This window comes from Nocardioides sp. P5_E3, from assembly GCF_054049275.1.
This window is the reverse complement of sequence record NZ_JBFUMR010000013.1, coordinates 55,917-112,202: the sequence shown is the minus strand read 5'-3', so window position 1 is coordinate 112,202 and position 56,286 is coordinate 55,917. Positions and strand designations below refer to the sequence as shown.

The window sequence follows — 56,286 nt, the reverse complement described above, 5'->3', positions numbered from 1 at the left end:
GTGATCTCGTCGAGCGAGGACAGGTCGAGCTCTGCGGTCGCCGGGTCGAGGCGCAGCCACCGCACCGTCACGCCGGCCCGCTCGGCGGCCTGGATCCACGGACGCACGTTGGAGTCGTGGTCGAGCTCGCAGAGGACGATCTCGTCGCCGGGCGACCACGTGCGCGCCAGCGTGCGCGAGACGTCGTACGTCAGTGCGGTGGCGCTGCGGCCGTGGACCACGCCGCCCGGGTCACCGCCGACGAGGTCGGCCACGGCGGAGCGGTAGCCGGCCACCGCGTCCTCGGCGTTGCGCTGGCTGACCAAGGCCGAGCCGCGCTGGGACAGCGGACCCGTCAGCGTGTGGACGATCGCATCGCCGACCACCCGCGGGGTCTGGGTCCCGCCGGGGTTGTCGAAGTGGGCGATGCCCGAGTCGAGCGAGGGGAACCCGGCACGGAAGGCGGCGACGTCGAAGGCGGACACCCCCGCACTCAACCAGACGCTCAGGACGCGATGTGCACCACGGCGTCACCGGAGTTGACCAGCGGGGCCTCGGTCCGGCCGATCACGATGCCGTCGCGGTTGGAGTAGACCGCGCGCAGCGTCTTGCCGAAGGAGTCGAAGAGGGTGCCGAGCCGCTCCCCGTCGCTGACCTTCTGGCCCAGGTGCGCGTCGAGGTGCAGGATGCCCGTGCGGCGGGCGCGGACCCAGCCGCTGGAGCGGCACTCCAGGCTCGGCTCGACGGGGGGCTCGTCGACCGGTTCGGTCATGCCGAGCGCGGCCAGCACGCGGCGTACGCCGATCACGCCGGCCGAGACGGCGTAGTCGTCGAACCGCAGCGGCTCGCCCGCCTCGTAGAGCAGCACCTTCGCCCCGTGCTCGCCGGCGGCGTGGCGCAGCGACCCGTCGCGGATCCCTGCGTGGAGCATCACCGGTGCGCCGAAGGCGGCGGCCAGCTCGCGGGTGCGGGGGTCGTCGAGGTCGGCGCGCACCTGCGGGAGGTTGCTGCGCCGGTCGGAGCCGGTGTGCAGGTCGATGCCCACCTCGCAGCCGGCGACGATCTCGCGCATGAAGAGGTGGGCGATCCGGCTCGCGAGCGACCCGCGCGGCGAGCCGGGGAAGGAGCGGTTGAGGTCGCGGCGGTCGGGGAGGTAGCGGTCGCCGGTCATGAAGCCGAGGACGTTGACGATCGGCACCGCGACAAGGGTGCCGCGGAACGTCTTGGGGTCGAGGCCCGCCATCACCTGGCGGACGACCTCGACGCCGGCCACCTCGTCGCCGTGGATCGCGGCGTCGATCCAGATGCGGGGCCCGTCCTCGCGTCCGTGCACCACGCGCACCGGGAGGGTGACGTCGGCGCCGGTGACGAGCCGGGTGATCGGCAGCTCGAGCGCGCGAACCGTGCCGGAGCGGATCCGCACGCCGCCGATGGCAAAGGACTCCCGCGCCATCAGGCGGCTCTCCGGTCGGCAGCGGTCACGACGCTCAGGGTAGTGCGCGCACAGGCCCGCCCCCGACCGCCTCCCGGGGGCAGGAGGGGTCGGGGCGAGCGGATCATGGGGTCAGCTGTTCAGTGCCGAGTCGGTCGCGGAGTCGGACGTCGACCCGCTGTCGTCGTCCGTGTCGGGCTGCCCGTCGCCGTCGAAGTCGGGCGCCTGGTCGGTCGTTCCGCCCTCACCCTGCGTCAGGTCACCGGGAGGGCCGCCCATCCCGCCGCCGGGCACCTGACCCTCCAGGTCGCCCATCGGGCCGCGGCCGTCGCCGGGCTGGCCGCGGTCCCAGTCGGTGCCGGTCTGCGTGGTGGCGGTGTCGGCCGAGCCGTCGTCGCCGACGGCGTACCCGGCCCCGAAGCCGGCACCGCCGATCGCGAGGCCCGCGACGACGGCGCCCGCGGCGACCGCCCTGCGGCCCGAGGGGAGCCGGCGGGGGAGGCGGTCGCGCCAGGTGCGGCCGGCGGGAGCGGGTTGCGTGTACGGCGCGGGCTCGGCCGGCGGGGTGGCGGGGGCGGGCGGGAGCTGGCTGTCGTTCATCTGGGTTCCTTCGTGTGACGTGGTGGGAGTGGATCGGGTGCGTGGGGACCGGACGTCAGCCGCCCATCGGGCCGCCGTGCCCGCCCGCGGGCGCCTCGCCCGCGGTGACGGTCGTCGCGGTGCCGTCGACGGTGATCGTGTAGGTCTCGCCGGACGTGATGTCGGCGGACGAGAAGACGACGGAGGCGAAGTCCTTCGCGATCGTGTACGCCGCCACCTCGGCGCCGTCGGCGTCGGTGATGACGACCTCCGAGCCGGCCGCAGCGGTGGTGCCGAGGGCCGTGGCGATCCACCCCTGGGCGGAGTCGGTGGACGGGGCGACCATCATCCCGGCGCTGCCGGTGGCGATGAGGGTGCCGCCGCTGACGTCGAAGGTGCCGTTGACGTCGAGCGCGCCGTTGCCGTCGGTGGTCGGGCCGTAGACGGTGATCTCGCCGCCGGTGATCGTGGCGCTGCCGTTGGAGTCGAGGCCGTCGCCGCTGGCCCACACCTCGAGCGTGCCGCCGTTGACGTACAGGGCCAGCGAGTCGTCGGCCGCCATCGCGCCGCCGGGCTGCCCGTCCATCGAGGCGCTGTCGTCCGAGGAGGCGGCGTTGACGCCGTCGTCGGCGGCGTGGAGCTCGACGTCGCCGTCGTCGATGACGATCAGCGAACCCTCGAGCGCCTCGTCGGAGCCGGCAACCTCGACCGTGCCGCCGCCGATGAGGACCTGCACGCCCTTGATGCCGTCGTCCTGCGAGGTGACGGTGAGCGCGCCGCCCTCGATCAGCACGAAGCCGGAGCCGGCGTCCTCGGTGTTGTCGGCCTTGAAGGTGTCACCGACGGCGTCGACGGTGACGGTGCCGTCGGTGAGGACGAGGTAGTCCTTGCCGAGGATGCCGTCGTCGACGGACGTCACGTCGATGGTGCCGCCGGTGATGACCAGGCCGTCCTTGCCGACGATGCCGTTGTTGCTGTTGCCGGTGACCGTCAGCGAACCGGTGCCGCCGATGGTCAGGTCGGCCGTCGAGTAGAGGGTGCCGGTGGGTGCGTCCTCCGACGTGTCGGCGTACGTCGCCGCGTCGGCGAGGGCGTTGGTGCTGCCGTCGGCGAGGACGACCACGACCGACTGGGCGTCGACGACGTCGATCGCGGCGGTCGTCTCGGAGGTGACCGTCGCGTCGTCGAGCACGAGGCGGACGACGCCGTCGCCGGCGTCGACGACCACCTGCCCGGTCAGCTCACCGCTCAGGACGTAGGTGCCGGCGGCCGCGATGGTGACGGTGCCGTCCTCGACGGTGACCGCGTCGCTGTCGGAGTCGGCGCCCGAGCCGGACAGCGTGATCGCCGTGGCGTCTGCCTCGCCGTAGGAGGTGTCGCCGGTCTCGACCTCGACGTTGCCGTCGAGCACGTCCTCCACGGTGGTGCCGGAGACGGTGGCGGCGGCCGACCTGCTCGGGCTGCTCGACGAGCTGGAGGTGCCTGCCACGGACGCGCTGCACCCCGCGAGGAGGACGGCGGCCAGGGTCCCGGCCACGGCCTGACGGAGGGGGATGAGTCGCATGGGGTGCGGCCTTTCGGTCGGTGGTGCCGCTCTCAGCGGCTCGTGGCGTCGATGCTGGACGCCCCACCTGTCGAGGCCGTGGGCCCACCTTGTGCGTCGGCTGTGAAGTGACGCCGGCGTCGGGACCCGCGAAGGGGTGTGGCTACCTGCCCCAGTTCTTGCGGCGCACGGCGCGGCGTGGCTTGCCACCGGCGTACGACAGCGACGAGTCGACGAGGAACCCGCGCTCGAGCGCCTCGCGCCCGATCAGCATCCGGAAGCCCATCTCGTCACGGTTGCTGAGCGTCATCACGGTCGTGATGGTGCGGCCGGCGAGCCTGACGTCGAGCGAGACGGCGTACCTCTTCTCGACCTGGCCGTTGCTGGAGCGCACCTCGCGCATGTCGAGCACCGGCAGGCTGAGCTCGACGTGGTCCTCGTCGGAGCGCTGCCACGGGTGGATGGAGAAGCGCACCCGCTCGTGGCCGTCCTCCTCGAACACCTCGAGGTCGAAGGCGTGGATCGACGACGACCGCGCGCCCGTGTCGATCTTCGCCTTCACCCACGGCACGTCGGCCTGGGGCAGCGCCACCCACTCGCGCCAGCCGACGACGACCTTCTCGGGTTCGGTCGGCTGGGGGGCGGGGTCCACGCGGCCATCTTGGCAGGTGGCGGCCTCCGGGCAGGTGGTTGGATGACGTCCCATGAAGCTCGCCATCCTGTCCCGGGCCCCGCGGTCCTACAGCACGCAGCGGCTCCGCACCGCCGCCCTGGACCGCGGCCACGACGTGAAGGTGCTCAACACCCTGCGCTTCGGCATCGACCTCACCGGCGACGAGCCCGACCTGCTGTTCCGCGGCAAGCAGCTGTCGACGTACGACGCCGTGCTGCCCCGCATCGGCAACTCGATCACCTACTTCGGCACCGCCGTCGTGCGCCAGTTCGAGCAGATGGACGTCTACACGCCCAACACGAGCTACGGCATCGCCAACAGCCGCGACAAGCTGCGCGCCACGCAGATCCTGTCGCGCCACAAGATCCCGATGCCGGCCACGACCTTCGTGCAGGACCGGGCCGACGTGATCCCGGCGATCGAGCGCGTCGGCGGGGCGCCGGTCGTGATCAAGCTGCTGGAGGGCACGCAGGGCATCGGCGTGATCCTGGCCCCGACCATCAAGGTGGCCGAGGCGATCATCGAGACGCTGCAGAGCACCCGGCAGAACGTCCTGATCCAGCGCTTCGTCAAGGAGAGCAAGGGCCGCGACATCCGCGCCCTCGTCGTCGGGGACCGCGTCGTCGCGGCGATGCGGCGGGTCGCCCAGGGCGACGAGTTCCGCTCGAACGTGCACCGCGGCGGCAGCGTCGAGCCGGTCGAGCTCGACGAGGAGTTCGAGCGGGTGGCCGTCCGGTCCGCGCAGATCATGGGCCTGCGCGTCGCCGGTGTCGACATGCTCGAGGGCCGTCGCGGCCCGCAGGTCATGGAGGTCAACTCCTCGCCCGGGCTCGAGGGCATCGAGCGCGCGACCAAGCTCGACGTCGCCGGCGCGATCGTCGACTACATGGCCAACCAGGTGGCCTTCCCCGACATCGACGTACGCCAGCGGCTGACCGTCTCGACCGGCTACGGCGTGGCCGAGATCGTCGTGCACGCCGGCTCCGACATGGTCGGCAAGAAGCTCGGCGACTCGGGCCTCGACGAGCGCGACATCACCGTCCTGACGCTGCACCGCGGACCCCAGGTCATCCCCAACCCGCGCAACAAGACCGTGCTCGAGGGCGAGGACCGCCTCCTCTGCTTCGGCAAGCTCGAGGAGATGCGCTCGATGATCCCCGACCGCAAGCAGAAGCGCGTCCGGCGACTGATGAAGAAGCACCTGCCGCCCGAGAGCTCGTAGCCCACGGTCCTTCGCTGCGGGTGAAGCCGGGAGCGCCTGCGCGCTCCACGATGGGTCGACTGACCCCCGGCGATGCTCGGCCGTCGCCACGGCACCGATGGCGTGGTGATTCGCATGGCTCCTGCGGAAGACTCCGGCGGCACGCCGCGCCAGGGCATCCTCCTGGCGGCGGCGATGTTCGTCTTCGTCATCGACACGTCGTTCATGAACGTGTCGATCTCGGCCGTCGTGGAGGACCTCGACACGACCGTGAGCGGCGTCCAGTCAGCCGTGGCGATCGAGGCGCTCGTGTCCGCTGCGTTCATCCTCATCAGCAGCAAGATCGGTGACCTGTTCGGGCGGAAGCGTGCGTTCGTCCTCGGCATGCTCTTCTACGCCGTCGGGGCGATCGCGATGGTGTTCGCGCAGGGCCTGACGGCGATCATCGTCTTCTGGGCCGTCCTCGGCGGGCTCGGCGCGTCCCTCTACCTCCCGGCGATGCAGTCGCTGATCCACGGGAACTTCGAGGGGAAGACCCGGGCCAAGGTGTTCGCCCTGGTTGGTGCGTCGGGGGCGATCGCCGCCGCGATCGGTCCCCTCGTCGGGGGCTTCGTCACGACGCTCCTGTCCTGGCGCGTCGGCTTCCTGCTGGAGGCGCTCATCATCGGAGCCGTGCTCCTGGGGAGCCGCGGCATCCGGGACGTGCCGTACGCCGGCGACCGGTCGGTCGACGTCCCCGGGGCGTTCCTCTCCGTGATCGGCATGGGCGGCCTCGTGCTGGGCGTCCTCGCGTGGCAGGAGGGCGCCGAGTCCGTCGTGCTCCTCCTCGCGATCGGGGTCATCGCGATGGCCGGTCTGGTGTCCTGGCTCATCCACCGCAAGCGCGACGGCAAGCCCGCGCTGATCGACCCGGGCCTCTTCTCGTCCAAGCTGTTCAGCACCGGCGTGACCCAGATCTTCCTGCAACAGGTCGCGCTGGGCGGGATGCTCATCGCGCTGCCGATCTTCTTGCAGCTCGTCTGGGGCTACAACGCGCTCCAGGCGGGCATCACGCTCGCGCCGCTGTCGCTCACGATGTTCGGCGTCGCACTGCTCGCCGGGCGGAGGGCTGGGCAGCGGAGGGCGAGCAGCATCATCCGCGCGGGCTTCATCCTGCTCGCCGCGGCGATCGCCGGCCTCATCCTCCTGGTGCCCCGGGCGGACTCCGGGTGGCACCTGGCGATCCCGCTCATCCTCGCGGGCGCCGGCCTCGGGCTCCTCGCCTCCCAGCTCAACAACTACGCGCTCGCCCCGCTCTCGGAGGACCGGGTCGGCGAGGCTGCAGGCGTCACGTCAGCGACCGGGTCGTTCGGCCTGTCGTTCGGTCTCGCCTTCGCCGGCGCGATCATGCTCGCCACCCTGTCGACCTCCTTCACGAACATGGCGGAGTCGAGCAGCGTCCTGCCGCCGGCCGACCAGGAGCGCGTAGCGACGGTCCTGGAGGACGACGCGCAGGTGATGAGCGACGCGCAGCTCGAGGAGCTCCTCGCCGGCCAGCCCGAGAACATCCAGGACGAGGTCCTCGCCATCAACGACGACGCCCGGGACCTCGCGCTCCAGGTCGCGCTCCTCGTGGCGCTCCTCGCCTCCCTGGTGGGGGTCGTTGTCGCGTTCCGGATGATGCGGCTGCCCGATCCTGCGACCTCGGCGACCGACGAGGTGGGCCTTGGGTGAGACCTCGCGCAACCGGCGCGAAAAGACAGTTGCGGTGCTATTCGAACAGGCGTACGATGTGGGTAGCACGCTGGTCCGGAAAGGATCCCTCGTCTGAGGTGACGGGGATCTGGGGACCAGGACAGTCACCCATAGAACCCGTCTTGGTGCTGACGGGATGCCGTACGGCTCTCGGGTGACGCCCTGGCAACGGTGCCACCAGTCATGCCTCACCGCTCCGCCCCGGACCCGGGCGGTGTCCAGTGAGCGCGTGCGAGGAGGTGGCCTGAGTGCATCCCATCATCGGGTGTGCCACCGACGTCCAGACCGCCTTGAAGGGCGTCGCGTCGGTCGAGCCGGCCTTCATGTCGGTGGGGGAGAAGCAGTCGGCGCTGGTGGCGCTGACCGAGGCCCGCTCACAGCTCGACGCACTGACCGCGACGGTGCTCGCCGCCTCCGACGACGTGGGCGAGCAGCACGGGCTGCGCGACGCCGCGGCGTGGCTCGCGGTGCAGACGCGGACGACCCGACGTGAGGCTCGTCGCGACCTGGCACTCGGCCGGGCGCTCGAGCAGCACGACGGCGTGGCTACGGCCCTGACGTCGGGTGTGCTCCGCACGGAGCAGGCACGAGTCATCGTCGAGGCGGTCGACGCTCTTCCGCCGCACGTCGACCTTGACGTTCGCGGGCTCGCCGAGACCACCCTGCTGGAGCTGGCCGCACGGCACGACGCCCGCGACCTGCGGCAGATCGGCAAGCGCATCCTGGACGTGGTGGCCCCCGAGGTGGGGGAGTGCCACGAGGAGTCCGTGCTCGCGGGCGAGGAGGCTCGGGCTGCTGCCGGTGTCGAGCTCACGCTGGTCGACGACGGCGAGGGGCGCTGCCACGGCAGGTTCACCGTGCCGTCCCACGTGGGCGCGATGCTCAAGCGCCACCTCCTCGCGCTCGCCAACCCGGCCCGCCACACCGAGGCCGACCTTCGCGACGAGTCTGGCGCCTGGAAGCCCCCGCGGCGGCGGCTCGGCGAGGCGTTCGTCGAGTACGTCGAGCGCTACCCGGTCGACGCCACCCCGCAGACCGCAGGCGTCAACGCCACGATCGTGGTGACCATGACCCTCGAGCAGCTGATGGCCGAGCACGCCACCGCGTTGCTCGACGACGGTTCGCGCATGACCGCGGGCCAAGCACGGCGACTGGCGTGCGAGGCCGGGATCATCCCGGCCGTGCTCGGGACGGACTCCCAGCCGCTCGACCTAGGACGGACCGCCCGGCTCTACAACAAGGCCCAGCGCATCGCCCTCGGCCTGCGCGACGGTGGGTGCACCGCGAAGGGCTGCGAGACCAGCGCATCCGGCTGCCACGCCCACCACGACGACCCCTGGTCGCGCCTCGGCCTCACCGACCTCACCAACGGCCGGCTCCTCTGCCCCCGCCACCACCGCCTGGCCCACGACTCCCGCTACGCGATGACCGTCCACGCCGACAACAAGGTCACCTTCGCCAGGCGGACGTAGGCCGGCGAGGGGGATGCCAAAGAGCGCCCAGATTGGGCGTGTGTCAGTGGCGCTGCGAACCGCCCAGAATGACGCGCACGTCATTGATGCGCACGCGGCGAGTCCTTATCGACTGCGGCACGGGCCGTGAGGGGCTCAGCGGGTCTTGCCGCAACGCTCGGCTTCCTCAATGAGGTGCTCTGCACTCTGCTGCATGAGGATTTCACTACGGTTCCGTCGAAGATTGTCGAGCCAGTCCGGGACGTGTGCGTTGGTCTGGCGGATGTTCAGGATTTGGTCTTGTACCGCCCGGCAGTCAGTGATCGTGATCTCGCCATGGCGCTGAAGTGCCCTCTCCCAGAGGCCGTGGACCCTCGTTTCAACCTTCGCCTTAGTCTCGCTGCTTTCGCGGTTGTTACGGATCATCTCGATGAGTTCACGTGCGGGGCCAAGCAGTGGCAGGACGAGTGCGATTAGGGCGTCGGCGACGGTGAGGCTTCCGAGTAGCGCAACGGCGACCCCGGCGAGGACGAGGGCGACGAGAACGCCGATGAGAATGCTGGCGTAAAAGCGGTGGATCGAGGCGCCCCAGCCGAGGTTGCTGCGTTGGCAGATGAGGACGTCGAGGGGGCGAGCGACCGTTCCGGTGTCGGGGTACCAGTCCCTAGTCCGATTGCCTCGATAACGGTCGGCCGCGTCGGCAACGAGTGTCGGCGAGGGGTGCTCAGCCGCAATCGCGTTCCAGGGCATGTCGAACACGTAGGTGTCGAACTCTTCTTGCATGAAGGCCGCCTGTTTTCGGCGCCGCTTCTCACTCCCGCCGCCGAGAACAGACCACAGGAAGGTGGCCGTCCCGCCGAGGGCGCCGCCGACGACCCGCGCCTCGGGGATCGCGAGGGCCACCGCCACGGTGATAACGGCCAGCGCAACGACTGTGAGGACGCGGGCGTCGTGGAGTTGCTTGGCGTCGGTGTAGAGACGGGATTGTGCTGCAAGGAGGCGCTGGGCGCGCTCGGTGTTCTGCACGGACGCGACCGTGCGCGGGGTGCTGTCGCTCATCGAGCGGGAGCCTACGTGTCGCAGTACGGAAAGTCGTTGCCCCAGATGGCCTGCAACGCCTGGTTCATCTCGTATCGCTCGTTGGCCAGCCACGCGGCGTGCGCGGCGTCGATGTTCTTCTTGAACTTCCGCAGGTCGGCCAGTGCCGACGAGCGGGCCCAGTCGCTGGAGCAGGCGCTAATCCGCGACACCAGCCGGGCCGGGTCGTTCATGGCGGGCAGTCCTTGGTTCACCAGCGTTGTGACGATGGACCGGATCGCTGTGAAGGGGTAGATGCTGTCGTTGTTCTTGCCGTACTCGGCGGCGCGCATCTCCAGGTAGAACGAGGAGATCGAGACGGCGTGCTCGTACCGCCACGACTTGAGCAGACGGGCGGTCTCGCGAACATCGCCGCTGTGCTTGCGGTCGAGATCGGCAACGGTCTTGTTGTGTGCCTGCGGAGCCGCTTCCCGCCAGCCACCGCCCGACCCTGGGATGAGGAGGACACGGTTCTCGTCGGTGGTGCCTCGTTCGAGGTAAGCGGGGGTGATTTCGTAGTACGGGAGGAGTCCCGGAAAGTTGAGCGTGACGGTCGGGCGGCTCACGGTCACCGTCGCCTCCCACAGTTCGTCGTTGAGCAGGTCGCGGAGGTTGTTGAGGATGGTGTTTGAGGAACCTGGGCGGTCCTCATAGTGGATGCGGGCGACGTAATCGACGTCGCTGTGCGGCATCACGGCCGTGCCGTGCTGAAACGACCCGCTCTGAAAGAAGCCCATGAGCCGGTGGTGCTCGTCGATGATTCCTCGCACCCGCTCGCGGTAGCGGCGAACCTCGGCCTTCTGTGACTCCGTCGGAGCACGCAGGGCCAGATAGTGGTCGAAGCCTTCCCAGAGCGCTGTCACGAAACCCCCGTCTGCGTCGCTCCCTGATGTTCGCCGATCACCCTACGGCCGCACGCCGACACCCGGTGACGGCCTGGACGTCTCACCGTTGGCCGCCGACCCGTTGCCGAGCCGGGTCGCGTCGAGTACCAGTTGGACACACTCGTGACCTCGGCGAGCCCCTTGCGCTACATGGTGGAACACAGCAGCTTCGTCCCGGACCGCTACGACGACATGCCCCGAGTCAACGAACTCGTGATGACAACAGCACGGAAACTGGAGGCATCAATGCACTGAGGCTGTGACCCGGGACTGGGCGGTGGACGCGAGAGTCAGGGCTTGGGAGAGCGCGGAATCTAGCTGGAGGAACTGGTCCAAACCCGCTCTGAGAGTGGCGGGAGTCGATACAGTTCGTGGCGGAAGTTCAAGTCCATTCGGATTGAATAGTCTGCTTATGAGCTACGGATGAAGGTTCGGAAAATTGGCGGCCTACGTTCCATATGAACACTCGACGCGCTTGCTGTGGCACATCATCTACTCGACCCTGTGCAGGGAGCCAAGTCGCTTTTCGCCAGAATTCAGATGGCGCCAGGAGGTCATGTCCAATATCCGATCGTCACTAAAACCTGAACGGGTACTACTGACTGGCTCATGGTCACATGGAACCTCGCTGCGAGGAGTCAGTGACCGCGATTACTTCCTACTCTTGCCCGATTGCCCGCCCGACGAACCTCGCGTAGTGCTCGAACGATTGTATGGCGAACTGGCGACTACGGTCAGTAGTTCTACGGTGCTGCACGTCGATTCGCCAGCCGTATGCATTGTGGATCCGTACACTCGGCTCAACATCGATCTTGTTCCTGCATTTATTCAGGGAGATAGCAGKGACTACCTAATACCCGGCCGGTCCTCAAGCGTTTGGATCCACACAAATCCCTTAGCTCACATTTCGTATCTTGACCGCGCGGCCGAATCTGACTACAGCGTGCGAGATATCATTCGGCTCGTTAAAGCTTGGAAGGTTCGCCACCTGCCCGAGCTTTCATCGCTCTACGTCGAAATGTTTACTGCACAAATCTACTTTTCTCAGCAGGCACTTCCACTACTCGATCAACTTGCCGCGGTTATGGACGCCATCGCGAGGCAAGGCCTAAGTGAGCTCCAGGATCCAAGTGCGCGCGACGGTAGGGTCATCAGCGCCCTTACCGAGCCATCGATCGACACGCGTGCGGCTATCCGCAGAGTTTCCGACGCTCGGGATCTGGTTTGGCGTGTCGATAGCGCGGAAAGGTCGCGGTCTACTGAAAAGGTCGAGGAGTATATTCGCGCGCTATATGGGCCAGTGAGGCCACCGCGTTCAAGCAATTGGTCGCGCCCGCTCCGTACCCGGCGCGATCCAATTCGGATGCATCTCCGCGGTCGCTAAGGCTGAGCGTCGCCGCGTATCGGCGCTAGTCCTAGAGGCAACTCACGAGGTCGAGGCTCGAGGTCAGCCTCTCCGAATCGCTGGCGGACAAGCTTCGCGGTTCGTGCCTGACTTCCTTCCTGAGGGTGCGCGACCGCCGCGACCCCGCCGGACTGCCCGGCGCGAACGGGTCGGTACGGCCGCTATCGAACTGTGCGGGGTGCCGGTTTCGACCATGTGCCCTTCGAGGTGCACGACGATGGCGTCATGCATTCGCCGCTTTCCTTTCACCCGCTCGTGAGTTTCGCTGAGTTGCTCTCGCGCGCGTCCACGGCGTGAGCCGCTCGCCGCCTCCGCCTGATTGAATCCCATCGGACCAGTAAGACCGCAGAGCGACCGTTGATCTTGGCGGGCGGGGGCTGTGCGGACTCGTTCGCCGCAATGTCCGGTCGGGCGCGCGACTTGGGCGGATCGATGAGCACGCCATGAGCGTCATCGAAATGCTGGATCGTAGCTGGGGGCCGAGTCGTTCGGCGGCGCACCTGAACCTGATCGCGGGTCAGGCGATGGACGGCGTTCGCATGCCGGCGGTCGAGGAACTCGCTCGCGTTTGCCTGACTGCTGGAGTCTATGGCGACTGCGTCGACCTCGCGGCACTCCTGGATATCAGGAGCAGGGGACTTCAGGTGAGTCGGGCGATGCGGCCGCACGCTACGGGGACAAGGCACCGCGTCATACCACCGCCTGAAGGCGTGAGGCTCTCGACAGAGCGACACCGGCGCTCGGGTCGGGCGTCACGCTTTCATGGAGCGGGGCGGCTGCAAGACCCGGAGGTCAGGTGCCAGGATCGACGCTCGCCGCACCAGTACGAGCCGGTCGGCACCTTGCGTCCACGGCCTTGGCCTCCGAGTTGAATGGCGCGAAGCGCGCATTCGGCGGACCACCGATTGGCGTATCGAATCTTGGAGCAACGGGGCATCGCGACATTCCGCAGCTCGCGTGCGCCACTGGTTAACTCCAGCCCGTCACGATGAGGCCGCGCTTACGCCGCTAGGCCCAGTTCGGAGCATGTGTGCCTCCGGATGACTCTGGAGAGGTAGCGCCTGGGGCTTGCTGACGCCAGACACGTATGCGTCTACCGCCGCGAGAGTGCCTGCACTCCCCATCCTGCTATCAAGCACTGCCACTGCGCCGACCGCAACGCATGCGTTGAGTGAGTTGCGATGAAAAGGCACCTTTCACCCCCAAGACGGCTGGCGTCATGGGTTCCTCAACTCGGTGAAGGCGTGCTAGGCCACCAAGAACCGAGGACGGACATCGTCAGCCCTGTCCCATATCGACGCTGTCGGGTGTCGGTAGATGCACTGTTGCGATGCAAACTCGGATTTCCCGCCCAGCGCGGACGTACGTCAGGACTGGCCAATCGCGAACCTCGCCCTGCTGCTCCTCATCGTCTCTTGGCGTGTATCCGTCGACTTCGCGAACGGCCGCGAGAGCACGCTCTCTAGCGGGCGCGAACTCCAGTTGAGTCATGTACAGGAGCAGGACGGCCGAAGTGTCGTGCGCGGTCATGTACTTGCTGAGCAGTTGATCCTCAAGTGCAGAGGCGGCCACCGCCGGAGAGCCCTTCTTTGCTTCGCATACGAACACCGGCTCGCCGCTCAGCCCGTCCGGGAGAGATTCAGCCCGGATCAAGATGTCCGTCTTTCCGCCGTAGTGATAGACCTCCCGGTCGGCTCCCGGCACCGTGGCCTTGAGGGTGGCGGTTAGCAGGCAGCTCAGATCGTCCTCGGTGAGTTGCGCGAAACTTCCTGGGTAATCGTGAACCCCTTGGGCCCAAACACCGATGATGTTCTGGATGTCGTTGAAAGACGCTGACGTCAGGCGTTGGCCTCCCGGTGCAACGAGGGTGGCGGTAGCCTCAGAGGGATTGGCAGCATCACCGGTTGCCGTCGACGCGTCCGTCGCCACAGTTTCAAGCCGAGGCAAGGTCGGCTTCCACGCAGGATCCAGTGACAGGGACTCCCGGATCGACGCTCGAGCCGACAGCCGCCGCCGTGCACTGGTGGCTATCTCTGTGAGGACCGTTCTTGTCTCGCCATCAACGAATCTGGCCGTTTGCTCGTTGATGGCTCGACAAATCTCTCTGAGGTAGTCAAGCCGCTGTCGCACCGCCGTGGCGATTGCGTCCGTTTGTGAGTAGACGCCGATCTCTTCTTCCGTCAGGTCGAGCGTGACGTATAGACGTGGGATGCCGCGGCCCGGAGATGCGTCGAACGCAGGCGTGAACAGGAACGTGGTCTGAGTCATTTGTGCAAAGACCGGGTTTGGGTCGCCTGCCGACGGCGGCGGAAGCGTAAGTTGGCGCAGTTCCTCTCGCGTCGGCTCATCCTCACGCCTGAAGCCGACTGGGGTCACAGAGGGGGCAACCTCGTCCGGCCACCATGCGAGCATTTCTAGTGGGCCGGCCATTTCCACCGGAAAGAGCCATCGTTCGGTGCCAAGAGATTGTCCAACCTCCCGTCCGGGTCGCCAATCCCCGGTTGCAGTCACATGGTCGCCGAAGCTAAGTACCTCGAGGCTCGCTGGACGCGCCTCAACCAGTTGATCGTCCAGAGCAAGAAGGAAGAGGTCCAGTTCCTCCACAGACGAGACCTGGCGGAGAGTTACGATCAATGGGTCGAGAATGCGCTGCCGAAGCCAAACTGACAATCGTCGGCTCTCTGGGTAGAACCAAGTGAAGAGGTGCGGCTCAGACATGTCGGCAGACTAGATGAACACCTCCTGACTGCTCTGCGACGGCTGCACGACTACTGCGATGCGCTGACTAGCTAAGTCCAACGACCAGGGCCGCGTCACTCCGCCGCGAATCGGCGCCATGCGGCGTATGCGCGTAGCTCGCACGCAGACGAGCAGCGCTACCTCCAGCCTCTGCGGCTTGCTGGGAAGCTCGCGCGGATGTGCAAGCTAGTCGCTCCAGAACGCTGTGACTGACCGCCAAGGTCAAAGCCGACCTTTTTCAGCTCAACTCCAAGATCGCCATCGATAGCGTGGGTGCGATTGCTTCGAATGTTGATCACCACTTCAGTGGCACCGTTTTCCAGAACACTGCTCACTGCGGCGGCGAATCCGGGCTCGTCCGGCCAGCGTAAGGGCCGTGGATCACGCGGCGCGCTGCCTGCGCCACTGTGCCGGAAGTCGAACCCGCTGTTCTCGATGCGCTGCTGCGTCAGTTCGCCGCCACGACCCATTACTCTCGCGCGGGCTGAGCGCCGAACGGTGACCTCGCCATATGTCTCACAAGTGATCTCGGAGGCGCCGAGGGTGTTCATAATCCGAATGGCCTCGTTGTATCGGTCACGGAGAGACCATTCGTCGTACTCTCCAAAGGGGACGAGGAACGGCCCAGCCTCGCTCGCAACCTCGACGTAGACGAGCGATGTTCGGATCGCACCTTCCACGGAGCGCGAGCCCGCAGCCGCCGCCACGGGCGACTGCAGCATCTCAACTTGTCCCTTGAGCACAACAGGACTCTCGTCGTAGTACGCGACAAGCTGACTCAACCTCGACCCCCTAGGTCCACATGTCCGCCCGAGATTACGGGGTCAAGCAGTGCCCGACAGCCAAAGGCCAAAGTCAACCGCGTCACTCCGCAGCCGCCTGTCGGCGTGGGCCTATCCGCTGAAGCCTTTGAGCAGCCTTGCGCACATGTGGCTCGGCGGTGAATGTGCCGGCCGTAGCGGGCGCGCGGGAAGATCCGTCCCCAATTAGGCGATGCGCGGCCCTATCGAAGCGAACGGCGTCGTGAGTAACCTCCGAGCGGAAGCACGATCACGGGGCGGGAGACTCGGATGTCGCGCAGGATCGCCGTACCACTCGCATGCGCACTGGCGGCAGTGTTGGTGGCGGTGCTCGCTGCGGCGCCGTCCTTCGCACGGACGGACCGGTGGGCGGCCTGGTCCCCGGTCGAGGGCACCGCGAACGCGTTCCGGCTCACCATGGCTCAGCGCTCGCCAGGGTTCCCCGCAGCGACGGTCGCCAGCGATTCCCGCTCACCCGTGCAGGTTCCGTCCGGTGCGTCGGCCTTCCTGGGGCCGGGTACGCCGCCGGGCGCGAAGTACGGCTCCAGCGCCGGCAACCCGTACCTCGTGCTCCGGGCACGGGCAGACACCCCCACCGGGCGGTCCACGACGACGTACACCTTCGACGCGCCGACACCGGACACCGGTTGGGGGTTCGTGCTGGGCGACCTCGACGCGGACCTGGTCGCGGTGTCGGCCACCGATGCCAGCGGTGCCGCCGTCGCCGCGGCCGAGATCGACTCGTGGTTCGCAGGGACGTTCAACTACGCCGGCGGGACCGACCAGCCCACGTGGGACGCGGCCACCTCGACCCTGACCGGCAACGCCGCTGCCCTGGACACCGACGGCGCGGCGGGTTGGTTCGAGCCCGACATCCGGCTCACCAGCCTGACGATGACCTTCACCCGCCGCTCCGGATTCCCCGTCTACCAGACCTGGTTCGTCAGCCGGGCCCGACCGATCGGCGGCACGGTCGAGGACGTGTCCACGGTGGGCACGTGCGCTCCGGGCGGACTCACCCTGAGCCTGGTGTCACCGTTCGGGGACACCCTCGCGACGACGACGCCGGCGGCCGACGGCTCGTACTCGTTCGGCGAGCTCGCCACCCAGGCCGGGTACACCGTGCGTGCGGACGTGCCGGACGGCTGCGTGGTGATCGGGCCGGCCGAGCAGACCGTGTCCAACCGCGGCAACGACAACGACCCCGCGAGCCGCGCCGACTTCGACGTCCGCGCCATCGTCCCGCAACCCATCAGTGGCACCGTCCGCGACGACGACGGGGCCCCCGTCGCCGGCGTGACCGTGACCCTCGCCGGTCCGGGCGGACCGGCGACCACCACGACAGCCGCCGACGGCAGCTACCTGTTCGACAACAATCCGATCGGCACCGGCTACACGGTCACCATCGCAGTTCCCGCCGGCTACACCGCGGGACCGGGCGGGACCCAGATCGGCGGCATCGCCGTCACGAATGTCCCAGTGCCGGGACAGGACTTCACGGTGGTCGACCTGCCTGCCGTCTCGGGCACGGTCACCGGCGCCGGCTCCGGTCTCGGCGGCGTCCAGGTGGTGCTCACCCCCGACGGCGGTGGCACCCCGTCCACGACCGTCACCACCGGCGACGGGTCCTACGAGGTGGACGGGCTGCCCCCGGGGGACTACACCCTCGAGGTCATCCCGCCCGACGGATGGACCGCCCCCGGACCGCAGGACATCACCGTCCCGGCCGATGGCCTGACCGGACAGGACATCGCACTGACAAGTCCCGGCGCGCTCGGCGGCGCCGTCACCACTGACGGCGCTCCTTCTGCAGGTGTCACCGTCGCCGTCGACGGCCCTGGCGGACCGCTGACGTTGCAGACCGACGCAGATGGGCAGTACTTCCTCGACGACCTCCCGCCCGGTTCCTACACGATCACCATCACCGTCCCCGGCGGCACCACCGCCACCGGGCCGACGACCCGTACCGTCACCATCACCGCAGCGGGCGAGGTCCGCGGCGGCCAGGACTTCACCCTGACGACCGCGCGCGCCCAGCCGAACCGTGCCACGACCGCGCAGGACGTCACCGTCACCGTCGACGTCGTCGGCAACGACACCCCCGGCACCGGTCAGACGTTCGACCTCACATCCGTCGTCTTCACCTCGCCGAACGCCACCAACGGCGGCAGGACCCTGACCGCGCCGGGTGAGGGCGTCTACACGATCGACCCCGTGACGGGTGCGGTCACCTTCGACCCGGAGCCCGGCTTCAGCGGACAGGCCACCCCGGTCGGCTACCAGGTGAGCGACACCAACGGGAGCACCGTCCGATCCACGGTGACGATCACCGTAACCCCGGCCGTCCCGCCCGTTCCCCCAGTCTCCCCCGTTCCCCCGGGGCCGCCCGTCCCTCCCGTCCCGGATGACGACGACGTCGACCTCGTCCTCGACAAGCGTGCCGTCAGCGGCACGCAGGCCAGGGTGGGCGGGACCGTGCGCTACAAGCTCACGGTGCGCAACAAGGGGACGGACGCCGCTTCGCGCGCGGTCACGCTGGTCGACCGACTGCCCGCGGGACTCGAGCTGGTGGCCGCCAGGAGCAATGGCTGGGCGTGCACGGCCCGCAAGGCGGCGGACACCGTCAGGTGCGTGCTGAGGAAGGACATCGGCGCCGGCAGGAAGGCGGCTCCGGTGTTCGTCGTCACGCAGCCGACCAAGGCCGCGACGGGACGCTTGTCGAACGTCGCCAGGGTCCGCGTCGCCGGGGAGTCCGTCCGGACCAACAACACGGCCACCGCCGTCGTCACCGTGGTCCCGGCGCAGCTGCCCGCGACCGGTTTCCGTCTCCTCACGTGGCCGTGACGGGCGTGGCACCCGCAGGACCGCTCCACGGCTGTCGCGCCGCCCTCGCCCGCGGCGCCGTGCTGGGAGTCGCGCTTGCGGCGGCCTCCGCCCCGTGGATCGAGCCCGCCCACGCGGCGGCGACCGCTGCGCGGCCGGCCTGCGCCGCGGTGGACCACCCCTTCCGACCGAGCACGCTCACGATCGATGGCGTGCTCGCCCCGACCACGGTCATCGGCAGGGGACAGGACCGGCACGGCGTGCCGAAGCCCCCGCCGCTCACCGAGCGGGGCAAGTGGCAGCTCGCCTGGGACAAGGCATCGGGCGTGCGCCCGGGCGGCACCGCCGGCGTCGTACGCCTCACCGCCCACACCTACCCCCGACACCGTCCCTCCGACCGGGGCCGCGACGGAGCACCGGCGCTGGGCAACCTGCTGCTGGCCCGCCTGCGCATCGGCGCCCAGCTGGACGTCACCGGCGCGAATGGCGACCGGCTCTGCTACCGGGTGACCCGGCGGCAGCAGGTCCGCGCCACCGCCTCCCTGTCCGGCTACTACGACACCACCGGCGCCCCGCGGCTGGCCATCCTCGTCTGCTCCGGCACCCGGCGCGGTCCGGGCGACTGGACCCACCGCACCATCTGGTGGGCGCAGCCGGTCGCGACCCGCGACGGCGCAGCCTGAGCCCCCCTCAGCCGTCCTCGGCTTCGAACAGAGCCTGGCGCTGGCGCGCGGCGTCCATCGCGGCGAGGAACTTGGCGTCGTACTCCGGATCGTCCGCGCGGATCGACGTGATCACGTGCTCGTCGATCACCCGCGTGTCCCCCTCGCGGACCTTCTGCAGCACGACGCGTGTCTCTCCCTTGGCGTCGTAGTGCGCGACGCGCCAGGTGCCCGCGGCCGCCACGTGAGGGCCCTGGCTCGTGGGGCGCAGGAGGAGCGACGTCACCCAGAAGATGAGGAGTCCCAGCACGCCGATCACGAGGGCGGCCTCGAGCATGACCATCTGTCGATTGTGCGGGCTCGAGGACGGCATCGCCAAGGGACGCGGAACGCGCGACACTGGTAGGTCACGCACGTCCGGGGACGGAGGGTCGATGGAACCGAGCGCGACGACATCAGACGAAGACTTCCTGGAGGAGCTCCGACGACACCGCGCGGAGCTGCGCGAGTCGATGAGCGCGCTGGAGGATGCGATGGCCGCGCCGGCCGTCGGCGACCGAGATCGCTGGGCCCAACGTGTCCATGTCGCCGCGGTGGAGCTCGCCGGCGACCTCCGGCAGCACGTCGACATCACGGAGGCTCCCGACGGTCTGCACCGCGAGATCCTCACGGCCTCACCGCGGTTGTCCGGAGCCGTCGCCACCCTCACTCGCGAGCACGTGCTGATCCGCGGTCAGCTCGACAGCCTCCTGGCCCGAGTCGGGCCGGTGGAAGTCATCCCTGACGTCGACAGGGTCCGCGACCTGGGTACGGCGCTCCTCGGCAGGCTCGTCCGGCACCGCCAACGAGGGTCCGACCTCGTCTACGAGGCGTACGAGTTCGACATCGGGGGCGAGACCTGACCGGCGGCCCCGTGCTGGACCGACACCGGTGCCCCGCCCGTACTGCCATAACGTTGCGGCCATGAAGGCTTTGGTCCTGGAAAACATCCACCCGACTGCAGTGGATGTCCTGAGGTCCCGCGGCTACGAGGTCGAGCTGCGCACGGGAGCGTTGCGCGAGGACGAGCTGATCGAGTCGCTCGACGGCGTACAGCTGCTGGGGATCCGGTCCAACACGACGGTGACCGAGCGGGTCCTCAAGGAAGCGCCCGACCTGGAGGCGATCGGCTGCTTCTGCATCGGCACCAACCAGGTCGACCTGGGCGCGGCTGCGGAGCGGGGCATCGGCGTGTTCAACGCGCCGTACTCCAACACGCGAAGCGTGGTCGAGCTGGTGATCGGCGAGATCATCGCGCTGGCCCGGAGGCTGCCGGAGAAGACCCAGCGGATGCACGACGGCGTCTGGGACAAGTCAGCGCGGGGGAGCCACGAGGTGCGCGGGCGGACGCTCGGGATCGTCGGGTACGGCAACATCGGCACCCAGCTGTCGAACGTCGCCGAGGCGCTCGGGATGCGGGTGGTCTTCTACGACAAGGCGGACCGTCCCGCCCACGGCAACGCTCGCCGCATGGCGTCGCTCGCCGAGCTGCTCGAGAGCGCCGACGTGGTCAGCCTCCACGTCGACGGCCGGCCGGGGAACGCGGGCCTGTTCGGTGCCGCCGAGTTCGCGGCCATGAAGCCACGAGCCCTGTTCATCAACGCCTCGCGCGGCATGGTGGTCGACTACGACTCGCTGCGCGCCCATGTCCTGTCCGGGCACATCGCGGGCGCGGCGGTCGACGTGTTCCCGGTCGAGCCGAAGGCCCAGGGGGACGAGTTCGTGTCCGTGCTGCGGGGTCTCGACAACGTCATCCTGACGCCCCACGTCGGTGGCTCGACCCAGGAGGCGCAGGAGGAGATCGGCCGGTTCGTGGCGGAGAAGCTCGCCGGTTACACCCTCCAGGGGAGCACGGCGCTGTCGGTCAACCTCCCGCAGGTCCTCACGCCCACGCTGACCGGTGAGCACCGGCTGGGCTTCCTCCACCACAACGTCCCCGGGGTCCTCGCCAACCTCAACGCCGTGTTCGCCGAGGCCGGCGACAACGTGATCGGTCAGCACCTGTCGACCAGGGACCACCTCGGCTACGTGGTCACCGACGCGTCGGAGCCCCTGTCCGCCGAGGCCGTCGAGGAGCTGCGGCGCTCGGAGCACTGCGTGTGGGTACGCACGTGGTGATGTCGGCGTGAACGTTGAAGGAGCTGGTCGTGATGCCGAGGGCGCGTTGCTCCCGCGGCAGCTGTACGCGGCGCTCGAGGGATGCACCTACCTCAACCAGGCATCCCTGGGACTCGTGCCCCGCCCGACCATCGAGGCGATGACGCGATTCCTCGAGGAGGTCGGCCAGTACGGAAACGTCCGACTGTCCGACGACGCCGAGGCACGGGTCCTGGACGGCGTACGGCAGGCTGCAGCAACGTTGTTCGACGCCCCACCCGGATCGATCGCGGTGCTGGCCGGGGCGAGCGAAGGGCTGGGGCAGGTGGCGGCGGCCCTCGCCCCCGGACTGAGGCCGAACGCACCGGAGGTCGTGCTGGTGACGACCGACTTCCCCAGCGTCACCTACCCGTGGCTCGCCGCCAGGGGTCGAGGCCCTGCCACGACACCCGTCCTCCGCTGGGTCGTCGACGAGCCCGGAAGCGACCTCACCGACCGGCTCGTCGCGGCAGTGGGCGAACGGACCGGCGTCGTGTGCGTGAGCGCGGTGCAGTACTCGACGGGCACGAGGATCGACGTCGCTGCCGTGGCTCGCGCCGCGCGCACGGTGGGGGCCCGTGTCGTCGTCGACGTGACCCAGCTCGCGGGTGCCGCCCCGGTGAGCATGAGGGAGTGGGGCGTCGACGCTCTCGTGTGCAGCGGGTACAAGTGGCTCTCGGCCCACGGCGGTGTCGCCGTCGCCGCGCTGAGCGCCGAGATGGCCGAGCTCGTGCCTCCGGTGGTGGGATGGATGGGGGCTGAGGATCCCTTCGACTTCGACGCCACCCACCTGAGGCTCGCAGCAGGCGCTCGCCGCTTCGAGCTCTCGACCATGTCGTACGCCTCTGCGGTGGGGCTCCAACAGTCCATCGAGCTGCTCAGCAGCGCGGGGATCCCCGCTCTCGCCGATCACTCACGCCTCCTGGCCGACGAGCTCGTCGACCTCGTGGGCCCGTCCGGCTGGTCCCCGTTCCGTGAGGTGGGGGACCCAGCCGCCAGCCACCACCTCATCTCGCTGCGACACCCCCGCGCGTCGGGACCTGACGTCCAGGCCGCCCTGGCCCGAGACCACTCCGTCTTCACCAGCTCACGGGTCGGCGGGATCCGCGTGTCCCTGCACGGCTACAACACCAGTGACGACCTCCAGGTGCTCGCCGGGGCGCTGACCCGCGTCACCTGATCCCGCCGATCGACGTCGGATCAGTCGCGCGCCCGTGTGTGCCAGAGCCACGCGATCCCGACGAACGGCAGCACCAGCGGCAGCCACCCGTAGCCGGCGCCGTAGTCCGACCAGACGGTCGCGTCGGGGAACAGCTCCGGGTCGAGCACGGTGAGCGTGCCGACGGTGAGCACGCCGACGAGCTCGAATCCGACCGCAGCCCAGGCCAGCCGGCGGGGGCTGGGGCCGACCTCGGCGAGGCCGAGGGTGGCGGCGACGTACACCAGCGCGGCGACGGCGGAGAGGGCGTACGCCAGCGGCGCCTCGCCTGCCTTGGTGGCGAGCTGCACGAGCGAGCGAGCGGTCGCGGCGAGGGCGAAGACGCCGTACACCGCGACGAGGGCGCGGCCGAGGCCCGACGAGGTGGAGGCGGCGGCGCGGCTCACGACGGCCACACCTGCATGACGCGTACGACGACGAACGCCTGCGCCAGACCGGCGACCATCAGCACGGCCGTGGCGCCGCGGCTGCGCTCGGCCAGCGACCACACGAAGCCGATCGGCAGCAGGACGAGCCCGGCGACCAGGTAGCCGAACAGCGTGACGAGCCGCCCGCCGGACAGGTCCACGCCGCCGACCTGCACCGCGGCGACGACGAGCAGGACGAGGGTGAGCGCCTCGATCACGGCGGCGAAGCCGAGCAGGCCCCAGTCGGGCGTGCGGTCGAGCACGACGTAGACCAGCACCACCGCCGCGAAGAGCAGCGAGGCGACGAGCAGCACGAGGGGCAGGGGTCCGTCCACGAGGGTCGATTGTCGCAGGGCCGTCCTCACAGACCCGTCACAGCATCGCGGCAGTCCGTCGACAGGTGAGCCGGACAACATCGGGGCTCCCGAACCGCTGGACGAAGGATCTCGATGAACCCCACCTACCTCCTCGCCGCCGTCGACATCGTCGCCGTGCTGGTGCTCGCCCTCGCCGTCTACTACCCGCGCCACCGCCGCGCCGACCTGGTCACCGCGTTCGTCGCGGTCAACGTCGGCGTGCTGTCGGTGACGATCGTGCTGGCGAGCAGCGCCGCGACGGTCGGGCTCGGCCTGGGGTTGTTCGGCGTGCTCTCCATCATCCGGCTGCGCTCCGACGAGCTCGGCCAGCACGAGATCGCCTACTACTTCGCCGCGCTCGCCATCGGCCTGCTCGGCGGCCTCGGCACCGGCGACGTGGCCCTCTCTGCCACGCTCATGGTCGGCCTGGTGCTCGTCCTCGCCCTTGCCGACAGCCGCCTGCTGCACGCCACCGGGCTGCGCCAGGTCGTCGTGCTCGACAGCGCGGTCACCGACGAGCGCGACCTCGTCGTCCGCCTCGAGATGCTCCTCGACGCCCGCGTCACCCGGGTCACGCCGATCCGCGTGGACCTCGTCAACGACACCACGACCGTCGAGGTCCATTACGCCGCCGCGCCCCGCCCGGCCCTCCCCGCGGCCGAGCGCCACGAGGTCGCGGCGGTCACCCGATGACCAATCAGGTGAGCGCCCTCGACCCCCTCCCCACCGTCTCCCTCGACGAGCTCAACGACCTCGCGCAGCTGCTGACCCGCACCGACCGCAAGTACGTCGTCCCGGCGGACGAGCTCGACCCCGTGGTCACCGGGCTGTATCCCACCGGGAGGGCCGGCCCGCGGGTGCTCGAGGTCGACGGCCGTCGCAGCTCGCGCTACGAGTCGACGTACCTCGACACCGTCAACCTCGACAGCTGGACCGGCGCGGCGACCCGCCGCCGGCACCGCTGGAAGGTCCGCTGCCGCGTCTACGCCGACACCGGCGAGCGATGGCTCGAGGTGAAGACGCGCGGCCTGCGCGGCACCACCGTCAAGGAGCGGCTGCCGCACGACGGACCGGACGTCTCCGGCCACGCCGACGCGTGGGTCCGCGACCGGCTCGGCGCCGCGCGCGTCCACGACGTCGACCCGTCGGGCCTCGTCGCGACGCTGCACACCAGCTACCGGCGTACGACGCTCCTCCTCCCCGACGGCGCCGGCCGGGCCACGATCGACCGCGACCTGTGCTGGGTGTCCGGCCACGGCACCGCCGAGGTCGGCGAGGTGCTGGTCGTCGAGACCAAGTCGGGCACTCCACGCCCCGGCCCGCTGGACCGGCGGCTGTGGGAGCTCGGCCACCGGCCGGTCCGGATCTCGAAGTACGGCACCGGGCTGGCGCTGCTCACCCCCGACCTCCCCGGCAACCGCTGGCACCGCGTCACCAGTCGCCACCTCGCCGGCCACCTCACCCTCCGCGAAGGAGCCCTCGCATGAACCCCCGCGTACGCCGTCACCTGGCGATCGCCACCGGCGTCTGGGACGCGACCCAGGTGCAAGAGATCGAGGTCGAGGTCGACGAGGACGCCGTCGCCGCGATGATCGACACCTACCAGGAGACCGACGAGAAGGAGTGGCTCGAGGCGACCGTCACCATCGACGGGGAGGACTTCGAGCGCGCCGGCATCCGGCTCAAGGGCAACTCGTCGCTGCGCAACGTCGGCGACGACTCCGAGGTAGGCGACCTGCCGTGGCTGGTCCGGCTCGACAAGTTCATTGACGACAATTCAATCGACGGCTGGAGCGAGTTCATCGTCCGCTCCAACACCTCGCAGACCGCGCTCAACGAGGCCGTCGCCCTCGACCTGCTCGCCGAGGCCGGGCTGGCCAGCGAGCACGCCGTCGCGTCGTCGTTCAGCGTCAACGGCGCGGATGCCCGGCTGCGGCTGGTCGTCCAGAACCTCGACGAGGAGTGGGAGGCGGAGAACTTCACCACCGACGGCCCCGGCAACAACTCGTACCTCCGCTGGGACGCCGAGTCGGCGCCTTCACCGTCGTGGCGTGGGACCACAACCTCGCCTTCGGTGGATCGCCCGGCGGCGGCGGCGGCTTCCCGGGCCAGGACGGGGAGCGGCCCGAGCGGCCCGAGGGCATGCCGACCGACATGCCGTCGGGGATGCCGACCGACCGACCCGAGGGCGGGCCCGGCGGAGGCATGGTCGGCGGGATGGTCGGCGGGATGGTCGGCGGGATGGGCGGGCGCGAGAACGTGCTCGTCGAGCGCTTCACCGCCGTGGACGAGTGGGCCGACCTCGTCGAGCAGGCGAAGGCCGACCTGACCGAGGAGCTGTACGCCAGCGGCTACGCCGAGGAGGTCCTCGACCGGTGGGTGGAAGTCCTCACCGAGCAGGCCGGCGACCTCGTCGACGCCGACACCGTCCAGCAGGAGGCCGACGCGATCCGGGAGAAGGTCACCGGCTGACTGCGCGACCTCCTCGACCAACGGGCGTCAGGGGGCCTTCGGGAGCTCCTTCATCGCGTGGTCGGCGATCTTCTTCATCATGTAGCCGTCGAGACCGCCGCCGATGAACCCACCGGCGAGCGGGATGCCGCGGCCGAGGCCGGCGAGCCCCTTCTCGCTGACGCCGCGCATCAGCCGGAAGCCGACGGCCTTGTTGACCATCATCAGGGCCGCGGGCGGCAGGCCGCCGAGGGCGTACGTCGTCGCGCGACCGCTGACGCTCGACATGCCGACCTTCTTGAGCACCTCGTCGGACTCCGCGCCGACGAGCACCAGCAGGATCGCGCTCCGGATCCGCGGGTCGTCCACGTCGTAGCCGCGCAGCACCGCGACGGTGCCGACCATCCGGGTGGCCTGGAGGTAGAACTCGGCGACGTTGACCGGCAGCGCGACCGGCATCGTGACGTAGCCGCCGACGCCCGTGATGAAGCCGCCGATGCCGCCGGTGACGGTCGTGCGTCGGGCCACCGCGGCGATCGCCTTCTCCGGGTCGCCGCCGGCCTTGCGCAGCGCCTCGTCGGCCACCTCGCGGACGGAGTCCAGCGGGCCTCGTCCGTCGAGGCCCACGTCGAGGAGCATGGTGACCATCCGGTCGATGGCGCCGGGGTCGTGGTGCGGCTCCCTCGACGCCTCGAGCGCGGTCTGGGTGGTGGCTGCCTCGGAGCGGCCGCGGGTGACGAGGTCCTTGAGTCCCATGGCGCAAACACTACGAACACAACGGTGAGACGGACGTCACACCCTCCTAGCGTCGGGGTTCGGACGCACTCGGTCGTCCGTCCCCCCACCCCGGAGGCTCGTCATGCCCCACCGTTCTCACCTTGCTCGCGCCGCCACCGCGGCCGGCTCGGCCCTGCTGGCGGGCGCCCTGCTCGCGCCCGTCCCCGCGTCGGCCGCCACCGGACCGACGCCGTCGGCGTGCCCGTCCGGGGTCGCCGACGTCGCCGACTGCTGGACCGGCCAGGACGACAACGGCGCCTACTACGCCATGGCGGTCCCGCACGACTGGAACGGCGACCTCGTCGTCCACGCCCACGGCGGCCCCGACCTCGGTGAGGCGTCCGACCCGGCCCGCAGCGTCGAGGACCTGGACCGCTGGGCGGTGATGGCGCGCGAGGGCTACGCCTGGGTCGGCTCGGCCTACCGTCGCGGCGGCTACGGCACCCGGATGGCCGTCGCCGACACCGAGAGCGCCCGCCAGGTCTTCCAGCAGACGTTCGGCGTGCCCGGCACGACGCTCGCGCACGGCCAGTCGTGGGGCGGTGACGTCGCCGCCAAGCTCGTCGAGGTGCACCCGACGTCGTACGACGGCGTGCTGCTCACCAACGGCGTGCTGGCCGGCGCCTCCCGCGGCTACGACTACCGCGTCGACCTGCGCGTGGTCTACCAGTACTACTGCGGCAACCACCCGCGCCCGACCGAGCCGCAGTACCCGCTCTGGATGGGGCTGCGCGAGGACTCGACGATGACGTCGGCCGGTCTCCGCTCGCGCCTGCAGGAGTGCACCGGCTACCAGTCCGCACCGGCCGACCGCACGGCGCTGCAGCAGCGCAACCTCGACGACATCCTCGCCGTCACCAAGGTGCCCGAGCGCACGCTCGAGTCGCACCTGCGCTTCGCCACCTTCACCTTCCGCGACATCGTCCACCACCGGCTCGACGGCCGGAACCCGTTCAGCAACAGGGGCGTGCACTACTTCGGCAGCCACGACGACAAGGCGCTCAACAAGGGCGTCGAGCGGTTCTCCGCCGACCCGGACGCCGAGCGGGACCTCACCTGGGACAGCGACCTCACCGGCGCTGTCACCATCCCGACCGTGACCCTCCACGCCATCGACGACCCGACCGCGTTCGTCGAGCACGAGTCGGCCTACCGCGCGACCCGGGAGGGCGCCGGCACCGCCGACACGCTGGTGCAGGTCTTCAGCCGCGAGTCCGAGCACAGCTCGCTGAGCAACAGCGGGTACGCCGCCGTGCTCGACGCGCTGGACACGTGGGTCGACACCGGCGTCGAGCCGACGCCCGCCGGCGTCGCAGCCTCCTGCGCGGGCAACAATTCGACGTACGGCAGTGGCTGCTTCCTCGACCCGACCTTCGAGCCGGCGTCGTTCGACAGCCGCGTCGAGACGCGCCCGGGCGGCCACCGGTGGCCGACGATGAGCGCCACGCAGGAGCGGGCCTGGTCGCGGATCCCGGGCATCGGGATCGAGCCGTGACCCGTGGCTGAGCGGGTGAGGGGCGTCACGACCGCACCTACGATGTGCCGGTGCTGACGCGACCTCGCCACGAGCAGTCCGTGGCCCGCCAGGTGCTGGTCCTGCAGCTGATCGTGGTGCTGGTCCTGGTCGTCACGGCCCTCGCCCTCGCGACCTACGACGCGCGCAACGACATCCGGGCCAGCGCCCGCGACGAGGCGGTGTCGGTCGCGAGGGCGGTGGCGCGCTCGCCGGTGGTCCGCGAGGCGATGGCTACCAGCGAACCGACCGCTCTGCTCCAGCCGTACGCCGAGGCGGTGCGCGTCGACACCGGCGTCGACTTCGTCGTGGTGATGGACCGCGACCGCACGCGGTGGTCGCACCCCAACCAGGAGCAGCTCGGCAAGACCTTCATCGGCAACCTCGGCGGGGCGCCCGACGGTGAGGTCTACACCGAGGAGTACGTCGGCACGCTGGGGCCGTCGATCCGGGCGATCGTGCCGGTCTTCGGGCCGAGCTCGGCCTCCGACACCAACACCGGCTCGCCCGTGGTGGCGCTGGTCGCGGTCGGGATCACCCTGACCCAGCTCGACGACCTGCTCGTCGACGAGTTCACCGACATCGTCGTCGCCACGGTCGTGGTGCTCATCGTCGGGATCGTGGGGGCGTGGCTGATCGCGCAGCGGCTGCGGCGCCAGACCCACGGCATGGGCGAGCGCGAGATCACCCGGATGTACGAGTACTACAGCGCGGTCCTGCACGCCGTCCGCGAGGGCCTGCTGCTCATCGACCTCGACGGGCGAGTCCAGCTCGTCAACGACGAGGCGCGCCGGCTGCTCAGCCTGCCCGGCGACGTGGTCGGGCGCTCGCTCGACGACCTCGGCCTGCCGCCGGCGCTCGTCGAGGCGGCGTCCGGCGAGCGCGGTGCCGACGAGGTCTACGTGACGGGCGACCACGTCCTGGTCGCCAGCTCCAGCGCCGCCTTCTGGGACGGCAAGGAGGTCGGCGCGGTGGTCACCCTGCGCGACCACACCGAGCTGCAGGCCGTCACCGGTGAGCTCGACATCGTCCGTGGCCTCACCGAGTCGCTGCGGGCGCAGACCCACGAGGCCGCCAACCGGCTGCACACCGTGGTCTCCCTCATCGAGATCGGGCGTACCGAGGAGGCGATCGACTTCGTCACCGACGAGCTGAAGGTCGCGCAGATGCTGACCGACCGCGTCGTCGGCGCGGTGGGCGACCCGGTCGTCGCGGCCCTGCTGCTCGGCAAGTCCGCGGAGGCCGCGGAGCGCGGCATCTCGCTCACGGTCACCGGCGAGCTGCCGGCGTCGTTCGCCGTCGGCTCCCCGCGCGACCTCGTCACCGTCCTCGGCAACCTCGTCGACAACGCGATCGACGCCGTCGCCGGCGCCGCCGACCGCCGCATCGTGGTGCACCTCGAGGGCTCGCCCGGCCACGCGCGGCTCGTCGTCGGCGACAGCGGACCCGGGCTCACCCCCGAGGAGGCCGCCCACGCCCTCGAGCGCGGCTGGACGTCGAAGGCCGACGCCGGGGACGCGCATGGCGTGGGCCTCGCCCTCGTCTCGCAGGTCGCCCGGCGCCTCGGCGGCGGGGTGCGGATCGGACGGTCCGAGCTCGGCGGCGCCGAGATGGTCGTCGTACTGGGTCGGGCGCCCGAGCCGGCGAGCGCGGAGGTGCCGGCATGAGTGACACCCCACGACGTACTCCGTCTCCTCCGCTGCGCTCCTCCGACGAAGAACGCCGCGGGGACCCCAAAGGCAGCGTCCGGGTCCTGGTCGTCGAGGACGAGCCGCTCGTCGCGGAGGCGCACGCGGAGTACACCCGCCGCGTCGCGGGCTTCGACGTCGTCGGCGTCGCCAACTCCGCGACCGAGGCCGCCCGCATGCTCGGCGACCGCGAGGTCGACCTGGTGCTGCTCGACATGTACCTCCCCGACGGCCACGGCCTCGGCCTGCTCCGCAACCTGCGCGCCGGCGGCACCATGTGCGACGTCATCGCGGTCACCTCGGCGCGCGACGCCGAGATGGTGCGCCGCGCGGTCGCCCACGGGGTCGTGCTCTACCTGATCAAGCCGTTCACGTTCCCGATGTTCCGCGCCAAGCTCGAGCAGTACGCCGACTACCGCCGGCAGCTCGGCGACGCCCCCGAGCAGGTGATGCAGGACGAGGTCGACCGCATGCTCGGTTCGCTGCGCGTCGCCACCTCCGACGGCGCCCTCCCCAAGGGGCTCACCGCGGAGCGGCTGCACGAGGCGATGGACCACCTCCGCACACCTCCCTGCGTGCTGTCCGCGCGGGAGCTCGGGGAGAAGCTGGAGAGCTCGCGCGTCACCGCCCGGCGCTACCTGGAGCACCTCGCCGACATCGGGGTCGTCGCCCGGTCGCTGCGCTACGGGGGCAGCGGGCGGCCGGAGGTCGAGTACCGCTGGCAGCACTCGTCCTCCAGCCGGTGACGCACGAGCGGTGAGTGAGACAGGTTCCTGGCGACCAGAACATGTCTCACTCACCGCTCGATGGACGGACCTAGTCGTCCTCGCCTTGGAAGACGACCTCACGCTTGCGGCGTACCGACGGCAGCACCGCGATCATGATGATCAGCGCGGCGAGGATCAGCAGCGACGCGGAGATCGGCCGTGTCAGGAAGACCGTCGGGTCGCCCCGGCTGATGATCATCGCGCGGCGGAGGTTCTCCTCGAGCAGCGGCCCGAGCACGAAGCCGAGCAGCAGCGGCGCGGCCTCGCAGCCCCACCGGATGAGGAAGTAGCCCACGACACCCGCGGCGGCGATGGCGAACACGTCCCACGAGTTGAGGCCGAGGGAGTAGCAGCCGATCGAGGCGAAGGCGATGATCGCCGGGAACATCACCTCGTAGGGCACCGACAGCATCTTCACCCAGATGCCGATGAGCGGCAGGTTGAGCGCCACCAGCAGCAGGTTGCCCACCCACATCGAGGCGATCAGGCCCCACACCAGCTCGGGCTCGTCATTGATGACGTTGGGCCCCGGGGTGATGCCCTGGATGATGAAGGCGCCGACGAGCAGCGCCATCACCGGGTGCGCCGGCAGGCCGAGCGACAGCAGCGGGATGAACGACGTCTGCGCCGCGGCGTTGTTGGCCGACTCGGGCGCCGCGACCCCCTCGATGACGCCGGTGCCGAACTTCTTCGGCTCCTTCGAGAGGTTCTTCTCCACGGAGTACGACGTGAAGCTGGCCAGCACGTGCCCGCCGCCGGGCAGCACGCCGAGCACCGACCCGAGGGCCGTGCCACGGAGGACCGGGTTGCGGATGCGGCGGAAGTCGTCCTTGCTCAGCCAGAGTCCCTCCACCTTCTTCGTGACGATCGAGGACGAGTTCTTCGTCTCCAGGTTGCGGATGATCTCCGCGAGGCCGAAGAGGCCGACCGCGAGCGAGACGAAGTCCAGGCCGCCGTAGAGCTCGCGCACGCCGAAGGTGAAGCGCGGGACGCCGGTGAACTGGTCCTGGCCGATCGTGCCGAGCAGCAGGCCCAGCACGATCATCGCGAGCGCCTTGACTGCTGACCCGCTGGCGAGCGCGATGCTCGCGATCAGGCCGAGGACGACGATCGCGAAGTAGTCCGCCGGCCCGAACTTCAGCGCCAGCTGCGCCAGGGGCGGGGCGAACAGGGCGAGCACGATGGTGCCCACGGTCCCGGCGAAGAACGACCCGAGGGCAGCCGTCGCCAGGGCCGGTCCGGCCCGCCCTTGTCGGGCCATCTGGTGCCCGTCGAGCGCCGTCACCACCGATGACGACTCACCGGGCAGGTTGAGCAGGATGGCCGTTGTCGAGCCGCCGTACTGCGCGCCGTAGTAGATGCCGGCGAGCATGATCAGCGAGGCGACCGGGTCGAACTCGAAGGTGATCGGCAGCAGCAGCGCCACCGTCGCCGTGGGCCCGATGCCGGGCAGCACGCCGACCGCGGTGCCGAGCGTGACGCCCAGCAGGCAGATGAGGATGTTGGTCGGCTGGAGCGCGGTCTCGAGGCCGAGGAGGATGCCGTCCACGTCAGCCTCCCAGCCAGTCGCCGAGCAGCGGCAGCCGCAGCTGCAGCAGCGACACGAAGACGACCAGGCACAGCGCGGTGATGCCGGCGGCCGTCAGTGCTGCCTTGAGGGGGCTGGTGCCGTGCCCGGCCATCGCGGCGATGAACGTCGTCACGAACAGCGTCGGGCCGAGCCCGAGGCCGGACACGAAGAACCCGAAGAACATGATCGCCGCCACGAGCAGCCCACCGCGGCGCCACGGGATCGGCTCCCGCTGGACGTCGCGGATCGACGGATCGCCACCACGGAAGCCCATCGCGACGATGAGGACCCCGAGCACGACCAGGATGCCGCCGAGGACCAGCGGGACGTAGCCCGAGCCCATCCGCAGCGCCGAGCCGACGTCGTACCTCGAGCCGCCGATGGCGAACGCGAGGCCCAGCACGACGAACGCGGCGCCCGCGTAGAGGTCCGGCCGGAACAGCGCCGGGCGGTGCCCGGCGCCGTCCAAAAGGGTGTGGTCGGTGCTCATCCGCCGGTGACTCCGGACTCCTCGATGATCGGGGTCCAGAGGTCGATCTGCTCCTGCAGCTTGGCGGTGTGGGCGTCAGGGGTGACGTCCTCGGCCGGCGCGGGGGTGGTGCCGAGGTCGGCCATGCTGTCGATGACGTTCTGGTCCTGCAGCGCCACCTCGAGGGCCGCCGTCAGCTTCTCGACGATCTCGTCGGGTGTCTCGGACGGGACGTAGAGCCCGTGCCACACGCCGACCTCGACGTCCGACCAACCCTCCTCGGCGGTCGTCGGGAGGTCGGGCAGCGCCTCGATCGGCTCCGGCGTCGTGACGGCGTACGCCTTGATGTCGCCGGACTGGATCTGCGCGGCCGTGTTGGTGGTCTGGTCGCACATGAAGTCGACCTGGCCGCCGACGAGGTCGGTCAGCGCCGGACCGGTGCCGTCGTACGGCACCTCGGTGAGGTCGACGCCGAGCTGCTGCTCGATGAGGAGGCCGCACAGCTGGGAGGCGGCGCCCACGCCGGCGTTGGCGAGGGTGACCGTGTCGGCGTTCTCCTCGACGTAGGTCGCGAGCTCGTCGAGCGTCTCGGGCTCGAAGTCCTTGCGCGCGACGATCGTCATCGGCACGTCGGTGACCAGGCCGACGGTCTTGAAGTCCTCCACCGGGTCGTAGGCCAGGTCGGGGTAGAGGCCCGGGGCCGTCGACATGCCGATGTGGTGGATCAGCACCTCGTAGCCGTCCGGGTCCGCGTCGGCGACCTGACCGGCCGCGACGGTGCCGCCCGCACCCTCGACGTTCTGCACGATGATCTCCGCGCCGAGCTCCTCGGCCATCGGCTCGGCGATGAGGCGGGTGACGGTGTCGGTCGGTCCACCGGCCGCGAACGGCACCACCAGGGTGATGTCGTCGTCGGGGAAGGCGGCCGGGTCGGCCTCGCCGCCACCGCACGCAGCGAGCGTGAACATCGACAGGCAGGCGAGGGTGGCCAGGGGGATGCGCCGGTGCATGGGTGCTCCTAGTTCGGGGAGTGTGTCGCCGGTCACACTCCCCACCCGCGGGCCGCGGGTCACCGTTGTGCACCTTGTGTTCACGGGTGGTGTTCACGGCCCCGGGGCGGTGAGTGAGCCACCGCTCGGCGGCCGGACTGCGGGTCGCCCGTGCCCGGTATCTAGGGACGATCTGGTCGGTCGTACGCCCGATCCACGACCAGAACGTCCCTAGATACCTCAGGCGACGGAGGAGCGGAACCCCCGCAGCCGGAGGCTGTTGGTCACGACGAAGACGCTGGAGAACGCCATCGCGGCGCCGGCGAGCATCGGGTTGAGGAGGCCGGCGGCGGCGAGGGGGAGCGCGGCGACGTTGTAGGCGAAGGCCCAGAAGAGGTTGCCCTTGATCGTGCCGAGGGTGCGGCGGGAGAGCCGGATGGCGTCGACGGCGACGAGCAGGTCGCCGCGCACGAGGGTCAGGTCACCGGCCTCGATGGCCACGTCGGTGCCGGTGCCCATCGACAGCCCGAGGTCGGCCTGGGCGAGGGCGGCGGCGTCGTTCACCCCGTCGCCCACCATCGCGACGACCTTGCCGGCGGCTTGGAGCCGCTGGACCTCGGCGACCTTGTCGGCCGGCAGTACGTCGGCCACGACGGTCTCGATCCCGACCTGGTCGGCGACCTGGCGGGCGGCGGCCTCGTTGTCGCCGGTGAGCAGGATCGGGGTCAGGCCGAGGTCGCGCAGCGCGGCGACGGCCTGCGCGGACGTGGGCTTCACGGTGTCGCCGACGACGATGACGCCCCGCGCGCGGCCGTCCCAGCCGACGGCGACGGCGGTGCGGCCCTCGCCCTGCGCCCGCTGGACGGCGGCGTCCAGCGACGGCGGGAGGTGCTGCGCCCAGTCGGCGAGCAGGCTCGGCCGGCCGACGACGACGGCATGGCCCTCGACGACGCCCTCGACACCCAGCCCCTCGCGGCTGGCGAAGTCCTCGACCACAGGTAGCTGAGGACGTGGTGGACGGATCCCGGGCTCGTTCGCGTACGCCGCGTCCTCGGACACACCGGCGGCGGCGATCGCCCGGCCGATCGGGTGCTCGGACGCCGACTCGAGCGCGGCCGCGAGGCGTCGTACGTCGTCGACGGACTCGCCCTCGGCGACCACCACGTCGTGGACGGTCATCTCGCCGGTGGTCACGGTGCCGGTCTTGTCGAGCACGATCGTGTCCACGCGCCGGGTCGACTCGAGGACCTCGGGGCCCTTGATGAGGATGCCGAGCTGGGCGCCGCGGCCGGTGCCGACCATGAGCGCGGTCGGCGTGGCCAGGCCGAGGGCGCAGGGGCACGCGATGATCAGGACGGCGACCGCGGCGGTGAAGGCCGCCGTGGCACCCGCCCCGGCGCCGAGCCAGAAGCCCAGCGTCGCGACCGACAGGCCGATGACGATCGGCACGAAGACGCCGGACACGCGATCGGCGAGGCGCTGCACCTCGGCCTTGCCGTTCTGCGCGTCCTCGACCAGCCGAGCCATCTGCGCGAGCTGGGTGTCGGCGCCGACGCGGGTGGCGCGGACGACGAGCCGGCCACCGGCGTTGACCGTGGCGCCGACGACGGCATCGCCGGGCTTGACCTCCACCGGGACCGACTCACCGGTGAGCATCGAGGCGTCGACGGCAGAGCTGCCCTCGACGACCTCGCCGTCGGTGGCGACCTTCTCGCCGGGGCGTACGACGAACAGGTCGCCCACCGCGAGCTGGTCGACCGGGATCCGGGTCTCGCTCCGCCCACCAGAAGCGTCGTCGCGCAGCACCGCCACGTCGCGGACGCCGAGCTCGAGCAGCGCCCGGAGTGCCGCACCCGCACGCCGCTTGGAGCGGTGCTCCAGCCAGCGTCCGGCGAGGAGGAACGTCGTCACCCCGGCCGCGGCCTCGAGGTAGATGTTGCCCGCGCCGTCGGTGCGGTCGATCGAGATCTGGAACGGGTGCGTCATGCCCGGTTCGCCGGCGGTGCCGAGGAAGAGCGCCCACAGCGACCAGCCGAACGCGGCCAGCACGCCGACCGACACCAGCGTGTCCATCGTCGTCGCGCCGTGGCGCAGGTTGGTCCACGCCGCGCGGTGGAAGGGCCACGCGCCCCACACGACGACGGGCGCGGCCAGCGCCAGCGAGGCCCACTGCCAGTAGGTGAACTGCCAGGCCGGGACCATCGCCATCGCGACGACGGGGATGCTGAGGGCGGTGCTGACGAGCAGTCGCTGCAGCAGCGGGTCGCGCTCCGGCTCGGCCGCGGCGACCTCGTCGGGCGGCGTCGGCAGCGCGGCGGCGTAGCCCGCGGCCTCGACGGTGCGCAGCAGGTCGTCGGTCGAGACGGTGACGGGGAAGGAGACCTTCGCCTTCTCGGTGGCGTAGTTGACGGTGGCCGAGACGCCGTCGAGCTTGTTGAGCTTGCGCTCGATGCGGTTGGCGCACGACGCGCAGGTCATGCCGGTGATCGCCAGCTCGACGTCGCTCAGCGGCTGGGCCTCAGCGCTGGACTCAGTGGTCATGGTCGCCTCCCTCCGCATGCCCGGAGCCGTCGCCGGAGTTGTCCTCGGAGCCGTCGGCCGGAGCCCCGCCCGACTCGACCGTGAACGCCGCGGTGTGCACCTGCCCGCGGTGCTGGAAGTCCAGGAACAGGCGGTACGTCGCCGGCTCGGGGAACGCCGTCGCGAAGTCGATGCCCGGGCCGGCCGGACCCTCCTCGGGGTGGACGTGGAGGTAGCCCAGGTCGCCGGCGCGCATCGCGACGAGGTGGCCGTAGGCGCCGAGGTAGGGCTCGAGGTCGGTGACCGGCTCGCCGTCGAGCTCGATGCGCGTCGTGAGGACGGTCGACGCCCCCGGCGCGGTGTCACCCGCCAGGGTCACGGTGTAGGTGCCCGCGTCGGTCTCGACCTCTGCGATCCGGTCGTCGGCCGCCAGGGCGGCGGGCGTGAAGTCTCCGGCGACCGACACGTCGTCGGCCAGCGTGATGCCCTCCCAGCCCGCGGGCACGAGGTCGGCCACGACCCGCCACACGCCGGGCGTGAGCCGCACGTCCACCGACCAGGTGCCGGTGCTGCGGTCGAGCCGCGGGTGCACGTGCTGGAAGCCGGTCAGGTCGCGGCGTACGACGATGAGGTGCAGGTCCTTCTCGTGCTCGCGCGTGTAGTCGAGCAGGGGGCGCCCGCTGGAGGTGAGCACCTGGAAGTCGAGGCGGGTGCGCCCGGCGGCCGGCGTACGGTCGGCGAGCGCGAGCGTGAAGCCGTCGGCGCGGGCGGTGAGCCCGGTCGCCTCGGCGACGGCGGAGGAGGGGTCGTCGTGCGACCCGGCCTCGTCGTCGTGGGAGGCGTCGGCACCGTGGGCGGCGCCCTCGTGTGCGACGGGTTCGGTGTCGAGCGGGCCGACGAGCCGGCCCCCGCCCCATGCCAGCGCGAACGCGACGGCCAGGGCCGACACGAACGCGAGGACACGCAGCGGCGTGCTCATGGTCAGGCTCCTTCGGGCTGGGGTTTCAAGAACTCGACTCGGCGCCCTGTCGGCTCGCTGGCGCTCGCTGACAGGTCACCGCTCTCAGGCGACGGCGTAGCCGGCCTTCTCGACGGCGGCGCGGACGGCCGAGTCGTCGAGGGGGGTCGCGCTGGTGACGGTGACGGCTCCGGTCTCGACGACGACGGCGACGTCCTCGACGCCCGCGATCTCGGAGATCTCCTCGGTGACCGACGCGGCGCAGTGGCCGCAGGTCATCCCGGTGACGGTGTAGGTGGTGGTCTGGCTCATGGAGTGCTCCTGCAAACGTGGGAAGGGGGGCGCGGGGTCAGGACTTCACGAGGCGGGCGATGGCCTCGGAGGCCTCCTTGAGCTTCTGCTCCTGCTCGGCCCCGCCCTGCCGGGCGGCGTCGACGAGGCAGTGCGCCATGTGGTCGTCGAGCAGGCTGAGCGCGAGCGCCTGGAGCGCCTTCGTCGCCGCGGACACCTGGGTGAGGATGTCGATGCAGTACTTCTCCTCCTCGACCATCCGCTGGATCCCGCGGACCTGCCCCTCGATCCGGCGGAGGCGCTTGAGGTGCGCCTGGACGGCTTCGTCGTTGCCCTCGAGGTGGCCGTGCTGCTCACTCATGGATCCAAGATACCCCTAGGGGGTATCAGGATCAAGGCGAGGCTCACCCGAGGGGGTGAAAATAGTCGTGCTGGCACCACTGATGTGAATGCCGCGCACCCCCCCGGGTTACTGTCCCCAGTGACGGTCGGGGGGTCGTCGGGAGATGGAGGTTCCGTCTCTCCGAGGCGATCCCTAGGACCCACCAGATGATGAGCATGGACATCCGTGTCGCGCTGCTCGGCGGCGACGAGCTCGTGAGGCGAGGCCTCGACAGCATGCTGAAGACGCTCGGCGGCTTCGAGCTCGGGACGATCAAGGACCGCTCTCGCCTGCCGGTCGACATCGCGCTGGTCGAGACCTTCGGGACGGCGCGCAGTGACACCACGCTGCAGCGCGCGGTCACCGACCCGCACATCCGCCGGGTCGCGGTCTACACGTGGAACCACCAGCCCGGCCTGGCCCACGAGCCGCTCGGCAACGGCGTCACCGGCTACCTGGCCAAGAGCCTCAACGCCCAGCAGCTCGGTCGCGCCCTGCGCGCGATCCACCTCGGCGAGACCGTCGTCGCCCCGCTCCTGCCGGTGCTGCCGACCAAGGACCTGCGCTCGACCACCCAGATCGACTTCCTCACCGCCCGTGAGCGCGAGACCCTCGCCCACATCGCCACCGGCAAGAGCAACGACGACATCGCGCGACAGATGCAGATCTCGCTGAACTCCGTGAAGTCCTACATCCGCAGCGCCTACCGCAAGACCGGCGTGCAGAGCCGCAGCCAGGCGGTGCTCTGGGCCGTCTCGCACGGCCTGGCGGCGGAGGCCCTCGAGCGCGTCTGACCCCCGGGCTACCCGGCGCTCGCGGGCGCCGGCGCCGGTGTCGCGGGACGTACGCCGGACGCGCGCGGCCACTCGCCGCGGCTGATCAGCACCTCGCGCAGCAGGTCGGGGCGGTCGGTGATGATGCCGTCCACGCCCATGTCGAGGAGCACGCGCATCGCGGTGGGGTCGTCGACGGTCCACACCACCACCCGGATGCCGAGCTCGTGTGCGCGCCGGATCACCCGCTCGGAGTGCACGGGGAGCCGGCCGAGCCGGATCGGCACGTGCGCGAACGCACCACCCGCGAGCACGTCGGTCCGCAGCCCCGGAGGGCGTACGCCGCCGCGCGAGCAGGCGATGAGCGTGGTGAGCGAGCGCCAGCCGAGTGCCGTCGTCACGCCCGGCGCCTCGTCGCGGAGACGGTCCAGCCAGCGGGACCACGCCCCCGCCACGAGGACCCGCTCCGCCCAGCCGGGGTTGGCCCGCAGCAGCCGCGCCATCACGCCGATCGACGCCTCGTCCTTGAGGTCGATCGCGAACCTCGCGTCCGGGAAGGACGCCATCGCCTCGACCAGCGTCGGGATCCGGTCGGTGCCCCCGACGCGCAGGCGGCGCAGGTCGGCCAGGTGCAGGTCGGCGACGCGCCCGGGATGGCCGGTGACCCGGCGCAGCGCGGGGTCGTGGAAGCAGACGACGTGTCCGTCGCGGGTCGTGCGGACGTCGGTCTCGAGGTGGGTCAGGCCGAGCGCGGTGGCCCGCCCGAAGGCAGCGAGCGTGTTCTCGGGGGCGAGCCCCATGCCACCCCGGTGGGCGATGGCGAGCGGTCCGGTGTGGTCGCCGTAGCTGGTCACGCGCCCAGCATGTGCCGGTCGGCGGACCCCTGTCGCGCCGGGTGGAGGGGTCCGGGCGAGTGTTCACCGAGGCTTCGCACGCGCGCCCGGAGGGCGTCGTACGACGTCCCCCGGACGCTCACGGGTCGTGACATCTGGCGGCCTTGGCAGACTGCGCGCATGACGACCCGGACCGCCGCCCGTCTCGCCGAGATCGCCGCCGACCACCTCGACCCCGACGCCGCGCGCCGCTGGCTCGCCCTCCTGCGTCCGGCGGTCCAGCTCGTCCCGGCCGGCCCCGGCGACCCGGTCGTCGCCCGCCTCGGCGGTACGCCCGAGCTGCCGCCCGGGACCGAGTGGCCGCAGTGGCCCGGTCAGGGCCGGCTGTCGTTCGTGGTCGAGCTCGACCTGGCGGCGCTGGCTGCGACGGGGACGGACGCAGGGATCGCCCTGCCGGCGGAGGGCCGCCTGCTCGGGTTCTACTTCGAGCCGGACGCGGACGGCCGCGTGGTCCTGCCCGGCGACCCGGACACGGTGCCGGGCTCGCGACTTCTCCACGTGACCGGCACCGGGCCGGCGGCCGACCCGGCTGCCGAGCTCGCCGCGGTGCAGACCCTCACCTGGCCGGACATGTCACACCCGGCCCTGGAGGACGCGGGCCTCGACGAGCTGCCGGACCCTTTCTGGGACGCGCTCGACGAGGTGCGCGAGGAGGATCCCGGGTCCGACTCGTTCGGTCGTCAGGTGGGCGGCTGGGCCTCCCCTGTGCAGGCCTCCGTCGAGCTCGAGACCGCCGAGCTCCGCCTCGGCGCTGCGACGTACGACGACGTCCACCGGGAGGAGGCGCTCCGGTGGCGCCTCCTCCTGCAGATCGACAGCGACTGGGCCGCCGGCACGGCGTGGGAGCCCGCGACCTGCCTCTACTGGCTCGCCCGCACCGACGGCGCAGGGCCGCTCCGGGTGCCCGACGACATCGGCTTCACCTGGCAGTGCTGACGATCAGGTGCGGTAGCCGCCGAGCAGCTCGGCCAGGCGCAGGTGCGGCTGCGCCTCGTCCTTGAGCCCCTTGCGCTCGAGGGCGCGCCCCACCAGCAGGTGGGCGTAGGGCTCGTTGGGGTCGTGCTCGAGCAGCTCGGTCGCGACCCGGATCGTGCCGTCGAGCTGGGCCGAGTGGAACAGCGAGCGCGCCAGCAGCAGGCGTACGTCGGTGAGCTCGTGCCCCACGTCGCCGGGGTCGTCGAGCAGCTCGGCCAGCAGGACCGCCGCCTCGCGGTAGCCGCGCTCCGCGAAGAGCGCCTGGGCCCGCAGCCAGCGGTCGTGGGTGGTGTCCTCGAGCAGCCCCGCGTGTCCGCGCAGCAGGTCCTCGAAGGGGGTGAAGTCGGTCATCGTCGCTCCTCTCGCAGAGCAGATCCGCCGGGTGTCCGGAGGACAGGTCGACGGCGGGATCCATCCGAGCGTGCGCCCGGATGCCGGTCCAACGCAGCAGGTGCCCCGGCGATTCCACGGCCGATCGCGAGGAATACTGGGCGTGGCAGTCCCGTTGGAGGTGGTACAAACTTCAACCACCGGTTGGAACCAATCGCAGGAGGACCTCATGCAGTTCGGCATCTTCAGCGTCGGTGACGTCACGACGGACCCGACCGACGGACGCACCCCGTCCGAGGCCGAGCGCATCTCGGCGATGACGCAGTACGCCCTCAAGGCGGAGGAGGTCGGCCTCGACGTCTTCGCGACCGGCGAGCACCACAACCCGCCGTTCGTCGTGTCGTCCCCGACCACGCACCTCGGCTTCGTCGCGGCGCAGACCGAGAAGATGCTGCTCTCCACGAGCACGACGCTGATCACCACCAACGACCCGGTGAAGATCGCCGAGGACTACGCGTTCCTCCAGCACCTCTCCGGCGGTCGCGTCGACCTGATGATGGGCCGCGGCAACACCGGCCCGGTCTACCCATGGTTCGGCAAGGACATCCGCGACGGCATCAAGCTCGCGGTCGAGAACTACCACCTGCTGCGCAAGCTCTGGCGCGAGCCGGTCGTGAACTGGCAGGGCCAGTTCCGCACGCCGCTGCAGGGCTACACCTCGACTCCCGCGCCGCTCGACGGCACGCCGCCCTTCGTGTGGCACGGGTCGATCCGCAGCACCGAGATCGCCGAGCAGGCGGCCTACTACGGTGACGGCTTCTTCCACAACCACATCTTCTGGAACAAGGAGCACACCGAGCAGATGGTGAAGCTCTACCGCCGCCGCTTCGAGCACTACGGCCACGGCGCCGCCGACCAGGCCTACGTCGGCCTGGGTGGCCAGGCGTTCATGGCCTCCACCGAGGCCGAGGCCAAGCGCGTCTTCCGGCCCTACTTCGACAACGCCCCGGTCTACGGCCACGGCCCGTCGATGGAGGACTTCACCGAGATGACCCCGCTGACCGTCGGCACCCCCGAGCAGGTCATCGAGCGCACCCTGGGCTTCGCCGACTACGTGGGCGACTACCAGCGCCAGCTGTTCCTCATGGACCACGCCGGCCTGCCCACCTCGCTGGCGCTCGAGCAGATCGAGATGCTCGGCACCGAGGTCGTGCCGGTGCTGCGCACGGAGTTCGAGCGCCGTCGCCCGGCCCACGTGCCCAGCGACCCGCCCACCCACGCGTCCCTCGTCGCGGCCGGTCCCGACGCCCCGCACCACCTCGTCGAGCCCGCCCGGGCCCGCGCCGAGGAGCTCGCGCAGCAGGCCGAGGCCGTGTCTGTCGAGGCGCAGGGATGAGCCGACGCATCGTCGTGGTGACGGCGGGACTGACCGTCCCGTCGTCCACCCGGCTCCTGGCCGACCAGCTCGCCGAGGCGACGACCGCGCAGGTCACCGCCCGTGGCGAGTCGGCGGACATCGAGTTCATCGAGCTGCGCGAGGTCGCCGGTGAGCTGGCGACCTTCATGGTCACCGGCGGCATCCCGACGCCGCGGCTGACGGAGCTGCGCGAGCAGGTCGCCGCGGCCGACGGGATGATCGTCGTGACGCCGGTCTTCAACGGCAGCTACAGCGGGCTGTTCAAGATGTTCTTCGACGCCCTCGACAAGGACTCCCTGGCCGGTACGCCGGTGCTGATCGCCGCGGCCGCCGGCAGTGCCCGGCACTCGCTGGTCCTCGACCACGCGCTGCGGCCGCTGTTCGCCTACCTCCGCGCGGTCGTCGTACCCACCGGGATCTTCGCCGCGACCGAGGACTTCGGCAGCCACGGCCTCTCCGACCGGATCACCCGCGCCGCGGCCGAGCTCGCCGCGCTGGTGCTCAGCCAGGGCGGCTACGGCGTCGGTGGGTTCGCCCCCGACCTGGCGGCGCGCCCGCGGCGTACGTCCGGCACGCAGGTCGCGGCCGACGTGACGCCCTTCGGCGACCTGCTCCGGGGGCACGCCGGCGAGGCCTGAGCCCCACCGACGCACCCCGCTCGGTCTCAGCGCGCCGACGCGAGCTCCGGCTCGGCGCCGGCCCCACGGGCGTCGTCCTCCTCGACGACCTCGCCGAGGGGCGCTGCCGGGCGTCGCGGCCACCACACCCGCTCGCCCAGCAGCACGAGCGCGGCCGGCAGCATCACCAGCCGGATCAGGGTGGCGTCGACGAGGATCGCGGTCGCCAGCGCGACGCCCATCATCTTCATCTCGAGCATGCTCAGCGTCGCGAAGATGGCGAAGACGGACACCATCACCGCAGCGGCGCTGGTCACGACGGACGCGCTGTCGCGGATGCCCTGCTCGACGGCGAGGCGGGTCGGGAGCCCGCGCCCGACCAGCTCGCGGATCCGGCTCATCACGAACACGTGGTAGTCCATCGACAGCCCGACCAGCACCACGAGCACGAACAGCGGGATCCAGTCGATGACGAAGCCCGGGCTGGTGAAGTCGAGCAGGCCCTCGAGCCAGCCGTGCTGGAACACCAGCGTGAGCACGCCGAAGGCGACGCCGACCGAGACCAGGTTGAGGAAGGTGGACAGCAGCGCGACCGGCACGCTGCGGAACGCCGTCCCCATCATCACCAGGGTCAGCAGGAGCACGAACCCGATCACTCCCGGCATCCACGCTCGCAGGCGGTCGTCGAAGTCGAGGTTGGACGCGGCGGCCCCGCCCACCGCCCACTCGGCGCCCGAGCCGGCGAACGCCGCCGGGGCGAGGTCGTCGCGCAGGTCGTTGATCGCCGCGGCGCTGCGGTCGTCGGACTCCGGCCAGGGCAGCGACATGGTCAGGGTCGAGGTGGCGCCGTCCGCGGCGTCGACGAGACCGTCGGGCACCGCCTCGAAGTCGCCACGTCCGGCAGTGGACTCCAACGTGGCGAGCGCGGTGCGGGCGTCGTCGCCGCGGGCGACGACGGTGACGGTCGTGCCCTCGCTGGGGAACTCCTCGGCCMCCGCGCGGAGGGTGTCGGCGGCCGGGATGCCGCGGGGCAGCGTCTCGAGGCTCGAGGCGTGCATCGTCATGCCCAGCGCCGGGACGGCGAGGACGCCGACGACCGCGACGGACGCGGCCAGCGCGGCCGCCGGGTGGCGTACGACCGGGGCGAGGACGCGGCGGCTGATCCCGCCGGCGCCGATGCGCCGGTTGAGCCGCCAGAGCAGCGGCACCCGCGGCCGGTCGACCCAGCGGCCGAGCGCGACCAGCAGCGCGGGGAGCACCGTGATCGACCCGACGACCGCCACCGCGACCACGACGATCGCGCCGAGCGCGAGGGAGTCGAAGGTGACGACGTCGACCAGGAAGAGGCCCGCCATGGACGCTGCCACCGCGAGACCGGAGACCACGATCGAGTGGCCCGAGGTCTGGGCGGCGATCTCGACGGCGTCGAGGGTGGTGCGGCCGCGGGCGCGTTCCTCGCGCTCGCGCTTGAGGTAGAACAGCGAGTAGTCGACGCCGACGGCCATCCCGATCAGCACGATCATCGAGTTCACCGTGGGCTCGGCGGGCACGAAGTGGGACGCGGCCGCGGCGATGCCCATGGTCGCCGCCACGCTGCCGAGCGCCAGGAGGACCGGGATGCCGGCCGCGATGAGCGCACCGAAGGCCAGCAGCATGAGCAGGAGGGTCACCGGCAGGCTGATCCCCTCCGCGGAGGACAGATCGTCGGCGACCTGGTCGTTGATGTCCCGGTCCGTGGTGAGGTCACCCGCCTGCCGGACCGTGAGGTCCGGGTGGTCCGCGGCGACGGTGGCGGTCACGGCCTCCAGCGGCGCGGGGTCCTCGACGCCCTCCTTCAGCGACACCGCGACGAGCATCGCGGTCCGGGCGTCGTTCCACACCGGGGCGTCGACCTCGGCGACGCCGTCGGCGTCGGCCATCCCGGTGGCGACCTCCTTCGCCGCGCGAGGCAGCTCGGCCCGGCCGGCCCGGTCTCCCGCGTCGCTCTGGAGCAGCACCACCTCGCCCGGCGGCGCCGACAGGCCCGCCTGCTCGGCCATCGCGTCGGCCCGACCGGACTGCCCGATGCGGTAGTCGGCCTCCTCCGCCTGCTGGGTGGGGACGAGGACGGCCAGGCTCGTGGCAGCCACCACGAGGACCAGCCAGGTGAGGATCGCGCGCCACGGGTGCTCGGCGCTCCAGCGCGCGGCCCGCTGCGGGATCCGGGTGATCAGGTCGGCGGCCATGGCCGTGCTCCGTTCGGTGGGTGGTGGGGTCGTCCTCCAACCTCGCGCCGCGCGGCGGACGGCGCAGCGGGGGCACCTCCCGAGCCGGAGTGGGGTCAACCCCACCGTGCGGAGCGCGCGGATCCGTGAGGATGGGGACATGGCAAGCACGGCGGGACCGGCGCGACTGACGCGCAACGCACTGCTCCAGGTGCTGCTCGCACTCCCGACGCTGCTGGCCCTCGTGCTCACGGTGGTCGGCGGGGCGACGGCGCTGCTGGTGGTGGGGATCCCGGTCGTGCTCGTGGGGCTGCCGATGCTGCGGTGGATCGCCGACCGGCACCGCACGCTCGCCGCCGAGGCCCTCGGGCACCCCGTCCCGACCGAGCGGCGGTCGGTGGAAGGGCAGCACGCGCTGCGCCGGCTGCAGACCTGGGCCGCCGACCCGATGTCGTGGCGGGAGCTGGCCTGGGCCCTCGTCTCGACGACCGTCGGGCTGGCGATCTCGCTGACCGTGGTGCTCCTGGCGCTGCTGATCGTGACGCTGGTGCTGTGGTGGTTCGCGACGCCGCAGCTGATGACGCTCCGCAGCCTGCTCGACGCCCGCCTGTTGAGCCGGGGCAGCCACCAGCTGCTCGAGGAGCGGGTCGCGGTGCTGACCGAGACCCGGGCCGAGCGGGTCGAGGACTCCGCCGCCGAGCTGAGGCGCATCGAGCGCGACCTCCACGACGGCGCCCAGGCCCGGCTGGTGGCCCTGCGGATGCACCTCGGCCTCGCGCAGGAGCTCGTGGAGTCGGATCCGACGGCCGCCCGTACGCTCCTCGCCGAGGCAGCGGCGACGACCGGCGCCGCGCTCGGCGACATCCGCGATGTCGTCCGTGGGATCCACCCGCCGGTGCTGGCCGACCGCGGGCTCGCGGGAGCGGTGGAGGCGATCGCCCTGGACCTCGCGGTGCCCGTCTCGGTCACCCCGGACCTCCCGGACCGCCTGCCGGCGCCGGTGGAGTCGGCCGTCTACTTCGCCGTCGTGGAGTGCCTGGCCAACGTCGGCAAGCACGCTGCCGCCGAGCACGCCTGGGTGGACCTCCGCCACGTCGACGACCTGCTCACCGTGGTGGTCGGCGACGACGGCCGCGGTGGCGCCGACCCGGCTGCGGGGACGGGCCTGCGTGGGGTCGCGCGGCGGCTGGCGGCGCTCGACGGGACCGTGAGAGTCTCGAGCCCGTCGGGTGGACCGACGCTCGTGACACTGGAGGTGCCGTGCAGCTCGTCCTCGCCGAGGACAACGCCCTCCTCCGGGACGGCCTGACCCGGATCCTCGAGGCGCACGACCTCACCATCCGGCACTCCGTCGCCAACGCGCCCGAGCTCGAGGTCGCGCTGACGGACCCGGAGGTCGACGCCGCGGTCCTCGACGTACGCCTGCCTCCGACGCTGACCGACGAGGGCCTGCGGGCCGCCATCGCGGTGCGCGCCGCTCGTCCGGGCTTTCCCGTGCTGGTGCTGTCCCAGTGGGTCGAGCACCTCTACGCCCGCGAGCTGCTGGCCAGCGGCGAGGGCGGGGTGGGCTACCTCCTGAAGGACCGGGTCGGCGACATCCGCGACTTCGTCGACGCCGTACGCCGGGTCGCCGGCGGTGGCACCGTCCTGGACCCCGAGGTCGTCGCCGCGCTCATGGCCCGACCGCGTGCGCGGGCCGTCGACCGCCTCTCGCCCCGCGAGCGTGAGGTGCTCTCGCTGATGGCCGAGGGGCGGTCCAACGCCGCCATCGCGGCGCGGCTGGTGATCACCGAGAAGTCGGTCGACAAGCACGCCAGCGGGATCTTCACCAAGCTCGACCTGCCGCTCGCGCCCGACGACAACCGGCGGGTGCTCGCGGTGCTGGCCTGGCTGGACTGACCGCCCAGCGGTCCTCCCGGTCTGACGGACGCGCTCGTCGTACCCCTGCGGGCGTATCCGTAGGGCGGTGAACGACGGTGACACCGCCCCACGGGTGTGTCTGCCGCCCGGGACTGGTGGTTGCGTCGATGGCTCGGCACAACCGATCCCTTGGGAGGGAACCATGAGTGACACAGTGTGGAGCTACCGCGACACCGCGTGGAGCCAGGACAGCGACCTCATCGGCTACGACGTCGAGGCGAGCGACGGGTCGATCGGCAAGATCGACGAGGCCAGCAACGAGGCCAGTGGCCAGTGGCTCGTCGTGGACACCGGCTTCTGGATCTTCGGCAAGAAGCGGCTCGTCCCTGCCGGCGCGGTCACCGGGATCGACCACGAGGACAAGACCGTGATGGTCAACCTCACCAAGGACCAGATCAAGTCCGCGCCGGACTACGACAAGGACGACTGGAACGACGACTCCCGCGGTCATCACACGGACTACTACACGCCGTACTCCAGCCGCTGACCCCAGCGCACCCCCGCGACGACGCCCCGGACGACACGCTCGTCCGGGGCGTCGCGTGTCTGGTCCTGTCTTCCGTGGCCCGCACCCCATCACTAGGTTGGGGACACCCGACCTCCGAAGGAGCACGCGATGGTCACCCTGAACCCCTACCTCAACTTCGCCGATGCCACGGCGCGCGAGGCGATGGAGTTCTACGCCTCCGTCCTGGGCGGCGAGCTCAACGTCATGACGTTCGGTGACATGGGCACCGAGGGACCGATGGCCACGCAGGTCATGCACGGCCAGCTCGAGACGCCCTCCGGCCTCACGCTGATGGGAGCCGACGCACCGCCGGAGATGGTGCAGGTGACCTTCGGCGACAACGTGTCGGTCAGCATCTCCGGGTCCAACGAGGAGGCCGAGCAGCTGCGCGGCTGGTTCTCCGCGCTGTCCGAGGGCGGCGAGGTGCGCCAGCCCCTCGAGGCAGCGCCGTGGGGTGACGAGTTCGGCATGTTCGTCGACCGCTTCGGGATCAGCTGGCTGTTCAACATCGCCGGCGCCGCGTCCTGACGCGTGCCCGACCTCGTTGCCTGGCGGGCCGACCCCGCGTCCCCGCGCGTCCACGCGGGCACCGTCCGCGCCGACCGGCTGCGGGTCCGGGCCGACTACCCGATCACCGGCGTCGCGATCGTGCTGCTCGTCCTGCAGGCGGTCTTCCTCGTCCCGCTCTTCTGGGAGCTCGACGTGACGACGGTCGCCGTGCCGGTGCTGCTCGCGGTCGACGCCCTCGGCTTCGCCGGCCTCTGGGTGCTGCGCGAGCGCGCCCGCCGTGACGTCGGCCGGTTGGAGGCGTCGTACGGCGACAGCGAGCGCGACGGCGTCACCCGTGACCCGTCCCTGGCCGGTCTCCTCGCCGTCTCCCGGGAGCGGCACGAGGCGATCCGCGAGGAGTGGACCCGCGCCGTCACGGACCCCCTCGCGCCACTCACCTCGGCCGACTCCACCGACGTCTCCGACCCCGACACCGCAGCCTTCGTCGAGGCGTACGCCGCCCTCGAGGACTTCCTCGCCGGGCACCCCGACGGGCTCCCGCCCGAGCTCGTCGCGGTCTACGGCCAGGACGTCCGCGAGTGCCGCCGGCTCTGGGACGCCGCGCGCACCCGGACCGGCTGAGGGCCACCTCCCGCACACGTGCGGCGGTGATGGCTCTCGACGCGGCTCAGGCCTCCCAGGCAGGGCCCTGGCCACCGAGGCGCTCGACGAGGCGGCGACCGACGTGGCCGGCGTTGGCGCGGCGTACGTCCTCGGGCACCTCCGGCAGGTTCTCCTCCCAGTCGAGCAGGCAGGACCCGCGCAGCTGCGCCATCCGGGCCGGCCGCCCGAAGAAGAAGGGGTGGGCGTGCGCCCCGCCGTCTCCGTAGCGGCCGATGTGGCAGCGACCGACGCTGGGTAGCTCCTCGACCGCGGCGGTGACCCGCACCATCAGTACGCCCATCTCGGCAGCCATGTCGTCCGGCAGGTCGGCGATGTCGAAGTGGTCGACCGGCCGCAGGATCAGCGAGACGGGCAGCTTCATGTCAAGCGCGACGAGCAGCCAGCGCTCGTTGCGCCACGCCACCTGCGCGGCCCGCTCGGGGGGCATCGGCTGTCGGCAGGAGCAGTCGGCCGGGTCCTCGCCCTCGCGGGGCGGCTCGACGTCCTGCAGCGGCTCGAGCGACTTGATCCGGAGCCCGTCGAGCTCGAAGGGGAAGATGTCCCACCCGGGCATCGCCTCGATGGCCACCGGCAGTCGTCCCTCGGCGTCGGTGGCCGCGGCGACGCGGGCGTGGAACTCTTCGGCGGTCTCGAGGCTCATGGCGTCGAGTCAACCAGCACGCGCCCGCAGACGCGCGGACCGAACCCCGCCGGCACCTGCCGCGTCGAGCGTGACGACCGACGGTTGACGAGACTTCTGTCCGCGCGTCTACGCGTAGCGGAGGTCAGGTCACCAGGGGGACGGCTGGTAGTCCTTGACGAAGCAGCCGAAGAGGTCGGTGCCGCCCTCCCCGAGCACGATCGGGTCGTAGACGCGGGCGGCGCCGTCCACGAGGTCGAGCGGCGCGTGCCAGCCCTCGGCCGCGATCCGCAGCTTCTCGTGGTGCGGGCGCTCGTCGGTGATCCAGCCGGTGTCGACGGCCGTCATCAGGATCTGGTCGGTCTCGAACATCTCGCCCGACGACGTGCGGGTCATCATGTTGAGCGCGGCCTTGGCCATGTTGGTGTGCGGGTGCCCGGCGCCCTTGTAGCGGCGCGAGAACTGGCCCTCCATGGCGGAGACGTTGACGACGTACGCCCGCCGCGAGGTCGCTGCCGACGCAGCGGCCGCGAGGGCCGGGCGCAGCCGGGAGACCAGCAGGAACGGCGCGATCGAGTTGCACAGCTGCACCTCGAGCAGCTCCAGCGGGTCGACCTCGCCGACGGTCTGGGTCCACGAGTTGTTGGTCTGCACGTCGGGCAGCAGGCCGCCGGCGTCGACGGCGGTGCCGGCCAGGTGCGCGTCGAGCGAGGCGTGGCCGGCCTTGAGCGCCAGGGCGGTGAGGGTCGCGGCGTTGTGCACAGCCATCGCGTGCTCCTCCGACTCGCCCTCGTGGTGGGCGACGGGGGTCGGCGCGAGCGCCCCGGCGATCGCGGCCGGGTGGGCCTCGGAGATGTGGTCGAACGTCACCAGCTCCGGGATCGAGTCGTCCGGCAGCGGCAGCGCCTCGGCCTCGACCAGCGGGGCGTAGGCGCCCGGCGTGCGGCGTACGGTCTGGCACGCGTTGTTGATCAGGATGTCGAGCTGGCCGGCCGCCGCGACGTCGTCGGCGAGCGAGATGACCTGCGTGGGGTCGCGCAGGTCGATGCCGACCACCTTGAGCCGGTGGATCCAGTCCTCGCTGTCGGGCAGCGAGGAGAAGCGGCGCACCGCGTCCTTGGGGAAGCGGGTGGTGATGGTGGTGTGGGCGCCGTCGCGGAGCAGGCGGAGCGCGATGTACATGCCGATCTTGGCGCGCCCGCCGGTGAGCAGCGCCCGCTTGCCGGTGAGGTCGGTGCGCTGGTCGCGCTTGCTGTGGCTCATCGCCGCGCACGAGGGGCAGAGCCAGTGGTAGAACGCGTCGACCAGGGTGAAGTCCTGCTTGCAGATGTAGCAGCCGCGGGCGACGAGCAGCTCGCCGGCGAACGCCCCGGCCGCGCTCGAGACCAGCGGGATGCCCGCGGTCTCGTCGTCGATGCGCATCGGCGACCCGGTCGCGGTCCGCTCGATGATGTCGCGGTCGTGGGCCAGCTCGGCGGCGCGCTTGGCGAGCTTGCGCTCGGCCTTGATCGACTTGTACATGTGCGACGCTGCGCGCTTGACCGTCACGTGGTCGGGGTGGTCCCCGGGCAGGTGGTGGAGCGAGGCGAGCACCCGGAGCGTCGTCGCGAGGTCGTCGGGGTCGATGCCGGGTTGCTGCTGTGTCACGTGGAGGAGGTTACGGCGCCTCCAGCGATCCCCGGTCATCCGGGAATCCCGTACGTTGTCGGCCCGTGCACGGCCTGACGACCTCAGCGATCCCCGGTCGACCGGGGATCGCGCGGGGCGTGGGACGCCGGGTCAGCCCTCGCGGGCCGGCGAGCCGTTGATCCGCACGCGGTCGGCGCGCATCCCGTGCTCGACGCCCCAGAGCACCGCCCGCGAGCGCGAGTCGACGTCGATCTTGCGGTAGGCCGAGCGGATGTAGGACTTGATCGAGTTGAGCGACAGCAGGGTGCGCTCCGCGATCTCCTGGTTGCTCAGGCCCATTGTGATCAGAGACAGCACCTCGGCCTCGCGCGCGGTGAGGCCCTCCTCGCGCCCGGGCCAGTCGCCGCCGACGAGCGGCGAGCGCCCCCGCGACGGCGAGACCACGAGCTGCCCCGACGAGATGGCGGCGAGGGCGTCGACGAGGCGGGCCGCCGGCAGGCTCTTGGAGAGGTAGCCGCGCACGCCCTGGCTGAGGGTGTCGCGGGTGAGCCAGGGCTGGAAGTTCCACGTGTAGACCGCGACCGCGCGCACCTGCGTGCTGTCGACGAGGTGGCGTACGGCGGAACCGTTGCCCTGGCCCATCCCGAACGTGTCGTAGAGGGCCACGTCGACCGGCTGGGCCACGGGCTTGCCCGCCACCAGCTCGACCACCTCGACGCGGTGGCCGTAGCTGCGCATCATCGCGTCGAGGCCACGGACGACGACCTCGTCGTCGTTGACCAGCGCGACTCGAATCACCATGGGGTCAAGGTACTGCTGTTTGCCGCCGTTGAACCTCCGGACGGGCGAGTCGGGGGGGAACCCACGGTCACGGCCCGCGACGATCCCACCCCTACGGCCGGGTCGCACGCGCCTGCGTGGGGTCAGGGGCAGCAGGGGTCGAACCGGAAGCCGACCCCGCGGATCGTGCGGATCCACTGGTTGCCGGAGGCGGCACCGCGCAGCTTGCGGCGCAGGTTGGCGAGGTGGACGTCGACCACGTGGGTGCTGTCGGGGACGAAGTCGCTGGCCCACACCGCGCGCATGAGCTGCTCGCGGGGGACCACGACGCCGGGGTTGCCGACGAGGTGGGCCAGCAGGTCGAACTCGGTGCGGGTCAGGTCGATCTCCCGGCCCGACACCCGCACCTCTCGCGCCCCGCGGTTGAGGGTGAGGTCGCTGCAGCCCTCGAAGCTGGTGGGGTCGGCCTCGGGCACCGGGTCGACCGCGATCTGTGCCGCGGCCACGTCCGGGACCGGACCGCTGCTGCGCGGACGGCGGAAGAGGGCGGCGACCCGCGCCTGCAGCTCGCGCATCGAGAACGGCTTGACCAGGTAGTCGTCGGCGCCGACCTCGAGCCCGACGAGCCGGTCGACCTCGGACGCGCGGCCGCTGACGACGATCACGTAGCAGTCGCTGACCGTGCGGATCTGGCGACAGACCTCGACGCCGTCGATGTCGGGCAGGGTCAGGTCGAGCGTGACCAGGTCGGGACGGCCCTCACCCACCAGCGTGAGCGCCTCGGTGCCGGTTCGTGCCACGACCACGTCGAAGCCGGCCTGGTCGAGGAGCTTGGAGATGGCGTCGCCGACATCGTGGTCGTCCTCGACGACCACGGCTGTCCGTGCGTTCATCATCCGTCCCTGCTCCCCAAGTTGACCGTTCACCTACCCTGCCGCACCCCACCTGAAACCGGGCGGGCGCGACCGGTGCTCCCCGCCCTGTCGATGCTAGGCGGCGGCGGGCGGGAAGCGTGGTCGATCGGGGCGCAGCACCCCCCTAGGAGGGGTCGCCAGCGCCCGTCGGGGTGGCCCCGACGGGTGAACCGTCAGAAGTCCAGGCCGCGGGCCCAGTCCTCCGAGTCGATCCGGGCGACGAGGTAGGGGCCTCCGCCGGCGCGGCGCTCCTGCTGCTCGTCCCCCTCGCGGTCCATCCGGTAGCCGATGCCGCGGATGGTGTGGATCCAGGTGGCGTCGGTGTGGCGCCGCAGCTTGCCGCGCAGGTTGGCGACGTGCACGTCCACCAGGTGGTGGTCGTGGGTCAGCGCGCTGCTCCAGATCGCCAGCACCATCTCCTCGCGGGTGCACACCCGCGACAGGTGCGTCGCGAGGTACTCGAGGACGTCGTACTCGATGCGGGTCAGCTCCACGATCGAGCCGTCGATCTGCACCTCGCGGCGCGCGGAGTTGATCACCAGGCCCGCTCCGGCGTTGATCGTGGACGGCTCGTCCACTGGCTGCGCCGGGCTCGGCACCTGCGGGTTGCGCCCGTTCACCGGCTCCTCGGTGACCGTCCCGGTCCGCGGACGCCGGAACAGCGCCGCGACCCGCGCGCGCAGCTCGCGCGGCGAGAACGGCTTGAGGACGAAGTCGTCGGCCCCGACCTCGAGGCCGATCAGCTTGTCCACCTCGTCGGAGCGCGCCGACACGATCACGATGTAGCAGTCGCTGGTCTCACGGATGCGGCGACAGACCTCGATGCCGTCCATGTGCGGCAGCGTCAGGTCGAGCGTCACCAGGTCGGGCGGGTCGGCTGCCGCCGCGCTCACCGCCTGGCGACCGTCGAGCGCCGAGGTGACGCGGAAACCCGCCCCCTCGAGAGTCTCCACCAGTGCTGACGAGATGTCTGGATCGTCCTCGACGACCAATGCATGTAGCTCTTGCACGTCAAACCCCCACATTTGCGTAGGCAAGGGCCCCACGCCCTCGCCGTGACACCGCCCGGACGATGTCGCTCGATGCTAATGCCATCGACGGCGGAGAACTAGGAGAGGTCTGAGGGATGAACGGGCTGTCTAGACCGCCTCATCTTGACGGAATCTGAAGTGAATGCCCGCCGTGGGATGCGCTTTCCGTGGCTCAGACGAGCTCGATCCCACGATTGACCCACACGTGGTCCACCACCATGCCGACACGCTCGTACATCGGGAGTGCTCCGGTGCGTGAGTCCGTGCTCAGCTCGGAGGTGCGGGTGCCGTGCTCGCGCCCCCGGGCGAACGAGTCGACGAGCAGCGCCTGGGCGATCCCACGGTTGCGCTGGTCACGTCGTACGGCGAGCCGGTCGACGTACGCCGTCGCACCGTCGTCCGACACGAGGACGAGCGAGACGCCGACGACGGCGCCGTCCTCGTCGAGCGCCACCCGCAGGTTCCACGGCTCGAACCCGGGCCGGCCACTGGTCGCGGCGGCGAAGTCCTCGAACGTCTCCCGGTCGCGCACCGACCACTCGAGGAAGGCGTCCTCCAGGACGTCGTGGGCCGCGCGCAGCTCGTCGGGCCCAGCCGTGCGGACGACGTAGCCCTCCGGCAGCGCGCGCTCGGGGATGGTGGCCCCCTCGGGCAGCTTGAGCACCCAGCTGGTCCACCGGACCCGGAAGCCGAGCTCCTCGAGCAACCGGTCGCCCGGCGAGCCCTGCGGGACTGGCATCCCGACGACCGACGAGCCGACGCTGCGGCCGAGGTCGACGAGCCAGTGGGCCAGCCAGGTGCCGATGCCGCGGCCGCGGTGGCTCGGCAGGACGGAGGTGTCGGCGCGGTCGGCGCCCATCAGCTCGGCGTACGCCACCAGGGTGTCGCCGTCCCACACGCCGACCGAGCGGGCGCCGAGGTCGTGGCTGGGCTTGGCCCAGTCGCTGACGATGTCGGCCTCCTCGATCGCGACGTGCCCGATGTCCTCCTGCTCCTGGGCGGCCATCAGCACGAAGACGTCGTGGGCGTCGGACCTCTGCAGCGGCCGCGTGGTGAGCCCCTCGGGCAGGTCGGGCATCGCATCTCGCATGAGGGGAGTGTGCTTGCTCACGTGCGGGCTTGTCGCGCCCTTATCCGGCCTCGGGGAATGTCCTGTTCACGCCTGAGGCCCTACCGTTGGAGGGTGAGTGACGACCAGCCCGTAGCACCCGAGCAGACCTTCTCCGACCTCGGCCTCACGCCGGAGGTCCTCAAGGCGTTGGCGGACGTCGGCTACGAGACCCCCTCGCAGATCCAGGCCCTGACGATCCCGCCGCTCCTCGAGGGGCGCCACGTCGTCGGTCTGGCCCAGACCGGCACCGGCAAGACGGCCGCGTTCGCGCTGCCGATCCTGTCGCAGCTCGACTTCTCGCAGAAGACTCCCCAGGCACTCGTCCTGGCCCCGACCCGTGAGCTCGCGCTCCAGGTCTCGGAGGCCTTCGAGAAGTACGCCGCCCACATGAAGGGCGTCAAGGTGCTGCCGATCTACGGCGGCCAGGGCTACGGCGTGCAGCTGTCCGCGCTCCGTCGCGGCGTGCACGTCGTCGTCGGCACGCCGGGCCGCATCATGGACCACCTCGAGAAGGGCACGCTCGACCTGAGCGAGCTGCGCTTCCTCGTCCTCGACGAGGCCGACGAGATGCTGAAGATGGGCTTCGCCGAGGACGTCGAGACGATCCTCGCCGACACCCCCGACAGCAAGCACGTGGCGCTGTTCTCCGCGACGATGCCGGCGCAGATCCGCCGGATCTCGAAGAAGTACCTCGCTGACCCGGTCGAGATCACCGTCAAGAGCAAGACGTCGACGGTCTCCTCGATCACCCAGCGATACCTCATCGTGTCGTACCCCCAGAAGGTCGACGCCCTCACGCGCATCCTCGAGGTGGAGAACTTCGAGGGGATGATCGTCTTCGTCCGCACGAAGAACGAGACCGAGACGCTCGCCGAGAAGCTGCGCGCCCGCGGCTACTCCGCCATGGCCATCAACGGCGACGTCGCGCAGGTGCAGCGCGAGCGCACCATCAACCAGCTCAAGGCCGGCAAGCTCGACATCCTCGTCGCCACCGACGTCGCGGCCCGCGGCCTCGACGTCGAGCGGATCAGCCACGTCGTCAACTACGACATCCCGACCGACACCGAGTCCTACGTGCACCGCATCGGCCGCACCGGCCGCGCGGGCCGCTCGGGCGACTCGATCGCCTTCGTCACCCCGCGCGAGCGCCACCTGCTCCGCGCCATCGAGAAGGCCACGCGCCAGCCGCTGACCCAGATGCAGCTGCCGACCGTCGACGACGTCAACGCCACCCGCCTGACGCGCTTCGACGACCAGATCACCGAGGCGCTGACCCAGCCGGAGCGGATCGACTTCTTCCGCGACGTCGTCTCCCACTACGTCAGCGAGCACGACGTCTCCGAGGTCGACGTGGCCGCCGCCCTCGCCGCGGTGATGCACGGCGAGCAGCCGTTGCTGCTCGAGCCGGAGCCCGAGCGCGCCAACCGCAGCTTCGACGAGCGCCCGACGCACGGCGGCAAGGCCGACCGCGGTCCCCGCGAGTCGCGCAGCGGACAGCCGATGGCGGCGTACCGCATCGAGGTCGGCAAGCGCCACAAGGTCGAGCCGCGGCAGATCGTCGGCGCCCTGGCCAACGAGGGCGGCCTGTCGCGCGGCGACTTCGGCTACATCTCGATCAAGCCTGACTTCTCCGTCGTCGAGCTCCCCGCCGACCTCCCGGCCGGCACGCTCGACCGGCTCTCCGGCACGCGCATCTCCGGCAAGCTCATCGAGATCAAGCCCGACAACGGTCCGTTCCGCGGTCGTCCCGGCGGCGGCCACGCCGGCAAGGGTGGCGGCTACAAGGGCAAGAACCCCCGCTGAGCGGGCACTTCCTCGCGCTTCAACCGGTCGACCGGGCACTTCCTCGCGCTGACATGCAGCGACCGGGCGCATCCT

General features: G+C 70.8%; 55 protein-coding genes (1 of these 55 cut by a window edge). 26 read left to right on the top strand and 29 right to left on the bottom strand.

The genetic code is table 11. The features are described 5' to 3' along the window. From ACXJKB_RS10545 to ACXJKB_RS10525, 5 genes are all read right to left on the bottom strand, one after another. Positions 1-464, bottom strand: partial view of a cysteine desulfurase-like protein gene (locus ACXJKB_RS10545; protein WP_457188083.1) — the 5' end (the start) only. It extends 736 nt beyond the left edge of the window; the window shows 464 of its 1,200 coding nt (coding positions 1-464); its start codon is at positions 462-464; its stop codon lies off the left edge, out of view. A 20-nt stretch (positions 465-484) separates the two neighbouring features. Further along, complete coding sequence (locus ACXJKB_RS10540; protein ID WP_457188081.1) at positions 485-1,432, bottom strand: succinylglutamate desuccinylase/aspartoacylase family protein; 948 nt, start codon at positions 1,430-1,432, stop codon at positions 485-487. Between the two features lie 111 nt (positions 1,433-1,543). Next, entirely contained in the window at positions 1,544-2,011 is a 468-nt protein-coding gene (locus ACXJKB_RS10535; protein WP_457188079.1) for a hypothetical protein, read from the bottom strand. Positions 2,012-2,066: 55 nt separating this feature from the next. Continuing rightward, positions 2,067-3,554 carry a carbohydrate-binding domain-containing protein gene (locus tag ACXJKB_RS10530; RefSeq protein ID WP_457188077.1) on the bottom strand — a complete coding sequence of 496 codons (1,488 nt, stop codon included), beginning with the start codon at positions 3,552-3,554 and terminating at the stop codon, positions 2,067-2,069. Between the two features lie 142 nt (positions 3,555-3,696). Next, complete coding sequence (locus ACXJKB_RS10525; RefSeq protein ID WP_457188075.1) at positions 3,697-4,185, bottom strand: ATP-dependent zinc protease family protein; 489 nt, start codon at positions 4,183-4,185, stop codon at positions 3,697-3,699. Between the two features lie 52 nt (positions 4,186-4,237). On the opposite strand from ACXJKB_RS10525, the gene ACXJKB_RS10520 reads away from it, so the two are divergent. From ACXJKB_RS10520 to ACXJKB_RS10510, 3 genes are all read left to right on the top strand, one after another. Next, positions 4,238-5,428, top strand: coding sequence for a RimK family alpha-L-glutamate ligase (locus tag ACXJKB_RS10520; protein ID WP_457188073.1), 1,191 nt, complete (start codon positions 4,238-4,240; stop codon positions 5,426-5,428). Between the two features lie 114 nt (positions 5,429-5,542). After that, complete coding sequence (locus ACXJKB_RS10515; protein WP_457188071.1) at positions 5,543-7,120, top strand: MFS transporter; 1,578 nt, start codon at positions 5,543-5,545, stop codon at positions 7,118-7,120. 269 nt (positions 7,121-7,389) lie between these two features. Further along, positions 7,390-8,613 (top strand): DUF222 domain-containing protein, encoded by a 1,224-nt coding sequence (locus tag ACXJKB_RS10510; RefSeq protein ID WP_457188069.1) that lies wholly within the window; start codon positions 7,390-7,392, stop codon positions 8,611-8,613. Between the two features lie 135 nt (positions 8,614-8,748). On the opposite strand, the gene ACXJKB_RS10505 is transcribed toward ACXJKB_RS10510, so the two are convergent. Then, entirely contained in the window at positions 8,749-9,651 is a 903-nt protein-coding gene (locus tag ACXJKB_RS10505) for an S-4TM family putative pore-forming effector (protein ID WP_457188067.1), read from the bottom strand. Between the two features lie 11 nt (positions 9,652-9,662). Then, on the bottom strand, positions 9,663-10,532 hold the full coding sequence (locus ACXJKB_RS10500; RefSeq protein WP_457188065.1) for an SMODS domain-containing nucleotidyltransferase: 870 nt from the start codon (positions 10,530-10,532) through the stop codon (positions 9,663-9,665). A 577-nt stretch (positions 10,533-11,109) separates the two neighbouring features. Here ACXJKB_RS10500 and ACXJKB_RS10495 point away from each other — a divergent pair. Next, on the top strand, positions 11,110-11,937 hold the full coding sequence (locus tag ACXJKB_RS10495; protein ID WP_457188063.1) for an SMODS domain-containing nucleotidyltransferase: 828 nt from the start codon (positions 11,110-11,112) through the stop codon (positions 11,935-11,937). Between the two features lie 1,299 nt (positions 11,938-13,236). Here the strand turns inward: ACXJKB_RS10495 and ACXJKB_RS10490 are convergent. Then, entirely contained in the window at positions 13,237-14,676 is a 1,440-nt protein-coding gene (locus ACXJKB_RS10490) for a hypothetical protein (protein WP_457188061.1), read from the bottom strand. Between the two features lie 158 nt (positions 14,677-14,834). Then, positions 14,835-15,479: a hypothetical protein gene (locus ACXJKB_RS10485; RefSeq protein WP_457188060.1), complete on the bottom strand. Its 645-nt coding sequence runs from the start codon at positions 15,477-15,479 to the stop codon at positions 14,835-14,837. Between the two features lie 495 nt (positions 15,480-15,974). On the opposite strand from ACXJKB_RS10485, the gene ACXJKB_RS10480 reads away from it, so the two are divergent. Both ACXJKB_RS10480 and ACXJKB_RS10475 read left to right on the top strand, forming a co-directional pair. Beyond that, on the top strand, positions 15,975-18,341 hold the full coding sequence (locus tag ACXJKB_RS10480) for a carboxypeptidase regulatory-like domain-containing protein (RefSeq protein WP_457188058.1): 2,367 nt from the start codon (positions 15,975-15,977) through the stop codon (positions 18,339-18,341). A 5-nt stretch (positions 18,342-18,346) separates the two neighbouring features. Further along, positions 18,347-19,003: a class F sortase gene (locus ACXJKB_RS10475; RefSeq protein WP_457188056.1), complete on the top strand. Its 657-nt coding sequence runs from the start codon at positions 18,347-18,349 to the stop codon at positions 19,001-19,003. A gap of 7 nt (positions 19,004-19,010) precedes the next feature. Here the strand turns inward: ACXJKB_RS10475 and ACXJKB_RS10470 are convergent, their stop codons facing one another. Then, entirely contained in the window at positions 19,011-19,325 is a 315-nt protein-coding gene (locus ACXJKB_RS10470) for a hypothetical protein (RefSeq protein ID WP_457188054.1), read from the bottom strand. 91 nt (positions 19,326-19,416) lie between these two features. On the opposite strand from ACXJKB_RS10470, the gene ACXJKB_RS10465 reads away from it, so the two are divergent. The 3 genes from ACXJKB_RS10465 to ACXJKB_RS10455 all read left to right on the top strand — a co-directional run bounded on the left by ACXJKB_RS10465 (position 19,417) and on the right by ACXJKB_RS10455 (position 22,337). Next, positions 19,417-19,884, top strand: coding sequence for a hypothetical protein (locus tag ACXJKB_RS10465; RefSeq protein WP_457188052.1), 468 nt, complete (start codon positions 19,417-19,419; stop codon positions 19,882-19,884). A 61-nt stretch (positions 19,885-19,945) separates the two neighbouring features. After that, positions 19,946-21,139: a phosphoglycerate dehydrogenase gene (serA, locus tag ACXJKB_RS10460; RefSeq protein ID WP_457188050.1), complete on the top strand. Its 1,194-nt coding sequence runs from the start codon at positions 19,946-19,948 to the stop codon at positions 21,137-21,139. A 7-nt stretch (positions 21,140-21,146) separates the two neighbouring features. Next, a complete protein-coding gene (locus ACXJKB_RS10455; protein ID WP_457188048.1) occupies positions 21,147-22,337 on the top strand; it encodes an aminotransferase class V-fold PLP-dependent enzyme in 1,191 nt (396 codons plus the stop codon). A 20-nt stretch (positions 22,338-22,357) separates the two neighbouring features. On the opposite strand, the gene ACXJKB_RS10450 is transcribed toward ACXJKB_RS10455, so the two are convergent. Together ACXJKB_RS10450 and ACXJKB_RS10445 are read right to left on the bottom strand one after the other, a co-directional pair. Next, positions 22,358-22,762, bottom strand: coding sequence for a hypothetical protein (locus ACXJKB_RS10450; protein ID WP_457188046.1), 405 nt, complete (start codon positions 22,760-22,762; stop codon positions 22,358-22,360). Next, entirely contained in the window at positions 22,759-23,118 is a 360-nt protein-coding gene (locus tag ACXJKB_RS10445; protein ID WP_300048236.1) for a hypothetical protein, read from the bottom strand. Before ACXJKB_RS10445 ends, ACXJKB_RS10450 begins: the two co-directional genes overlap by 4 nt. A 114-nt stretch (positions 23,119-23,232) precedes the next feature. Between ACXJKB_RS10445 and ACXJKB_RS10440 the strand changes: the two genes are divergently transcribed. From ACXJKB_RS10440 to ACXJKB_RS10425, 4 genes are read left to right on the top strand one after another with little or no spacing between them, the layout of a single operon-like run. After that, positions 23,233-23,832 (top strand): DUF4956 domain-containing protein, encoded by a 600-nt coding sequence (locus tag ACXJKB_RS10440; protein ID WP_457188043.1) that lies wholly within the window; start codon positions 23,233-23,235, stop codon positions 23,830-23,832. After that, the gene (locus ACXJKB_RS10435) at positions 23,829-24,626 is read left to right on the top strand and encodes a polyphosphate polymerase domain-containing protein (RefSeq protein ID WP_457188041.1); all 798 of its coding nucleotides are present in this window, start codon (positions 23,829-23,831) and stop codon (positions 24,624-24,626) included. The genes ACXJKB_RS10440 and ACXJKB_RS10435 overlap by 4 nt, the downstream gene beginning before the upstream one ends. After that, entirely contained in the window at positions 24,623-25,468 is an 846-nt protein-coding gene (locus tag ACXJKB_RS10430; protein ID WP_457188039.1) for a hypothetical protein, read from the top strand. Before ACXJKB_RS10435 ends, ACXJKB_RS10430 begins: the two co-directional genes overlap by 4 nt. Continuing rightward, a complete protein-coding gene (locus ACXJKB_RS10425) occupies positions 25,423-25,611 on the top strand; it encodes a hypothetical protein (RefSeq protein ID WP_457188037.1) in 189 nt (62 codons plus the stop codon). The genes ACXJKB_RS10430 and ACXJKB_RS10425 overlap by 46 nt, the downstream gene beginning before the upstream one ends. 27 nt (positions 25,612-25,638) lie before the next feature. Here the strand turns inward: ACXJKB_RS10425 and ACXJKB_RS10420 are convergent, their stop codons facing one another. Then, entirely contained in the window at positions 25,639-26,346 is a 708-nt protein-coding gene (locus tag ACXJKB_RS10420; protein WP_457188035.1) for an EcsC family protein, read from the bottom strand. Positions 26,347-26,449: 103 nt separating this feature from the next. On the opposite strand from ACXJKB_RS10420, the gene ACXJKB_RS10415 reads away from it, so the two are divergent. The 3 genes from ACXJKB_RS10415 to ACXJKB_RS10405 are packed head-to-tail and all read left to right on the top strand — an operon-like array spanning position 26,450 to position 30,314. Then, positions 26,450-27,862, top strand: a complete 1,413-nt coding sequence (locus ACXJKB_RS10415) for an alpha/beta hydrolase family protein (RefSeq protein WP_457188033.1) — start codon at positions 26,450-26,452, stop codon at positions 27,860-27,862. A gap of 50 nt (positions 27,863-27,912) precedes the next feature. Beyond that, positions 27,913-29,547, top strand: coding sequence for a sensor histidine kinase (locus ACXJKB_RS10410; protein WP_457188031.1), 1,635 nt, complete (start codon positions 27,913-27,915; stop codon positions 29,545-29,547). Continuing rightward, positions 29,544-30,314, top strand: coding sequence for a response regulator (locus ACXJKB_RS10405; RefSeq protein ID WP_457188029.1), 771 nt, complete (start codon positions 29,544-29,546; stop codon positions 30,312-30,314). Before ACXJKB_RS10410 ends, ACXJKB_RS10405 begins: the two co-directional genes overlap by 4 nt. Before the next feature lie 70 nt (positions 30,315-30,384). On the opposite strand, the gene ACXJKB_RS10400 is transcribed toward ACXJKB_RS10405, so the two are convergent. The 7 genes from ACXJKB_RS10400 to ACXJKB_RS10370 all read right to left on the bottom strand — a co-directional run bounded on the left by ACXJKB_RS10400 (position 30,385) and on the right by ACXJKB_RS10370 (position 37,493). Continuing rightward, positions 30,385-31,884, bottom strand: coding sequence for a tripartite tricarboxylate transporter permease (locus ACXJKB_RS10400; protein ID WP_457188027.1), 1,500 nt, complete (start codon positions 31,882-31,884; stop codon positions 30,385-30,387). A 1-nt stretch (position 31,885) separates the two neighbouring features. Next, positions 31,886-32,395 carry a tripartite tricarboxylate transporter TctB family protein gene (locus ACXJKB_RS10395; RefSeq protein ID WP_457188025.1) on the bottom strand — a complete coding sequence of 170 codons (510 nt, stop codon included), beginning with the start codon at positions 32,393-32,395 and terminating at the stop codon, positions 31,886-31,888. Beyond that, a complete protein-coding gene (locus ACXJKB_RS10390) occupies positions 32,392-33,384 on the bottom strand; it encodes a tripartite tricarboxylate transporter substrate-binding protein (protein WP_457188023.1) in 993 nt (330 codons plus the stop codon). The genes ACXJKB_RS10395 and ACXJKB_RS10390 overlap by 4 nt, the downstream gene beginning before the upstream one ends. A gap of 219 nt (positions 33,385-33,603) precedes the next feature. Next, complete coding sequence (locus tag ACXJKB_RS10385) at positions 33,604-35,904, bottom strand: heavy metal translocating P-type ATPase (protein ID WP_457188021.1); 2,301 nt, start codon at positions 35,902-35,904, stop codon at positions 33,604-33,606. Further along, entirely contained in the window at positions 35,894-36,862 is a 969-nt protein-coding gene (locus ACXJKB_RS10380) for a hypothetical protein (protein WP_457188019.1), read from the bottom strand. Before ACXJKB_RS10380 ends, ACXJKB_RS10385 begins: the two co-directional genes overlap by 11 nt. A gap of 84 nt (positions 36,863-36,946) precedes the next feature. Further along, positions 36,947-37,153 carry a heavy-metal-associated domain-containing protein gene (locus ACXJKB_RS10375; protein WP_457188017.1) on the bottom strand — a complete coding sequence of 69 codons (207 nt, stop codon included), beginning with the start codon at positions 37,151-37,153 and terminating at the stop codon, positions 36,947-36,949. Between the two features lie 37 nt (positions 37,154-37,190). After that, complete coding sequence (locus ACXJKB_RS10370; protein ID WP_129477404.1) at positions 37,191-37,493, bottom strand: metal-sensitive transcriptional regulator; 303 nt, start codon at positions 37,491-37,493, stop codon at positions 37,191-37,193. Positions 37,494-37,681: 188 nt separating this feature from the next. Here ACXJKB_RS10370 and ACXJKB_RS10365 point away from each other — a divergent pair, with 188 nt between their 5' ends. Then, positions 37,682-38,308 (top strand): LuxR C-terminal-related transcriptional regulator, encoded by a 627-nt coding sequence (locus ACXJKB_RS10365; protein ID WP_457188014.1) that lies wholly within the window; start codon positions 37,682-37,684, stop codon positions 38,306-38,308. 8 nt (positions 38,309-38,316) lie between these two features. On the opposite strand, the gene ACXJKB_RS10360 is transcribed toward ACXJKB_RS10365, so the two are convergent. After that, positions 38,317-39,141, bottom strand: a complete 825-nt coding sequence (locus ACXJKB_RS10360) for a glycerophosphodiester phosphodiesterase family protein (protein ID WP_457188012.1) — start codon at positions 39,139-39,141, stop codon at positions 38,317-38,319. Between the two features lie 159 nt (positions 39,142-39,300). Here ACXJKB_RS10360 and ACXJKB_RS10355 point away from each other — a divergent pair, with 159 nt between their 5' ends. Then, positions 39,301-40,116, top strand: coding sequence for a DUF1963 domain-containing protein (locus tag ACXJKB_RS10355; RefSeq protein WP_457188010.1), 816 nt, complete (start codon positions 39,301-39,303; stop codon positions 40,114-40,116). A 3-nt stretch (positions 40,117-40,119) separates the two neighbouring features. On the opposite strand, the gene ACXJKB_RS10350 is transcribed toward ACXJKB_RS10355, so the two are convergent. Further along, the gene (locus ACXJKB_RS10350) at positions 40,120-40,506 is read right to left on the bottom strand and encodes a tetratricopeptide repeat protein (RefSeq protein ID WP_300048208.1); all 387 of its coding nucleotides are present in this window, start codon (positions 40,504-40,506) and stop codon (positions 40,120-40,122) included. A gap of 208 nt (positions 40,507-40,714) precedes the next feature. On the opposite strand from ACXJKB_RS10350, the gene ACXJKB_RS10345 reads away from it, so the two are divergent. Together ACXJKB_RS10345 and ACXJKB_RS10340 are read left to right on the top strand one after the other, a co-directional pair. Then, positions 40,715-41,881: an LLM class flavin-dependent oxidoreductase gene (locus tag ACXJKB_RS10345; protein WP_457188008.1), complete on the top strand. Its 1,167-nt coding sequence runs from the start codon at positions 40,715-40,717 to the stop codon at positions 41,879-41,881. Next, complete coding sequence (locus tag ACXJKB_RS10340) at positions 41,878-42,540, top strand: FMN reductase (RefSeq protein WP_300048204.1); 663 nt, start codon at positions 41,878-41,880, stop codon at positions 42,538-42,540. The genes ACXJKB_RS10345 and ACXJKB_RS10340 overlap by 4 nt, the downstream gene beginning before the upstream one ends. A 26-nt stretch (positions 42,541-42,566) precedes the next feature. Here ACXJKB_RS10340 and ACXJKB_RS10335 read toward each other — a convergent pair whose 3' ends face one another. Beyond that, positions 42,567-44,744 carry an MMPL family transporter gene (locus ACXJKB_RS10335; RefSeq protein WP_457188005.1) on the bottom strand — a complete coding sequence of 726 codons (2,178 nt, stop codon included), beginning with the start codon at positions 44,742-44,744 and terminating at the stop codon, positions 42,567-42,569. A 139-nt stretch (positions 44,745-44,883) separates the two neighbouring features. Here ACXJKB_RS10335 and ACXJKB_RS10330 point away from each other — a divergent pair, with 139 nt between their 5' ends. The 5 genes from ACXJKB_RS10330 (at position 44,884) to ACXJKB_RS10310 (ending at position 48,282) form a co-directional block, all read left to right on the top strand. Further along, on the top strand, positions 44,884-46,032 hold the full coding sequence (locus tag ACXJKB_RS10330) for a sensor domain-containing protein (RefSeq protein ID WP_457188003.1): 1,149 nt from the start codon (positions 44,884-44,886) through the stop codon (positions 46,030-46,032). Next, entirely contained in the window at positions 45,984-46,622 is a 639-nt protein-coding gene (locus ACXJKB_RS10325) for a LuxR C-terminal-related transcriptional regulator (RefSeq protein WP_457188001.1), read from the top strand. Before ACXJKB_RS10330 ends, ACXJKB_RS10325 begins: the two co-directional genes overlap by 49 nt. Positions 46,623-46,785: 163 nt before the next feature. Continuing rightward, complete coding sequence (locus ACXJKB_RS10320) at positions 46,786-47,130, top strand: PRC-barrel domain-containing protein (protein ID WP_457187999.1); 345 nt, start codon at positions 46,786-46,788, stop codon at positions 47,128-47,130. Between the two features lie 129 nt (positions 47,131-47,259). Then, positions 47,260-47,679 carry a VOC family protein gene (locus tag ACXJKB_RS10315; RefSeq protein ID WP_457187997.1) on the top strand — a complete coding sequence of 140 codons (420 nt, stop codon included), beginning with the start codon at positions 47,260-47,262 and terminating at the stop codon, positions 47,677-47,679. Positions 47,680-47,682: 3 nt separating this feature from the next. Then, positions 47,683-48,282 (top strand): hypothetical protein, encoded by a 600-nt coding sequence (locus tag ACXJKB_RS10310; RefSeq protein WP_457187995.1) that lies wholly within the window; start codon positions 47,683-47,685, stop codon positions 48,280-48,282. A 46-nt stretch (positions 48,283-48,328) separates the two neighbouring features. Here the strand turns inward: ACXJKB_RS10310 and ACXJKB_RS10305 are convergent, their stop codons facing one another. The 6 genes from ACXJKB_RS10305 to ACXJKB_RS10280 form a co-directional block, all read right to left on the bottom strand. After that, positions 48,329-48,964, bottom strand: coding sequence for a hypothetical protein (locus tag ACXJKB_RS10305; RefSeq protein ID WP_457187994.1), 636 nt, complete (start codon positions 48,962-48,964; stop codon positions 48,329-48,331). Positions 48,965-49,093: 129 nt separating this feature from the next. Next, positions 49,094-50,590 (bottom strand): SDR family NAD(P)-dependent oxidoreductase, encoded by a 1,497-nt coding sequence (locus tag ACXJKB_RS10300; protein ID WP_457187992.1) that lies wholly within the window; start codon positions 50,588-50,590, stop codon positions 49,094-49,096. 132 nt (positions 50,591-50,722) lie between these two features. Further along, a complete protein-coding gene (locus ACXJKB_RS10295; protein ID WP_457187990.1) occupies positions 50,723-51,373 on the bottom strand; it encodes a response regulator transcription factor in 651 nt (216 codons plus the stop codon). Between the two features lie 122 nt (positions 51,374-51,495). Then, a complete protein-coding gene (locus tag ACXJKB_RS10290; protein WP_457187988.1) occupies positions 51,496-52,245 on the bottom strand; it encodes a response regulator transcription factor in 750 nt (249 codons plus the stop codon). 194 nt (positions 52,246-52,439) lie between these two features. Then, positions 52,440-53,291 (bottom strand): response regulator transcription factor, encoded by an 852-nt coding sequence (locus tag ACXJKB_RS10285; RefSeq protein ID WP_457187986.1) that lies wholly within the window; start codon positions 53,289-53,291, stop codon positions 52,440-52,442. Between the two features lie 178 nt (positions 53,292-53,469). Further along, on the bottom strand, positions 53,470-54,387 hold the full coding sequence (locus tag ACXJKB_RS10280) for a GNAT family N-acetyltransferase (protein WP_457187984.1): 918 nt from the start codon (positions 54,385-54,387) through the stop codon (positions 53,470-53,472). A 93-nt stretch (positions 54,388-54,480) separates the two neighbouring features. Here ACXJKB_RS10280 and ACXJKB_RS10275 point away from each other — a divergent pair, with 93 nt between their 5' ends. Then, complete coding sequence (locus ACXJKB_RS10275; RefSeq protein WP_457187982.1) at positions 54,481-56,211, top strand: DEAD/DEAH box helicase; 1,731 nt, start codon at positions 54,481-54,483, stop codon at positions 56,209-56,211. Positions 56,212-56,286: the final 75 nt, after the last annotated feature.

Excerpts from the sequence above, each read along its gene's own strand:
- ACXJKB_RS10540 (WP_457188081.1), bottom strand. The coding sequence starts at position 1,432 with ATGGCGCGGGAGTCCTTTGCCATCGGCGGCGTGCGGATCCGCTCCGGC.
- ACXJKB_RS10535 (WP_457188079.1), bottom strand. The coding sequence starts at position 2,011 with ATGAACGACAGCCAGCTCCCGCCCGCCCCCGCCACCCCGCCGGCCGAG.
- ACXJKB_RS10530 (WP_457188077.1), bottom strand. The coding sequence starts at position 3,554 with ATGCGACTCATCCCCCTCCGTCAGGCCGTGGCCGGGACCCTGGCCGCC.
- ACXJKB_RS10520 (WP_457188073.1), top strand. The coding sequence starts at position 4,238 with ATGAAGCTCGCCATCCTGTCCCGGGCCCCGCGGTCCTACAGCACGCAG.
- ACXJKB_RS10515 (WP_457188071.1), top strand. The coding sequence starts at position 5,543 with ATGGCTCCTGCGGAAGACTCCGGCGGCACGCCGCGCCAGGGCATCCTC.
- ACXJKB_RS10505 (WP_457188067.1), bottom strand. The coding sequence starts at position 9,651 with ATGAGCGACAGCACCCCGCGCACGGTCGCGTCCGTGCAGAACACCGAG.
- ACXJKB_RS10490 (WP_457188061.1), bottom strand. The coding sequence starts at position 14,676 with ATGTCTGAGCCGCACCTCTTCACTTGGTTCTACCCAGAGAGCCGACGA.
- ACXJKB_RS10470 (WP_457188054.1), bottom strand. The coding sequence starts at position 19,325 with ATGGTCATGCTCGAGGCCGCCCTCGTGATCGGCGTGCTGGGACTCCTC.
- ACXJKB_RS10465 (WP_457188052.1), top strand. The coding sequence starts at position 19,417 with ATGGAACCGAGCGCGACGACATCAGACGAAGACTTCCTGGAGGAGCTC.
- serA (WP_457188050.1), top strand. The coding sequence starts at position 19,946 with ATGAAGGCTTTGGTCCTGGAAAACATCCACCCGACTGCAGTGGATGTC.
- ACXJKB_RS10440 (WP_457188043.1), top strand. The coding sequence starts at position 23,233 with ATGAACCCCACCTACCTCCTCGCCGCCGTCGACATCGTCGCCGTGCTG.
- ACXJKB_RS10435 (WP_457188041.1), top strand. The coding sequence starts at position 23,829 with ATGACCAATCAGGTGAGCGCCCTCGACCCCCTCCCCACCGTCTCCCTC.
- ACXJKB_RS10430 (WP_457188039.1), top strand. The coding sequence starts at position 24,623 with ATGAACCCCCGCGTACGCCGTCACCTGGCGATCGCCACCGGCGTCTGG.
- ACXJKB_RS10420 (WP_457188035.1), bottom strand. The coding sequence starts at position 26,346 with ATGGGACTCAAGGACCTCGTCACCCGCGGCCGCTCCGAGGCAGCCACC.
- ACXJKB_RS10415 (WP_457188033.1), top strand. The coding sequence starts at position 26,450 with ATGCCCCACCGTTCTCACCTTGCTCGCGCCGCCACCGCGGCCGGCTCG.
- ACXJKB_RS10405 (WP_457188029.1), top strand. The coding sequence starts at position 29,544 with ATGAGTGACACCCCACGACGTACTCCGTCTCCTCCGCTGCGCTCCTCC.
- ACXJKB_RS10395 (WP_457188025.1), bottom strand. The coding sequence starts at position 32,395 with ATGAGCACCGACCACACCCTTTTGGACGGCGCCGGGCACCGCCCGGCG.
- ACXJKB_RS10390 (WP_457188023.1), bottom strand. The coding sequence starts at position 33,384 with ATGCACCGGCGCATCCCCCTGGCCACCCTCGCCTGCCTGTCGATGTTC.
- ACXJKB_RS10385 (WP_457188021.1), bottom strand. The coding sequence starts at position 35,904 with ATGACCACTGAGTCCAGCGCTGAGGCCCAGCCGCTGAGCGACGTCGAG.
- ACXJKB_RS10380 (WP_457188019.1), bottom strand. The coding sequence starts at position 36,862 with ATGAGCACGCCGCTGCGTGTCCTCGCGTTCGTGTCGGCCCTGGCCGTC.
- ACXJKB_RS10375 (WP_457188017.1), bottom strand. The coding sequence starts at position 37,153 with ATGAGCCAGACCACCACCTACACCGTCACCGGGATGACCTGCGGCCAC.
- ACXJKB_RS10370 (WP_129477404.1), bottom strand. The coding sequence starts at position 37,493 with ATGAGTGAGCAGCACGGCCACCTCGAGGGCAACGACGAAGCCGTCCAG.
- ACXJKB_RS10365 (WP_457188014.1), top strand. The coding sequence starts at position 37,682 with ATGATGAGCATGGACATCCGTGTCGCGCTGCTCGGCGGCGACGAGCTC.
- ACXJKB_RS10355 (WP_457188010.1), top strand. The coding sequence starts at position 39,301 with ATGACGACCCGGACCGCCGCCCGTCTCGCCGAGATCGCCGCCGACCAC.
- ACXJKB_RS10350 (WP_300048208.1), bottom strand. The coding sequence starts at position 40,506 with ATGACCGACTTCACCCCCTTCGAGGACCTGCTGCGCGGACACGCGGGG.
- ACXJKB_RS10345 (WP_457188008.1), top strand. The coding sequence starts at position 40,715 with ATGCAGTTCGGCATCTTCAGCGTCGGTGACGTCACGACGGACCCGACC.
- ACXJKB_RS10340 (WP_300048204.1), top strand. The coding sequence starts at position 41,878 with ATGAGCCGACGCATCGTCGTGGTGACGGCGGGACTGACCGTCCCGTCG.
- ACXJKB_RS10330 (WP_457188003.1), top strand. The coding sequence starts at position 44,884 with ATGGCAAGCACGGCGGGACCGGCGCGACTGACGCGCAACGCACTGCTC.
- ACXJKB_RS10320 (WP_457187999.1), top strand. The coding sequence starts at position 46,786 with ATGAGTGACACAGTGTGGAGCTACCGCGACACCGCGTGGAGCCAGGAC.
- ACXJKB_RS10315 (WP_457187997.1), top strand. The coding sequence starts at position 47,260 with ATGGTCACCCTGAACCCCTACCTCAACTTCGCCGATGCCACGGCGCGC.
- ACXJKB_RS10305 (WP_457187994.1), bottom strand. The coding sequence starts at position 48,964 with ATGAGCCTCGAGACCGCCGAAGAGTTCCACGCCCGCGTCGCCGCGGCC.
- ACXJKB_RS10295 (WP_457187990.1), bottom strand. The coding sequence starts at position 51,373 with ATGGTGATTCGAGTCGCGCTGGTCAACGACGACGAGGTCGTCGTCCGT.
- ACXJKB_RS10290 (WP_457187988.1), bottom strand. The coding sequence starts at position 52,245 with ATGAACGCACGGACAGCCGTGGTCGTCGAGGACGACCACGATGTCGGC.
- ACXJKB_RS10285 (WP_457187986.1), bottom strand. The coding sequence starts at position 53,291 with ATGTGGGGGTTTGACGTGCAAGAGCTACATGCATTGGTCGTCGAGGAC.
- ACXJKB_RS10280 (WP_457187984.1), bottom strand. The coding sequence starts at position 54,387 with ATGCGAGATGCGATGCCCGACCTGCCCGAGGGGCTCACCACGCGGCCG.